Here is a 47,805-nt window from a genome sequence, read left to right as displayed (position 1 = left end):
ATGTTCCAGGAGGAAGTGTCGTAGACCCAGATGGCACAGTTCATCTCCCAGGTGGCAATGTCGTTAACCCAGATGGTACTATTACATTACCTGGACAAGACGGTAAAACTGGCACAGGTGATGACGGTAAGGTTAAACCAAATGGTCCATCTATTTCAAACCCAGATGGAAGCATTACGCTCCATGGCGGTGGTACAGTTCAAACGCCTGGAGGAACTATTGATCTTCCTGAAGGTACTGTTATTGACCCAGATGGTACAATTCATCTTCCAAACGGTGAAATAATTAATCCAGATGGTACCATTACTGGTAAAAATACTAAAATAAATACTTCTAATGAGACTCAAAATTCAACATTGACTCCTCTTGGAACTCCTGTTGGAATCAGCACAAGTAATACTAAATTACCAAAAACTGGTGATGTTTCTTTAAGTAGCGAAGAAGCGTTAGCTCTAGGATTTGGTGCCTTACTCGGTGTACTTACTCTTACTGAGGTAAAACGTCGTAAAGAAAATTAATTTGCTTATGATTAAAGCAGATAGTTTATGAGCGCAAATTTAAAATTTCAAAGATTATACCATTGAAAATCATAAAGGGAAGAAACTAAAAAATATGAAAAAAGTAAGTATTATCATTCCTTTCAAGGGGCAGACGGAATCGGAACTAATGCTTCCGTTAGCATCTATTTATAATCAGATTGGAATTGATCTTTCACAACTGGATGTCCATCTTGTTAATGATGGGGGAGAACCAATTAATTTAAAAAAGTTTGATGTTTTAGCAGACAAACTTGAAATTAATTATCATGAAATATCAAGTAGTGGGCCGGGTGTTGCTAGGCAGTACGGTATAGATCATTCTAAGAGTGAATACATTATGTTTATTGATGCTGATGATGTTCTCTACTATGTGGGCGCATTATGGCCGTTTTATAATGCGGCTAATCAAGGCCATCAAATGATATTGGCCGGTTATTGGGAACAAGTTGCCGGAAATCCCTATACTTACATAGTTCATAATAATAAAGATGTTAAAGCTGTTTATGGAAAGTGGTATAAACGTACTTACTTAGAAATGATAAATTTAAGATTTTTGGTTGATTTACCAATTTATGAAGATACTTATTTTGTTGGTTTGGCTTGTATACTATCAACTGATAAATGTTACCTTGAAGAAGTCGTTTACATGTGGTTATGTAATCCTAAATCCATTACAAGAAATTCTGAAAATATGTTTAATTATCAAGCTCATATTTGGGCAAGAGAAAACAGGCATTGGTTTGAAATGATTCGTAAATGGAAGCCTGAAAGGTTACAATCTGATTTTGAAAACTATTTAACAGATATGTATTTGAAATCCCAAAAATTTTCGCCAATAGATGAGGAAAAATGGTTAAAGGAACAGCGTATACTGATCGAAAATGTTTCTGATATTTTCTCTGGCTGGACTCCAGAACTTCAAAAACAGGTTAATGAGAAAAGCGCCGATATTAATAATCAGTAGTATGGAATTAATACTGATGGTTTTAAGGAGTGGATAGCTCAAACTCTTCCCTGGTAACATAAAGGATTTTTAAAAGTTAAGTTAATCTTTTGAAACGAATCCTTTCCAATTTTAGGCGGATAGATAAAAATATCTATCTGCCTAATGTTATTATTTATTATTATTATTTTTTAAACTTTATTTATTAGAGAGGTTGGGTTCGTTAATGAAGAAACAAGGCAGACAACTTAATATTTTGAATAGTTTGTTCTTGAAAAATTCGAAAGAGCAAAAATCGTCGTCAAGGGAGATTCCTGACAGTCAAATTGAATTGAAAGCTAGTAAAGAATTAGGAGTGGCAATACGGCAAAAGGAAGTGAGTAATATGGTGGGAAGGAGTAACTATTCTTCAGAATTGAGAACACACAAACAACTACTTGAAAAATATCTACAACATTCAGAAAAATACTTTAATGATTTAGCTGAATATAAAAAAGGATATCTAGTATTAAATCGTAGTTTAGAAGATTTTAATCAACTTTCTCAAAAGATGGCTGATAAAAAAGAAGAGTATACTTCTGAAATGGTCAAATACGAAGGAATAAAGCAAAAGTATGAGCAAAGTCTTAAGGAATATCAAGAAATCACTGAAGAATATGAAAATATTATTCAAGATAGAGAAGTAGTTCAAAGAAAGTTTGAAGAACACTCTATAGCTCTAAAAAAAATTAACGATGAGGTACAAGAGTTAATTGATAAAAAGTCTGAAAAAAACGATATTTTTGTTGAGTTAAAGGGTAAATTGGTGATAGAGAGAGAAGTATTTAAAGCAACACAAAGTCGTTTGAACGGGATTGTCTCTGTCTATGATTTACTTAAAAAAAATTATCAGGAAAAGAAAGAAACTTTTGAAGAATCACGTAAGAAATATCACCATGCAAATACCATAAAAAATGATTGGGAGATGCTAGTCAAAGATTTTGAAAAAACTAAAGCTAATAAACAGAAATTCGAGCAAAACCTTCAATCTATTGATAAAAAAATAAAGAATACAGAAGAAGAAGCGAAAACATCAAAAGAAATTTATAGTTTTGTTGAGCCTTCTTTGGCTGCAATGGAAGAAAAATATAAAGAACACAAAAAAAACTATGAAGCAGTAGCTATTGCTTATAATATTTCCAAAAAAAGCTATGATACAGAGTATGGTAAGTATGCTGAACTTAAAGAAAATCTAGAAGAAATGAATAGTCTGAAAAATCCGAGTAAGGCTGTCATTGGTTATATCACCCGTGACAGGGATGTAGCCAAAAGTAGGGTGGATAATTTGGCGAAAGATTTTTATCCTTTGGAAGAAAAGTTCAATTTACAAAAAAGTGTTTTTGAGCAAATCAGTGCTAGCTATCAACTAGTGAAAAACCTTGTTGAAGAGAAGAAAGATAAGTCAAAAGTTTATAATGATTCTTTGAGACAAACATTGGCTGCTCAGAAAAAAATTACAATGGTTTTAGAAGTGTTGAAATCAAAATATGGGCTTCTAAACCACCAACGGGGACAATCACAAGAAGCATTTAAAGTTATTTCTCAGGAGTACGATAAACTTGAACTCGAATTCCAGAAAGAGCAAACGTCTTTCAAAAATATAAAAGATGATTATATAGCTTTTGAAACTCGGTATAACTCCACTAAGGAATCTTATGATACTGCTAAAGAAAAGCTTGCTCAAAGCGAGGAGAATATTGAAATTGTTAAAAAAGCATATTCTGATGTTGCAGGCCTTCTCAGAATTGCAACGGCAAATAAAGAATCCATTCTAGTAAACTATAAAGAATCTGAAAAAGAACTTAAGAAGTTGACAGACATAAAAGATGGACTAAAGTTTGAAGTAGAAAATAATTTCTCAGCTTTAGAGGAAACTTACCAAAATGGTGAGCAAATTTATTTATGCTTAAAAGAACAGTCAAAAAATTGGCATGACGAATATCCTCAGTATAATAGTTCTTATAAAAAAATATTACCTGAGTATACAAATATGAGTAATCAACTCGAAAAGCTAAATCAACAATACAAAGTTATTTATAGTGATTATCAATTTTTAGATAAATCTAGAGAGGCTGCTCAAAAGCAATATCAAGAAGAAATGAGAAAATATAATTCCAATCAGGAATTATATAATCGATTGACTCAAGAATTTAATCATTGTTTAGATTTAAGAAATATTGTTCTAAAAAAAGATAATGACTTTGAAACTGCTTTGCATAATTTGAATCAATTTATCTTTAAAAATGATATGTTTACTTTCCCAATTAATGAAGCAACCGGTTCTAATTTTATAGATGAATTTAATATTCCTGAAATTGAGTTTAATGAATCATCAATAAGATTAACCAGGAAATTCGAACTATCAAAATGGACAGAAACATTTCACAGATTTTATTCCCAAACTGAGGTAATAGCTAAGGAGCTTGTTAAAGCATTGGCGGAATATCAAAAACAGGTTTCAATTTTTATACGACTTGGAGGGAAAAGACTTATCGATTTGGGAAATAGTGATATAGCTTATCGTGGAACAAACATTGAAAACTACTTAAATAGGCTATTAACCAACTTCAAGGAGTGGCAGATAGAATATGAAAATAGAGAGCAGGTTTTCGCCTTATTAGTTAAAGATTATCGTCAATATTTGGATGAATCAATTAAATTAAATGAGAATATTGCTAAAATGTCAGATTCTAAGAATGGTTTGCAAGAAATTGTGAATGCAATTAATTCACTTCCAAATTACATGGATATTTATAGTGCTTCTTACCGCAATGTTGAAGTGTTGGCGAATAGTCTTGGGAGTGAGGTTTCAGACTTAACGCATTTACAAAGTGTTGATGAATTAAAAGTGACAATTCATAAAGTTTATCTTGAGCATATTCAAGCTTTGATTGATGAAAACCTAGAAGATACAATTACACATTTTACCAAAATTCGTTCCAGTTACGATCAAAGTATTAGTAATTTAAGAAAACGATTGGATTCAATGGAAAAAATGACAGGTATTCCGACAAGAAAAATTGTAATAGAAAGCTCCCTACCAAATGATCTTGATTTAAAAACCTACTTTAAGAGTGCATTAGATGATAATGTAAAACAATTACTTTCTACGATTACTGGAAGTTCATCATTTATTAATAGCGTGAAAAAAGTTAATCAATTTAAACGAGTTCAAAATCTCTTATCTGTTAATGAAGGAGGAATTGCAATTGTTCTTCCAGAAGTACCAATCAATTTTAATCCAAAGGAACTAGAATTTTCACTTGTAGTAGCTAGCGTAAAAAATATTGAAGCTCCGAATAAGGTAGAAAAGTTGGTTTCTTCTTATCCAACGCCAGAACAACCAAATATTCTCAGTGAGAAACCAAGTTTTATCGAAGATATTCTTGAAATAGAGAAAATAGAAAAGCAACACCAAAACATAGAAAAAAAAGAAGCGCTAAAAGCTCTTGCTTAATATCAGTTTTAATAATATATCTAACTGAAAGGTATTGATAATGAATTATTTTGTAAATGAGAATATTTTTACCCTGAATTCTGGGACAGAATTTTCAGCGATTAAACGATTGAAAATGTTCAAAAATCATCGTGTTGAAGCTAAAATTTTGACAAGAAATTACAATCCTCAACTATCTGGAGATTTAAAGAGGGTAGGTTTAACTCATGATGATGTCATAAATATGTATGATTATTTTCAAGATGTAATAAATGTTTCTGGAAGAGATGTTGATGTGCGTTACACAAACAAGATTAATAAAAGAAAATATCATATTGAAGGAATTGATGCTAATGAATCACTGATTAAGCATGCTGGAAAAACTATTGCTAAAGTAATGATTGCACCAGCGACAGTTGGATTAGTTGGTTCAATGGAATATAATGATTCGATGAATCATGTAGTAGCTAAAGATATTTGGGATCGTAGAGGTTTTCTTTCTTCTACACAATACTTTCATCCAGACGGAACTCAAGGGCCGCAAATCTTTTTTGATATCAATGGAACTCCTAAATTGGAAATCATACATATGAATATTCAAGGGATTCTAAATCCAACAATGTATAAATTATTGAATTATAAAGGTAAGAATAGACGATTTAATCGAGAAGAAGAACTCTTTACTTTTTTCATGAATGAGATAGCAAGTCAAGAAGCAAGCGTATTTATAAATGATCGACCATCACTCATCCCCGCTGTTGCAGGTGTGGAAGGTGCAGTAGGAAAATGGCAATTTTTACATAATTCTCATTCAAAAAATAATCAGCAAGCAGGAGCTTCAAGATCAGTGGTGGATTACCTTAATGATTTATTTACTGTGTATAAAGATAATTTTGATGGGTTAATTGTTGCTACTAAGCAACAAAAAGATGAAATCACTAAATTTTATGATTTTAAGCAGGTCATAGCTCTCACTGATACTTTTGCTAAAAAAGTTAAAAAATCAGCTTCTCGAAATAAAAATAAGATTATTTATGTTGGGCGTTTATCATCAGAGAAAAAACCAGCTGATGTTGTAGAAATTTTTGCGAATGTTTATCGCAGATTACCGGAAACAAGCCTTGATTTTTATGGATATTCATCTCCTTCAGAGATTCAAAAAGATTTAGAAAAACTTGTAGAAACTAATAATTTAAAAAATGTTGTTAACTTTAAAGGTTACCAATCAGAGGAAGCGCTAGAAATTGCTTTAAATAATGCAGGACTTTTACTTAACACTTCGGAAGGAGAAGCGTTTGGGATGAATGTTTTAGAAGCTTTAAATCATGGGGTGCCAGTTGTAGCATATAAGGTTAAGTATGGGCTGACTGAACAGATAGAGAATGGGGAGAATGGATACCTCGTTCCTTATGGAGCAATTCAAACTGCTGCTGACTCTATTGCAGAAATTATTCAATCAAAAGCAAATTGGGACAAGTTTTCTCGCTCTGCTTACGAAAAGGCAAAAGAGTATAGCGAAGAAGCTGTTTGGGGACAGTGGCTTAATGAGAAGATTATTGCTGATAATTTATTCATAAGATAATCAAATAAAGGAATGAGGAATCATGTTATTTTTTATTAACTCAACATTTAATCAAAAAAATTCTGGGATAGAGCATGCACAGCTTAAACGTGCGGCATTATTTCGAAAAAATAATGAGGCTTTTAAACTTGTTTTTCGAGAATGGAATCCTAATATTCATCGCTTTTTAGGTGAAGTAGGCATCTCAAATTCAGAAACTTTATGTATGTTTGATTATTTTCAGAAAGCAGAACTTGTAGAGGAAAAAATCCTCCATGTTGAAGATTTAGATTTTGGAGTCGATTCTTTAACTTATAATAAGGAACCTAATCAATTTAGATATCTTGTCTTTCAAGGACAACAACTTATTGCTCGTGTTCGATATTTTGGCGAAGATCCTCTTGAACGAGTAAGTGCTGTCGAATATTTTGATGGATTTGGAAATCTTTATCGAGTTGATTTTTATGATTTTCGTGGTTTTTTAAGTTTATGTCAGTGGTATACACCTGATAACAAGATTGGTACGGAGGTTTGGATGGATATCAACGGCAAGCCAGTGTTGGAAACATTTAATAAATATGATGGAAATCACAAGTATACCAAAAGTGGTTGGCGTCTGAATGGTGCTGATGGGGCAATTTATAATTTTACTAATATTGATGAGTTAACGCTCCATTTTCTTAATTTATTAAACGAAGAGTATTGGCAAGATGATAAAGCAAATATTTTTATCATGGATAGAACACATTTGGCGGATTGGGCTTTATTGAACTTGGATCGTCCTGCCTATACGGTTCTTCATTTGCATAACTCACATGCTGGTGATGCTCAAGAGCCGATGCACTCGGTTATGAATAACTTTTATGAATTTGGATTGATGAATTCAAATGGTTACGATGCTATTGTTTCAGCAACAGAAAAACAAACACTTGATGTTTCAAAACGATTTAATCCTCAAAGCAAATTATTTACTATTCCTGTTGGAGTAGTTCCAAATGAAGTTTTTTCAGAAAAGCGAATTGATATGAAGGAGCGTAGAGTGCATAGCGTTTTAGTTACTGCACGTGTTGCACCTGAAAAAAGAATTGATCATATTATTAGGGCGATAGGGATTGCAAGACAAACTGTTCCAGATATTACACTAGATTTTTATGGTTATGTTGATCATCGAGATGATGATTCTGCACAAAAGGCCATTAATGCTGCAATAAAAGAATATCATATGGAAGAAGCAGTGCATCAATTCGAGTATGCTAATAATGTTGGGGAGCTGCAAAAAGATTTCCAAGTCTATGCCTTAGCTTCAATCATGGAAGGGTTTAATTTATCTCTCATGGAGGCAATAAGCCATGGGATGGTTGGTGTCACTTATGATGTAAACTATGGCCCAAATGAGTTGATAGTGGATGGAGAAAATGGTTTTGTTGTACCTTATGAGGGAATTCAAGAAATGGCTGACCGTTTAGTTGAACTGTTTACACAGGAAGATAAACTACAAAAAATGTCTACTCAGTCTTATGAATTAGCTAGACGCTATTCTGAAGAAAATGTCTGGAAAGCTTGGCAGGCCCTTATTGACGATGCAAACAAAAAGAATATTGACTATCGTTCACCGATTACAGAGGGAATAGGGGATCAAAGGATTTACTCTACAAAAAAATCTAAGTAGAAAAGGAAAAGTTATAACAATTGTTGTTATAGCTTCTTTTTGTTAAAAATTTCAGCTAAAAAAGGATTATTAAAAATATATTTGGCTTAGGAGTTTGAGAAAACTTACTAAATGGTATAGATTGAAAAATAAATGATAAAGCGCTATAATATGAAAGAATTTCATTTTGTTCAGGTAAAAATAGATTTTTAATGACTTGTGATGAGGAGAATTAGATGCGCATAGCGAGACAACCAAGATATCAGCAGATTGCATTACAAATTGCTGAAAGAATTGTACGTAATGAACTTAAAGTTGGACAAAAAATATACGCTCGTTCAACTCTTGCAACAACTTTTGCTGTCTCACCCGAAACGGCACGTAAAGCAATCAATGTTCTAAGTGACTTGGGAATAGTTGACCCTGTTCATGGAAGCGGAGTGAATATTGCTTCAAAGCAAAAGGCACAGGAATATCTGGCTCAATATCAAGAAGTGGAAACAATGCAAGATTTACGGACACAAATCATGCAGAGTGTGGAGAGTCAGAGAAGAGAATTAGCTAATTTTTCATCCATCTTGGATAAATTGGTTGACCAAACTGAGCATTTTCAAAAAACAAATCCTTTAACTCCTATTGAATTTGAACTGGAAAAAGACTCTGAAAAGTTCGGACTGAGCCTAGGAGAAATGAATCTTTGGCAAAATACAGGGGCGACAGTTGTTGCCATTTTGCAAAATGCAGAATTAATTGTTTCGCCAGGACCGTACGCAACTTTAAATCAAGGAGATACCTTATATTTTGTGGGGGCTTCTGATACAGGACAAATTGTCCAAAATTTCTTTTATGGCAACTAAGACATCGTTTACAAAACGATGCCTTTTTTTAAGTTCAAGTTTAGTTAGTTGACATAGTGACTACATATTGTTATTATTGAGTGGTCACTTTAAATAAGAAAATCACTTGTGAAACTTAAAACTTCTAATTATTAATTAACTTATTTATTTAGAATTTATATTTCTAAAAAAGTTTTAAGCTTCCTTGTGTTAGAGTAAAGGAGAGCTATTTTGCCAGTAAAAATAAAAATTGAACATTTAACTAAAATTTTTGGCAAACGGATTAAAACCGCATTAACAATGGTTGAAAAAGGTGAGCCCAAAAATGAAATTTTGAAAAAAACCGGTGCAACTGTAGGGGTTTATGATACAAATTTTGAAATCAATGAGGGTGAAATTTTTGTCATCATGGGTCTATCTGGTTCAGGTAAGTCAACTTTGTTGCGTTTGCTTAACCGATTGATTGAACCAACGAGCGGAAAAATATTTATTGACAACCAAGATGTTGCTACATTAAATAAAGAAGATTTGCTTCAAGTTCGTCGTAAAACAATGAGTATGGTTTTCCAAAATTTTGGTCTATTTCCACATCGAACAATTTTAGAAAATACTGAGTATGGTTTGGAAGTTCAAAATGTACCAAAAGATGAGCGTCGCAAACGTGCGGAGAAGGCCTTAGAAAATGCAAACTTGTTAGACTTTAAAGATCAGTATCCTAAACAATTATCTGGTGGGATGCAACAACGGGTTGGGCTTGCGCGTGCCTTAGCTAATGACCCAGAGATTTTGCTCATGGATGAAGCTTTCTCTGCTCTTGACCCTTTGATTCGTCGCGAAATGCAAGATGAGCTACTTGAACTTCAAGCAAAATTTCAAAAAACAATTATCTTTGTTTCTCATGATTTGAACGAAGCCCTTCGTATTGGTGACCGCATCGCAATCATGAAAGATGGTAAAATCATGCAAATTGGTACTGGTGAGGAAATCTTGACCAATCCAGCAAATGATTATGTTAAAACTTTCGTAGAAGATGTAGATCGTGCAAAAGTTATTACAGCAGAGAATATTATGATTCCAGCTTTAACTACTAACATTGATGTTGATGGACCTAGCGTTGCCTTGAAGAAGATGAAGACTGAAGAGGTCAGCTCTCTAATGGCTGTTGACAAAAAGCGTCAATTCCGTGGTGTTGTTACGAGTGAACAAGCTATTGCTGCTAGAAAAAATAATCAACCATTAAAAGATGTGATGACTACAGATGTTGGAACAGTTTCTAAAGAAATGCTTGTAAGAGATATCTTGCCAATTATCTATGATGCCCCAACGCCTTTAGCAGTTGTTGATGATAATGGATTCCTTAAAGGTGTATTGATTCGAGGAAGTGTTTTAGAGGCCTTAGCTGATATTCCTGATGAGGACGAAGTAGAGGAGATTGAAAAAGAGGAGGAGAATAAATGATTGATTTAGCTATTGGACAAGTACCCATAGCAAATTGGGTGTCATCGGCAACAGATTGGATTACTAGTACTTTTAGTTCAGGATTTGATGTGATTCAAAAATCCGGAACAGTATTGATGAATGGAATTACGGGAGCTTTAACTGCTGTTCCATTCTGGTTGATGATTGCTGTTGTTACTATCCTTGCCATTTTGGTTTCAGGTAAAAAAATTGCCTTTCCTTTATTCACTTTCATCGGTCTTTCTTTAATTGCTAACCAGGGCTTATGGTCAGATTTGATGAGTACAATCACACTTGTCTTACTTTCAAGTTTATTGTCAATCATCATTGGAGTTCCTTTAGGGATTTGGATGGCCAAATCTGATTTAGTGGCTAAGATCGTTCAACCGATTTTGGACTTTATGCAAACAATGCCTGGTTTCGTTTATTTGATTCCAGCGGTTGCATTCTTTGGAATTGGAGTTGTTCCTGGGGTATTTGCCTCTGTTATCTTTGCACTTCCACCAACAGTCAGAATGACTAACTTGGGAATTCGTCAAGTTTCAACAGAATTAGTTGAAGCGGCAGATTCATTTGGTTCAACTGCCCGTCAAAAGCTCTTTAAATTGGAATTTCCTTTGGCTAAAGGAACGATTATGGCCGGTGTTAACCAAACGATTATGTTAGCTCTTTCTATGGTTGTTATCGCTTCTATGATTGGGGCGCCTGGCTTAGGTCGTGGTGTACTTGCAGCCGTTCAATCAGCTGATATTGGTAAAGGGTTTGTAAGTGGGATTTCATTAGTTATTTTGGCTATTATTATTGACCGCTTTACACAAAAACTTAATGTTTCTCCTCTTGAAAAACAGGGAAATCCTACAGTTAAAAAATGGAAACGTGGAATTGCCTTAGTTTCATTGTTAGCTTTAATTGTTGGTGCATTTTCAGGAATGTCTTTTGGAAAAACAGCCTCTGATAAAAAAGTTGACTTAGTTTATATGAACTGGGATTCAGAAGTTGCATCAATCAATGTTTTGACTCAAGCGATGAAAGAACATGGCTTTGATGTAAAAACGACAGCTTTAGATAATGCAGTGGCTTGGCAAACGGTAGCCAATGGTCAAGCAGATGGAATGGTTTCTGCTTGGTTACCAAATACTCATAAAACACAATGGCAAAAATATGGTAAATCTGTTGATTTGTTAGGTCCTAACCTTAAAGGCGCTAAAGTTGGGTTTGTTGTTCCAAGTTATATGAATGTTAATTCAATTGAAGATTTAACAAATCAAGCGAATAAGACAATCACAGGTATTGAACCAGGTGCAGGTGTAATGGCTGCGAGTGAAAAAACGCTTAATAGCTATGATAATCTTAAAGATTGGAAACTTGTTCCTTCATCATCAGGTGCTATGACTGTAGCTCTTGGTGAAGCAATCAAACAACATAAAGATATTGTCATTACTGGTTGGTCACCTCATTGGATGTTTAACAAATATGATTTGAAATATTTGGCTGATCCAAAAGGAACAATGGGAACTTCAGAAAATATTAATACCATTGTTCGTAAAGGTTTGAAGAAAGAAAATCCAGAAGCTTATAAAGTTTTAGATAAATTTAATTGGACAACTAAGGATATGGAAGCTGTCATGCTTGATATTCAAAATGGTAAAACACCAGAAGAAGCTGCCAAAAATTGGATTAAAGATCATCAAAAAGAAGTTGATAAATGGTTTAAATAATCAACGAAGATTTAGATTTAATGAAAACTTTCTAGCATTATAGTTAGAAGGTTTTTTATTATTTCATTCTAAGTTTATTATTTTTAGATTTATAACATTTATGTTAAAATGATTTTGTAGAGTCGAATGAGGAAATTTTACTAAAGTTTTATTATTTGGCTGTTTATCTATAAAACTAGGAGGAGAGACAAATGAATCGTACATTTATTAAAGGCTTTTTGGCAGGGAATGCACTTTTGATAGCTGGACTTGCTGCCACTGCTATTGGCATTAAAACAAAAGTTATCAATCCTATCAAGAAAAAAGAAGAACAAATTGAAATGGGTAGAAAACGAGCAGCCAGAAAACGGATTGCGCCTTAAGTTAACAAACATAATAAGAAAAACGTAAATCGAAAGATTTACGTTTTTTATTTTGTTCCTTTAAAAATAAGCTCATTGATTGAAGTGCTCATAAAAAAGATAAATTTTGGACGGAATTTTTCATATGCAATGGGAATATCGGCTTCTAACCAAAGAGTGAGAACGGTAATAAGTTGAGCGTTAAAGTATCTTAGGAGTTCTTGAGCTGTAAAATAATTTGCTAAACCATGTTTTTTTATAAGAGAGTTAAAGTGTTTTTCAGCCCACTTCCAAGTTCTATCACTGATTGGACCGATTAACCGGAAAGGAAGTTGAGAGCCAAAAATAATATGAGCTTCTTCTTTATGTTGCCAAAGGACCGGAAGTAGAAGGTCAGAAAGGAGTTCAATAGTAACATCTTCACAGTTATATTGAAGTAAACGCTCATTAACTTCATCTACAATATTCAGATAGATGTATTCGACAATTCCGGGAACGCCCGTTTTAAAATTATTTTTAATCGTTGTACGGGTAATGTGTGACCGTTTAGAGATTTCTTCAATGGTTACTTTTTGAGATTCGGAGGCGATATTTAAGAGAGTGCGAATAATAATTTCTTTCGTATCTTTTGTCATGATGCTTCTATTTTATACTTGGAGGAGTATAAAATCCTTTCTTTTTTAAAATTATTTGCTTAATAGGCAATAATTAAAAATAATCTATTATAGATAATTTTTTTAGTATTTGAAATAGTATATCATTATTTTATTAAGAAATTAATTGTTTTGATTATTTTTTAGTTTCATAAAAACTTTTACAAAGTCTTTGCTTTCTTGTAATATATAATTGTTGATAGTTTTAACGAAGCGCTTTGGAAAAATGAAATCAATAATGGAAAGGAAAGACGAGGTGAAAGTTTATCAAAATGAAAATGTTTATGAAGCATTTAATCATCGACTAGATTATATTTGTAGTTATTTTGACCACCTGATTATTTCCTTTTCTGGGGGTAAGGATTCGGGTTTGATGTTGGAATTGGTTCGTCTTTATTATGAAAGTCATGATTGGATGAAAAAAGGGATAAAAGTTTCTGTTTTTTATTTGGATTATGAGGGAAATTATCAAGAAACTAAAGATTATATTGAACGTTCAATGGGAAAATATCCAGAATTTGATTACTATCACGTCTGTCTTCCTATATCGGCTTCTTGTGGAATTTCGATGTCACAATCAACTTGGTTGCCTTGGGACCCAGAACATCATGAACTTTGGTTGAATTCAATTCCTCCAGAAGCTATTTGTTTAGAAAATCAAGAATTTCCATTTTTTAAAGTTGGAATGTCTGATTATGAGTTTCAAAGTAAGTTTTGCCAATGGCTTCATCGAGAAAAAGAGGTCGTACGAACGGCTGTTTTAGTGGGAATTCGTGCTCAGGAAAGTTTAAATCGTTATAATGCGGTGACGCGCGAGGAGACTTTTTCTCGTTTTGGAACGACTAATTATAGCCATCGTATTAGTCAAGATGTCTTTAATTTTTATCCAATGTATGATTGGTTATTTGAAGATATCTGGCGAGCTAATGCTAAATTTGAGCTTGATTATAATCATCTTTATGATTTGTACTATCAGGCGGGAGTTCCTTATAAATCAATGAGGGTTGCTAATCCTTTCCATCAGTGTGGGGTGCATTCATTAAAACTCTATCAGGCGTTAGAGCCAGCGACTTGGGGAAAATTAGTTGGTCGTGTTAATGGAGCAAATTTTGCAGCGCTTTATGGTGGAACTGCAGCAATGGGTTACCGTGGAGCTGTGCTCCCTAAAGGACATACTTGGAAATCTTATGTTGAATTTTTACTTGAGACATTGCCAGAGGAAACTCGAAAGGTTTATCGTAAAAAATTTAAATCTTCAATGGATTATTGGATGAAAACTGGTGGAGCTTTACCAGAAAATGTGATTGATGAGTTAGAGGAGCTTGGCTCGGATTTTGAACGTTTGGGTCCACCAACAAATAAGCGCAAATATAAGCAAAGATACGAAGTGATTCGCTTTAAAGATTATCCAGATGATGTGCCAATTAAAAATTTTAGGTTGGTTCCTTCATACAAACGCATGTGTATCACGATTTTAAAGAATGATACTTCTTGTCAGTATATGGGATTTGGTCAAACGAAGGATGAATTACAGAAAAAACAAGAGGCAATGGAAAAATGGGAGACATTTTTATAAGTCCAGCTTATGATATCAGGCGAGTGCCAATTGAGAAGATTAGAGCAAATGCTTATAATCCAAACCGAACAGCACCTCCTGAATTTCAACTACTTGAACGGTCGATTTTGGAAGATGGTTATACAATGCCTATCGTTTGTTATTACGATAAAGAACAGGATTTTTATGAAATTGTGGATGGTTTTCATCGTTATCTTGTTATGAAAAACTCTGAAGAAATTGCTAAACGAGAAGGCAATTGTTTACCTGTTTCGATTATTGATCGTCCACTTGAAGATAGAATTGCTAGTACCATTCGACATAATCGTGCTAGAGGCACACATTCAATCGAATTGATGACGGAAATTGTTCAACAATTGGTAGAATCGGGGTTGAGTGACCAGTGGATTATGAAACATATTGGAATGGATAAAGAAGAGTTGCTTCGTTTAAAACAGTTGAGTGGTTTGGCTTCACTTTTCCAAAATCAGGAATTTTCTCGGGCTTGGAATTGGGAAGAAGATGAAGAAATCAGTGAAGAGTGAATTTGAATGTTTCTTTGAATTTATTTTATTCACTTATTGAAAACTTATCTATAAAAAATTAAAAAAGAAGGATTATTATTATGGAACATGGATATTTGTTTGTTTACTCAAGATTAAAGTTGTTGATTAAAGATGCTCATAAATCTTTTAATCAAGTTGAGCGGGAACTTGGTTATCCTCGGAATACTTTGAAAAATTATAAGTATAAGAAAAAACCGAGTGTTGGTCGTGTTTTTGAAATGGCAAACTATTTTAATGTGTCAATTGAATTTTTGTTAGGAATCGAAGAAAAAGACAATAAAAATAGTTTAGCTTATCGTTTAGAAAAATTGAATCGTGAGAAAAAAGAACTTGAAATCTTGATTTTAGAAGGTCAAAAATAATAAGAAACGTTTAGATTAATTTTTCACTAAAATATTTACGTTAAGGGATTGACACTTTTTTGTAAATGTTGTATTATTGTTTTGGTTGAGTGAAGCTTCATTAGTGGAATTCATTTGACTTCTTTTCTTACATAGTATTGAGGATAGGTTTTGATGATTTATTCTCTTGAAGGTTCTTTCTTTGTAGGAAGAGCCTTTTAGTTTTCTTTATTTTTGACTTAAAAGTTACAAATTAAATCTTAAATAAGGGCTTATGTTATAATTAAGATAGATTGAATAGGAAATGAGAGAGTTATGGAAGAGAAAAAATCTTCAGGGATGTTTGCGGTTTTTGCGGCACTTGGGGCTAATGTTCTGGTTGCAATCAGTAAGTTTATTGGATTTGGTTTATCTGGCTCAGCAGCGATGCTTAATGAAAGTATTCACTCAGTGGTGGATTGTGGGAATCAGATTTTACTTTTGTTTGGCGACCGTCGTTCAAGACAAGCGAGCACTAATCTCCATCAATTTGGCGAAGCTAGGGCAAAATATTTCTTTAGTATGATAGTGGCAACATTCCTCTTTTTTGGTGGGGGTGTCATTGGTGTAATGGAGGCCTATGATAAGTTGGTTCACCCAGCACACAGTGTTGAAAATGCGGGCATTGTTATTGGAATCTTGTTGATTGGCATGGCAATTGAAGGTTCATCATTAAGAGTGGCTTTTAAAGAAATTAGCGAATTGAATACAGAAAAATTACCAATCTTTAAGTTTTTGCATGAAAGTCGTCACAGTGAAATTTTAGTTATTTTTGCTGAGGATTTATGCGCAATTATTGGTTTGCTTTTAGCGCTTTTAGGAACTGTCTTGACGATGGTGACAGGCAATCCTGTTTTTGATGCAATTAGTGGGTTGTTGATTGGGTTCTTGCTTATGGCAGCAGCGATTTTCTTAACAAGAGAATTTTATAGTTTAATTGTTGGTGAACGTGTGACAGATAGTGATTTAGAAAAGATTTTGACAGCTTTTGATCGTCCTGAAGTAGAACGAGTAATTAATGTTAAAACGGTTCACCTTGGACCAACAGAGATTTTGATTGCTGCAAAAATTGATTTGGTGAGTAAGCTTGTTTTAGAAGATTATGAGATTATTAATCAAATTGAAGCGGAAATCAGAAAAAAAATTAGTGATAAGAAGTGCTATATTTATATTGAAATTGACGAATTCGTTCAGGGCTATGTCCAATCTTCAGATTTATAAGCCTAATTTACTGACAGAAATATTTTAAAGATGAGACAAGAAGGAGAGCGCCTATGAAAAATTTTTTTAATCATATTGAACTAAAATTTGCTAATCTATTATCGAAAATTAGTTTTATGTTGCTTATGGTAGTAGGGCTTTTGATGGTTTATTTTCTATTTAGAGAAGTTTATAATCTTGTTTTACTTGCTTTTCTTTCTGAGAGTGAGGTTCATTATTATGATATTTTGGAAAGTATTCTCTCCTTCTTTATCTTCTTTGAATTTTTAACTTTGATTATCACTTCATTGAGAAATAAAGGACATGTGTCTTTAATTTTCCTCTTATCACTCGGGATTACTTCACTGATTCGACTGTTGTTAACCTATCATGAACGATTGGTTGGAGTATTATTGATTGCTAGTGCTATTCTGATATTAATTATTGGTGTCTTTGTCTTAAAGAAATTTGTTTTTCCAAATGATGATACAGCAGATTATTTCTAATCTTGCCTGACAGTTCTGTCAGTAAAATTGAAGACAATAAAAATACTGACAGATTTGTCAGTATTTTTTTTAGAATTTTTTCAGGTAAATTTTGTCAATATAGTGATTTTCTGTTTTGTGAAGAATAATTTCTGCCCGATTTCTTGTGGGCTCAATATATTCTCTGAGATTGACACGATTGACACGTGCCCATGTTTCACGGGCTAGATTGATTACTTTATCTTCTGGCATTTTTGTAAATTGATGATAGAAGTTTGTCTGGTCATATTTAGCTAGTTTTAAAAGGCTATCAAAACGTTCGAGGTACCATTTTTCAATGAGTTTTTCGTCAGCATCGACATAAATTGAAAAATCGTAAAAATCACTGATATAAAGCAGTTGATTTTGTGGATTTTGAAGCACATTAATTCCTTCTACAATAAGAATATCAGGGCTGTCAATGATTTGACTTTGGTTAGGTAAAATATCGTAAGTTTCATGTGAGTAAATCGGAACTTCAAATTTTTCACCATTTTTGACGTGATAAAGAAAACTTGTTAATTTTTCCATATCATAGCTTTCGGGAAAACCTTTGCGGTCGAGAATCCCCATATTTTTTAAATCATTAGTCGTGTACAAAAATCCGTCGGTTGTCACTAAATCAACGGTTAATTTTGGAAAGGCACGTGAAAGGAGAAGCTGGAGAAGTCTTGCGGTCGTTGATTTTCCAACGGCGACTGAGCCAGAAATCCCAATGATGAGTGGTGGAGTTTTGACAATTTTTTGTAGGAAAAGTCCTTTAGAGTAACTCATGTCTTCTAAATTTTTTTTATATAAGCGAAGAAGATGAATCAGTGGTAAATAGACGTCCTCCACATCTTGTAAGCTGATTTCATCATTGAGTGAGCGGATTGACTCTAACTCATCATGAGTTAAGGGAGCAATCGAAGTATTATAAAGATTTTGCCATGTTTTTCGGCTAATTTCGTCAAAATTAATGAATTCATTCATGACAAATATTTTATCATATTTTTGGCTTATCAAGGTAAAAAAACTAATAAATCTGTAAGCGTATTAAATAAGTTACTGACAAGATTTTTACACTTCTGTCAGTAAAAGTGTAAGAGATTACAAAATAAGTAGAAGTTCTAAAAAATTTTTTAAGATAAAAAAGGGCTTTTATGTTAAAATAAAATTAATGGTTAAAACAAATATGTATTATGAAGACAATCAAGATTTATCGCATGACTTCCAGACCTTAACAGTTGAATTGTTAGGTCAGTCAATGCGTTTTAAAACAGATCGTGGTGTCTTTTCAAAAAATGGAATTGATTATGGTTCTCGTGTTTTATTAGAAAACTATCAACCTGAAAGTGCAAAAAGTCTTTTAGATGTTGGGTGTGGTTATGGAACATTAGGGTTAACCTTAGCTAAAAAGTTTGATTTAGGTGTGACAATGGTTGATGTCAATAGTCGGGCACTTGATTTATGCCGTCAAAACGCAATTGACAATGCTGTCAGTAATAGTAAAATTGAACTTTCAAATATTTATGAGTCTGTCAGTGAAAAATATGATGCGATTATCTCAAATCCGCCAATTAGGGCCGGTAAAGAAGTGGTCCATGAAATTTTAGCTGGTGCTTTTGGTCACTTAAATGATGGAGGGCATTTGACGATTGTTATCCAAAAGAAACAGGGTGCCCCGTCTGCTCAAAAGAAAATGGAAGAAGTATTTGGTAATTGTCAGCTTGTAGCCAGAGACAAAGGATACTTTATTTTAAGAAGTTATAAAAATATATAATTATTGATAAGATAAAACGAGGAGGAGCCTATGACCTATCGGATGGTTGATCTCATTCAAAAGAAAAGAGATAGTGGTGAATTTAGCCAAGCTGAAATCGATTGGATGATTGAAAATTATGTCAAAGGAATCGTGCCAGACTATCAAATGTCAGCACTTGCGATGGCAATTTATTTTAAAGGGATGACAACAGTAGAAACTGCTTATCTCACGATGGCAATGGTTCATTCAGGAAAAGAATTCGATTTGACTGATATTGCCGGAATCAAGGTTGATAAACATTCTACTGGTGGAGTGGGCGATAAAGTAACACTTATTTTAGCTCCGCTTGTAGCGTCATTTGGGGTTCCTGTTGCGAAAATGTCTGGTCGTGGGCTTGGACATACGGGAGGAACTTTGGACAAATTGGAGTCAATTCCTGGCTTCAAATTTGAAAAAACGGAAAAAGAATTTATTGATCAGGTCAAAGAAACAGGAATTGCCATAATTGGGCAATCCGATGAACTTGTTAAAGCCGATAAATTACTCTATGCTCTTCGAGATGTCACAGCAACTGTTGATATTATTCCTCTAATTGCTAGTTCTGTCATGTCCAAAAAAATTGCCGCAGGCTCTGACGCCATTCTACTAGATGTAACTGTAGGAGATGGGGCTTTTATGAAGTCAGTTGAAGATGCTCGCCTTCTCGCTCAAACAATGGTTGACCTTGGTAAATCTGTAGGACGAGAAACCGTCGCTGTCATCACAAATATGAGTCAGCCTCTTGGTTTTGCTATCGGAAATCGAAATGAAATGACTGAAGCAGTTCATACTCTACAAGGAAAAGCGCCAAAGGAATTCCAAGAATTTATTGCGGAACTTGCCCAAATTATGCTGCAACTTGCGGGACTTGAAAAATCAATTCCTGAAATTTTAGAGCATTTTACTAATGGTTTAGCTTACGGAAAATTTGTTGAAATGGTCAATGCCCAAGGTGGTGACCCAACTGCCTTTGACTATTTGACAGCTCCTCTTCAAGTAAAATATCAAGTGGAAATTAAAGCAGATAAATCAGGATTTATTAGTGAAGAAAAAGCCTTAGGAATTGGTCTTCTTGCTATGAAATTAGGAGCAGGACGTGCAACTAAGACTGATGATATTGATTTTGAAGCAGGTGTTACTCTGACGAAAAAGGTAGGAGATAAGGTGAGTGCCGGTGAAGTCATTGCTCATCTTTATTCCAACCGCGAAATTACTGACGAATTAGTTGCTGAATTTAATGACAGTTTGGTCATTAGTGATCAACAAGTTCATCAAAAAGAAATTCTAGAAATTATCAGATAAGATGAAAAATGATTTAAAAATCCCAACACCTGTTATGGCCCTGCAAGTTATCTTGTCAGCTTTGGCTGGAGCAGCGACCAAATTGTACTTACAAAATTTTGGTTGGCTTATTCAACTTATTGCTTTTATCATTATCTTCGTTGTAGTCTATCTCATCGTTGGAATAATTTACTTAAGATTAAAAAAATAGAAAGAACATAAAATGCAAATTAATAAATATATTGACCATACTATTCTTAAAGCCGATGCTCCAAAATCTAAAGTTCAACAAATAATTGATGAAGCAAAAAAATATGATTTCATGAGCGTTTGTATTAACCCAACATGGGTAAGTTATGCCAGTCAAGAACTTAAAGACTCAGACGTTAAAGTATGTACAGTAATTGGTTTTCCTTTAGGTGCTAATACTTCTGAACTCAAAGCTTTTGAAGCTAAAAACGCTATTGAAAATGGTGCTGATGAAATTGACATGGTCATTAATATTGGCGCAGCCAAATCTAAGGATTGGAATCTTGTTGAGTCAGATATCGCAGCTGTCAACGCAGTAAAAGGTGATAAACTTCTTAAAGTTATCATTGAAACAAGCCTTTTAACTGACGATGAAAAGATTAAAGCTTGCCAAATTGCTAAAGCAGTTGGTGCTGATTTTGTCAAAACTTCAACAGGTTTCTCAACAGGTGGAGCGACTGTTCATGATGTAAAATTAATGCGTCAAACGGTTGGCCTAGATATGGGAGTTAAGGCTTCTGGTGGAGTTCATAATCTTGAAGAAGCAAAAGCAATGATTGATGCTGGTGCAACACGTCTTGGTGTTTCGGCTGGTGTTGCAATTATGGAAGGTCTGACTTCAAATGACAACTACTAAAAAAATGATTGCTGCCGCACGCGAAGCGGCGAGTTTGGCATATGTTCCCTACTCTCATTTTCCTGTAGGAGCAGCTTTTCATACAACTGATGGTCGAATTATCACAGGTTGTAATATTGAAAATGCTAGTTTTGGACTTTCTAATTGTGCTGAACGAACAGCTATTTTTAAAGCAATATCAGAAGGCCTGAAAGATTTTGATGCTCTTTATGTATTCGGAGAAACAGAAGAACCAATTAGCCCTTGTGGTGCTTGTAGACAAGTTATTGCAGAATTTTGTCCAGCAGATATGCCAGTTTTTTTGATTTCTAAAAATGATAATGTAAAAGAAACTTCAGTTGAGGAACTTTTACCATATTCTTTCAAAAATCTTGATTAAAATAAAATTGATATGCTATCAACAGGTAGCATATTAATTTGTAACTAAAGTAAGCGCTTTATCTTTTTTCTTTTAAAAAATGTAAAAATGGTAATTGCTGATAAATATGAATAATTCTTAGTAATTGATAGCTTATTTCCGAACATTTAGCGAGAAAAAGGGATATTCAGCTTATTTGGACTTGCAAAAAGGCTAAATATATCTTAAAATAGTCTTAAGCTATATTTAGCCAAACAAAACTCGGAGGATACCCTTTCCATGAAAAAACGTGTAATCGCAGTTAGTGCTCTCGCACTTGCATCAGTCGCAGTCCTTGCAGGATGCCGTTCACATGACGCAGCCGGATCAGGTAAAGCAAAAACTGACCTTAAAGCAGCAATCGTCACCGATACTGGTGGTGTAAACGACCGTTCATTTAACCAATCCGCTTGGGAAGGTCTTCAAAGCTGGGGGAAAGAAAATAACCTGAAAAAAGGTACAGGATACACTTATTTCCAATCTAACTCTGCTTCAGATTATACAACTAACTATAACTCTGCGGAACAACAAGGCTACAAACTTTTGTTTGGTATCGGATTCTCTTTACAAGATGCAACATCAGCTGCAGCAAAAAATAATCCTAAATCTAACTTTGTAATCGTTGACTCAGTCATCAAAGACCAAAAAAATGTGGCATCAGCAACTTTTGCTGATAACGAAAGTGCCTACCTTGCTGGTGTAGCTGCCGCAAAAGCAACTAAGACTAACAAAATTGGTTTCATCGGTGGAATGCAATCAGATGTTATTACACGTTTTGAAAAAGGTTATGAAGCTGGAGCTAAATCTGTAAACCCAGATATTAAAGTTGATGTTCAATATGCGGGATCTTTCTCTGACGCGGCCAAGGGTAAAACAATTGCTGCAGCTATGTACGGTGCTGGTGATGACGTAGTTTATCAATGTGCTGGTGGTGTAGGAACTGGTGTCTTCAGTGAAGCTAAAGCATTGAACTCAACTAAAAATGAGGCTGACAAAGTTTGGGTTATCGGTGTTGACCAAGACCAAGAATATCTTGGAAAATACAAATCTAAAGACGGTAAAGATTCTAACTTTGTACTTGTATCAACAATCAAAGAAGTTGGTAATGTTGTAAAAGATATCGCTGACAAGACTAAAGATGGTAAATTCCCTGGTGGAACAATCGTTACTTATGACCTTAAAAATGGTGGGGTTAACTTAGGACTTGACAGTGCAAATTCAGAAATCAAAGATGCAGTTGCTAAAGCAAAAGCAGATATTATTGATGGAAAAATCACTGTTCCTTCAAAATAATTGAATACTGATAAAAGATAAAATAGAGTTAGTTATATTAACTAATTCTTTTTTTATAAATTAAAAGCTAATAGAAGATAAGATTTGCGATTATTTTAAATGTTCTTTATTTGTAAGTCATATGAACTGTGATATAATGGTAGACAGATATTAAAGTGGTATATATTGTTATTATTTAGTTAGGGGGAACTATGGCAAGAAAATCAGTACCGAATTATGTAAAAATACATGATGCCTTAAAAGATGAAGTTGAAAAAGGCATCTGGAAAATTGGACAACGTCTTCCAAGCGAACGTGATTTGGCCGAGCGTTTTACTGTCAGTCGAATGACAGCAAGACAAGCGGTAACAGCTTTGGTTGATGAAGGAATTCTTGACCGTCGTGTGGGTTCTGGAACTTATGTTGCTAGCCGACGTGTTCGCGAAAAAATGCGTGGAACAACTTCCTTTACAGAAATTATCAGCTCACAAGGTAAAGTTCCTTCAACAGAAGTTTTGAGTTATATTAGAACGGCGCCAAATGAGGTTGAATGTGAAAAACTAAATATCACCAAAAAGGATTCCATCATCCGAATGGAGCGGATTCGTTATGCGGATAATGTTCCAATTTGTTATGAAGTGGCAAGCATTCCTTTCAAATTGGTCAAATCTTTTGATAAAAAAGAAATTACGAGTAACTTCTTTAAAACTTTAGAAAGTCACGGACATGTGATTGGTCGTAGTGAACAGATTGTTTCAGCTAAAAGAGTCAGTACAGAGGTTTCAGAGTATTTAAAAACAAGAGTTGGAGCTGCTATTCTTGGTTTAACTCAGGTTTCTTATTTAACAGATGGTACAGCTTTTGAATATGTCTTATCTCAATATGTTGGTGACCGTTTTGAATTTTATTTGGAAAGATAAAAAGGACTTAGTGAAGTCCTTTTTTTGCTTGCCGACGATATTTGTACTGACGAAGTTGAAAATGAATCCAACATCCTATACAAAAACCACTTAAAGCAATAGAAGCGGCTAGAAAAACAAAAGCTGCAAAGATTATTGCTAAGATAGGATGATTAGTGATTGAGGAAATCAAACTAGCACTTAATAGAACAGTAGCGATAATTTGATTGAAGCGAAGGTCTGATTTATCTTCGAGCACGTATTCTGAAGTTTTCTTTTTTAGAAATCTTTTGGCGATTAAAATAATAAAATTTCTCTCGAAAAGAATGCCAGATAGTCCAGCGAGAATAGAAAGTAGGAGAATCCAATAGAAGTGAGTGACAACTGCCAAAATAACACTGAGAACAATAAAAGTTTGATTAGTACGAACGAGTGGGCGAGGAATGCCCTGAAATGTATATTTAGCCATAAAAACTCTCCAATCTTGATAAATTGATTTTATCTTAATTGGAGAGTTTTGGTTATAAGATTTTTTTAATTTGATAAGTAAATTTGTTGAAGGCTTCGATTAAAGATTGACGGTGAAAGTTGTCCCTTTTCCAAGAATGGATACAACGTCAATTGTTCCGTGAAGCTCTTGAACATTTTTCTCAACGATAGCAAGTCCTAAACCTGTTCCACTAACTTCTGCACGACTTTCATCAACCCGGTAGAAGCGGTCGAAAATTCGCTCTTTTTGAATTTCACTAAGACCAGGACCATTGTCAGTTACACTGAAGATAACTTTATTTTGTTCAAGATGTAAGCTGACAAAAATTTGTCCATTTGCTGGAGTGTATTTAATTGCATTTTCAATCAAATTCTCAAAAATGCTGTGAACCATTGGTTCGTTGGTTTTAAAAGTGATTTCTTCAATTTGGGATTCTAAATGAAGTGATTTTTCATTAATTTGTGGTCCTGAGCTTTGGAGAATATTTTGTATCAAAGCTGTAAGATTAATTTTCTTTTTATCAATTCGATGATTTTGTTTGGTCAAAAGCAGTGTATCCTGAACTAAATTCATCAGGCGTGAACTTTCTTTATTGATAATAGATGCGAAATTTTTTGTGTCAGAACCTGAAATTGAATCTGTTTCCAGAAGTTCAGCGAAGCCTTTGATAGAAGTAAGGGGAGTTTTTAATTCATGAGAAACGTTAGCAATAAAAGCATTGTGGGCATCCACTGTTCGACGATAAGAGCTAACATCCATCATAGTCACCATAAATCGACTGTCCAAATCAGGTAAAGGAGTGATACGGACTTGATAATAAGCCCCAAGTTTTTCAAAATAGAAAAGTTTTTCTTGAATATCAGGATGTAAAATTTTATCAACAAGAAAATTTAAGAAATCAGCATAGGGGCTGAAAATATCTAGATTTTCAGTATCTGAAAATTCATTTTTAAAAGAAGCATTGGCCCGACGAATTTTTCCTTTATTATTATAAATGAAAATCGGAAATTGGAAAAATTCAATAAATTCGTAGAGATTTTCTTTCTTTTCAGTATGAGAGAGCGCTTGTTTCTGAATTTTTTCGCCCAATTTATTGAGCTCAGTTGTAATTTTATCGTCGTTCTCATTCATCAAATAGCTTTGAGTCAATGGGCTGCGCTCGATATTTTTAATTTTAGCAACGGTATTTTCTCGAAAAACATAAGCTCTCTGAGCAGAACGTAAAACTTGGATGGCGACAGCCAAGTAAAATAAAATTGCAAAAATGATAATGGCAAAATCTGTAAAGAAAGTAGAGGTACGATTTTCTGTAACCTTTAGATAACCGTTAATTTGACCCTCGCTAAATATGGGACTGGTCACGGTTATTTCTTGAGAATCTAAACTACGTGCGTAAGTCGCACCCTTTTTAATTTTTTTAGTATCCGAATTTACTGTATTCTTTGGAAGATGTTCAAAATTATCTGGCAGAGGATTATCAGGATGTTTTTCTAAAAAGAGTTGTATTTTATCTATTGTTTTTAATACTCGATTTGTATCATTTTCTAAGATATTTTGGTTCGATAGAATCACCAAACTTAAGGTCGCAATAATATATAGGACCGTCATAAGCATGATGTGTTTAAGTTTCATTTTCTTCAAAATAGTATCCGAATCCTCGTTTTGTTTTGATATAATGATTATTTAATTTTTTACGAATTTTAGAAATGAGCACATCAATGGTGCGGGTTTCAGCAGTGTCTGAAATTCCCCAAAAATGTTGCAGGAGTTCTTCACGACTGACAATTTTTCCCTCTCTTTTAGCTAAGAGTTCAAGGATTTCAAATTCTCGTTTGGTTAAATCTAAAACTTTTTCGTCAAAAGTGACTTCTTTTTTTATAAAATCAATGACCAATCTGTCAGTAACTAATGATGAAGGACTTTCATCTAAAGCTTCACTGACAGTTTCGGAGGGTGCTTGGTTATACATTTGATTTCTGCGAATGAGCGCATCGGCTCTGACAATGATTTCTTTCATTGGAGTCGTTTTATCTAAATACTCATCAGAACCTGCTGACAGCCCTGTCAGTTTCATTTCATCATCATCTCGAGCAGTTAAAATTAAAATTGGTGTAAAATTACCTTCTTTACGAAGTTTTTGGGTGACTTCAATTCCGGAATATTCGGGCATCATTAAATCAAGTAGAAGTAAATCAAAGGGATTTTTACGAGCTTTGTCATAAGCTTTTTTCCCGTCTGATACAATAGTTACTTCGTAATCATTTTGCCGAAAATTATAAGATAAAAGGGTCAAAATTGCCCGATCATCATCAGCAATTAAAATTTTTTTCATACTTTTAATTATAACGAAAACAGGGAGTTTTGTATAGAATAAATTATTATTTTTAGCTAAAAAAATAATGGATACTTAGACTTTGATAAAGATAAAAAAATTACATTTTATTATTTTAAATCATCAATTAGAAAATAATGAATAAACATAAAAAATGATATAAATTTTGTTATAATAGAGCTTATGGAAATCGAAAAAACGAATCGAATGAATACTCTTTTTGAGTTTTATGCGACACTCTTGACTGATAAACAAATGAATTACATTGAACTTTATTATGCCGATGATTATAGTTTGGCAGAGATTGCTGAAGAATTTAATATCAGTCGTCAAGCTGTCTATGACAATATCAAGAGAACAGAAAAAGTACTTGAAAGCTACGAAGAAAAATTACATCTTTTTAGTAATTATGTGGTTCGTAATCAATTATTAGAAGAGCTAATGAAAAAATATTCTACTGACCAATATTTAATCACTAAACTACAAGAAATTCAACAAATTGATGAAGAAGAGTTTTAAAGAATTTACTGACAGAAATTTTTTTATTACTGACAGCTTTGAATCAAATGATAAAGGAATCTGTCAGCTCACCTTTCTCATATAAAATACATACTTTAAAGAAATTTTACTGACAGAAAAGTTAAAATATGCTATAATTAGACTTCAAGGTTCAAAGAATTACTGACAGAATAATCAGTAGGTCTCTCCTTAAATTTGGGGGCGTTACGGATTCGACAGGCATTGTCGCGCATGAACTGCAACTGCTGAGGGATCAGGATAATCATCCGCAGATAAATATAACTGCTAAAAATAATACACAAACTTACGCAATGGCAGCCTAAACAGCACCATGCGTGCCTGATTTTTGCTCACTGATGGCAATTTGACGGCCTAAACTTTTAGTCAGATACGTTGTTGTGGAGGCTTGACGCAGCAAAAGAGATTTAAAGCCCCGCAAAATGTCGCTGTTTGAGACTGGCTTTGGCATTTTGTTAAATTTGAGAAAGTCCTATGGTTGTAGACGTTGATGTAGCAAGGTGTTTGGACAGGGGTTCGACTCCCCTCGCCTCCATTGAATGGTTTTTATAGAATCCTATAGTATTAGAAATCGCTCAACAGAGCGGTTTTTGTTTTTTATAATCCGATATGATACGATATAATCGGATAAAAAGCTGACCCAAAAAAATACAAAAAAACTAGCAGTTTTTAGCTAGTTAAAAGTCGATATATGCCGAGAATTTATCTCCAATATTATCTTTAGCAAATTCTGTAATATGGGTATAAACGTTCATAGTGGTTTTTAAATCAGAATGACCTAAACGATATGATATTGAACTTTTTTTAAAGTCATGCCTGAATCAAATAATAAACTTGCATGAGTATGCCTAAAGCCATGTATTCTTATCGGTTCTAAATCGCTATTCTTTATTATCTCATGTAGCCATTTTCTTGGCTTAGAAGGAGAAAGGATACCACCGTTTTCAGATTCAAATATTTTAGTGCTATCAGGAAAAGCAACATGTAGTTGGTTGGGTATGTCGCAAGTTTTATCATCAAGACTTATTAATCTAATACTTGCCTTAGTTTTTGTAGCAGAAACCTCAAGCCCGAGCGGAGAGTTAGAAACAGCCTTATTTATATCAAGTGTCTTTTTTGGATAATCAGACCATTCCAAGGCAAGTAACTCGCCTTTTCTTATTCCAGTAAATGCGAGTAGTCTAAATAAGGCTATTTTTTTAATATTGTTTGTTGCTTCAAGTAATTTCATGAAATGTTTTAATTCATCTGGGTTGTAGAAATCTTTTTTACTTTCGGCTGTTCGTTTTATTTTTGGGGATGTAACAGGGAGCGCTGGATTTGATTGTATGTATCCATAAAGTGCAGCGTGATTAAATACTTTGCGAATCATTCCAAAGAGCTTACGTGCAAATTTGAGCTTGTCTGATAAGTCATTTTGAAAGTCTTGTAGCTTTAGTGGTGTAAAATCAGACAGTTTCTCGTCACCAAATTTTGGCAAAACATGCTTATCAAAAGCTCTCGTAGTTTTATAATAGGTACTGTTCTGTACTTCCTTTTCATAGATTATTAGCCACTCATTGTATAATTCTCTAAAAGTTATTTCACTTTTAGGAGTAGGATTATCTATTTCTTTTTGTAGTTGCATGATAGCAGCTTTTGCATCAGTTTTATTAGAAAAACCTGAACGTTTTATATATTTATCTTTTCCATTTTCTTTTCCTAAGTATATTCTGAATTTATAAGCAGTAGTGCCGTTCTTCTTTTTATATGATTTTATTTCCAAAGTTGATTTTTACCCCATTTCTTGCTAAAATTGAGTACAGTAATAGACCTTCGTTTGAAGTGTTTATACTGTATTTGAGATTAAATCCACCCTGGTCCGACCAAAGATAGGGTGGATTTTTTGATTAAAATTTACCAAACTAGTCCTGCAGCAGCAATTTCTTTTTTTGAAGCAAATTGTCCGTTAGAACGGTGCCATCTGCCATTTGCATCCCGAGTATAACCAGTAGAATTTCCATTTTGTTCAGTTTGAGCAGCAGCTTGTGCTTGAGCAGCAGCTTGTGTTTGAGCAGCGGCTTCGGCTTGTTTAGCGGCTTCGGCTTGTTTAGCGGCTTCGGCTTGTTTAGCGGCTTCGGCTTGTCTAGCATCTTCAGCCTTTTTAGCGTCCTCAGCCTTTTTAGCTTTGGCAGCTTTCTTAACGTCCTCAGCTTTTTTAGCTTTGGCAGCTTTTTTAGCGTCCTCAGCCTTTTTAGTTTCGGCAGCTTTTTTAGTTTCTTGCTGACTAATTCTACTTTGTTCCATTTCTTCTGGATGTGTCTGAGCATACCCATATCCACCCACGATTGTTAAGGCAAGGAAACTAAGAAGTATATAACGTACTTTAAATCTGGTATTTTTTTTAAAAATATATTTTCTAATAACTGTTACGATAGCATAAATGAATAAAATAAATCCTAAAAGTATTGCAATGATTCCAAACCAGTAGCTTAAAGCTAATATAATAACAATTACTAGTATTTTGAACCATAATTTGTCATCCCATAAGTTTTTTAGTTTTTCCATAAATTTTCTCCCAACCTAGCTTTTAACGAGATTCAAGACATTGCTCGTATTTTTATAAGTTTAATTCCACCCTGCTCCATCTAAAGATAGGGTGGATTTTTTTTAATTTATAAAGGTCGTGTTTTTAACTTTCCAATCTTCAAGCTTTATTGCTACCCAAAAACCATAAATTCCTAATGTAACAATAGAAAGAAGCAACCATTTAATCCAGTTTCCAAAAAGGCCAATAGCTGATCCACTAAAGCTCATGCGATGGCCATCAACTACTGTATGATTGATTTTCCAACCATAAACCATACATAATGCCCAAGGATAACAGATGCCCAAAGTGACAGTAGTAATAATAGCACCTAAAATATTCCAACCAATAAAACTTAATAAGCCACCATCAAAAAAAGATTGACGTCCCCATTTAGTTTCTGGTCCATATCCATTATTCATAAAATTTTCTCCTGTCCAGCTTTTATTGAGGTTCAAGACATTGCTCATAATTGTTTTATTTAAACAAATCCCAAATTGAGAAAGTTGTTTTCTTATAAACTTTGTTGTAAACTGCTTTTTTCGGATTTTTAATCATCCCCATGCCCTTTTTTCCATAACCAGGAATAAGGGCTTTTTTCACTTTACGTTTATATTTTGCAGTTGTTCTAGCTTTAAAACTTTTTGCTAAGCTAGGCTTTCTCATTCCAAATTTCATAGTTTCTCCTAAAATTAAACAGTGCCCAATAATTGCTGGAATTCTGTTTCAGCCATATTATAGAAATTATGGCTTAGATGATAACGATCTAAAAATTGATAAATATTAACAGTTTCAATTACATCAAAATAGCTAATATAATCGATAATATAGTCATGCATTTCTTGCTTATTAATACTGACTTTTATTTCATCTTCAAAAATTTCAGTGATAGCTTTATGCATCTCTAAATATTCATTTTTTATTATTGATTCAGCTAACTCAAATGGTGCGTCTGTTGTATTTACAAACACATTGAAATATTCGTAGCTTCCCCCGTTAGCTTCAAATATTTCCCAAAGAAGAAGAACGGACTCGCGATTCGCTATAACTTCTTGAGGGTTAGTTGCATCAAAGTAATCTCCACGATGATTATCTTTATTTAGAACATGAATTAATTCATGAGCAATCTCAAAAGGGGAAGCTTCATCAGAATTATAAATCATTATCTTGTTATCAAAATTAACGGCTGCGGGAACTGGAAAGAATCCAACATCAACAATCTTAAACCCGCATTTTTCAATTTCTTTGAAGAGATATTCTAAAAGCTCCTGTCTGCTCATAGAAACCTCCTTATTTGTCTTCTAATTGTTTTCCAAGTGCTTTTTTCATGGCTTCCTTAACTTCATCAGTTAATGGCTTACCATCAAACGAAACCCACTTATCCCAATCAACTTTGCTATCATCTACTAAATCTGCAAGATCAATACCTCGCTTTTGTTGTTCAGCTTTAATGGATACAACTTTAGTCTGTTCTTTTTTCTGTTCTTCTAATTGAGAAGAAGCAGTATCGAGAACTATTTTTTGGCGTGGTTCTTCAAGCTGTTTCATGGCACTAATTGTTTTTTCGATGATAGGAAATTCGTTTTCATTTACCCACTCATCACTAAACCTTGGGTCAATATCAGACTTTAATATTCCAAAAAAACTAGCAATTTTTTCAACATTACCAGGATTAACTAATGTTTTTCCACTGGTATAATCACTAATTGTACTTTGCGCTATTCCGGTGCCCCGTTGTAAATCTGCTGGTTTTTTGTTAAATTCATCTAAATATTTTTTTATATTAGTAGCAATAATAGGTTTTAACGATTCTTCTCTTGGCGTTAATTTTGCTCTTCCCATATTTCAACTTTCCTTATGTTTTAAAAACATTATACCGGAAAAAATCGGTGTTGTAAATGATAAAAGCGAAAACATATCGAATTAAATCGTTTTAATCATTGACACCGAATTAAATCGGTGGTATAATTAACTCATAAAGTCAAACAAGCGAACGAACAAAACTGTTGCGCAGCTTCTGAGAATGTAGTTACACGTTGTATTCAACTCAGCGTAAGTAACAAGTTTGGAAAATAAAAAGCCCCAATGGGGCGGAATGAGAGATATACGATGCATAAAGTAATTCTAACACTAGCCTTTATCGTGTTATTCGGTGAACTATCGGCAGGTATATTACTCTGTATAAAGTTAGCTTCATCAGAGGGAGAATTGATATTAAAAATTTCACTCATTATTGGTACAATAGTATTTACTTTATGGGGGATATCTTGGTCAGCATATATTATGGATAAATTACTTTTTTAGAATACTGAGTGAGAGGAAAAGAGATTTTATATTTCGGTAATAACTTTTCAAGTGATTTCACCTTGTGTAAATTTCCATTTTTATTTCTAAACCAAGTTTCCCCATTAGAATCTTTAAAAGTCATTTCGGGCACTGAATGTTCTCCGCCCATGGAACTTTGAGAGGTCAATATTATTTTTGAATTACCAGGAGGAAGAACTTCAATATATTGAACATCTTGATAGTAATTATCGTGTTTATCTTTATTTAAATTTCCGAGGTCATCAATTGTTCCCGAACTCATATTAGATACTGAAAATATAAAAATATCATAAATCGCATTTAAATTTGAATTACTAATAGTAACATTGGGAGTTTCGGTACCAATTTTTTCGGGTGAAAGCCACATTGATACGTTTATTGCTTGAGAACGCTGTTCTTTTATGAATTCTCTTTCTTGGTTGTGAGCATTAATTTTCATCTGATAAGTTAAACTTATAAAAGATATTAAGATGGCGGTGAGTGATAAGAAAACAGTTAGCCAATCTTTTTGTTCACCTATCCAGTGAAATAAATTAAAACTACCAATATTATCTTTGTTCATAAAAATCTCCGATATAATTTTAGTTTAGTCACTTACATTATAGCACGGAGTTATGATATCGCTCACAATGAGCAGGGAAGACTGGCGAACAGGTTCGATTCCTGAACTTCCCTTACTGCGAATGCAGAAATTTAAAAATAGAAAGGAGCCAGTATGGCAGAGAAAACACCACCCAAAATTAAATTAAAAGCAGTAAGAACTAATGCTGGATTTTCAGCTAAAGAAGTGGCTGAGATTGTAGGTAAAAATTATCAAACTATTTTGAGTTATGAAAAAGATAGTACTGAAATACCCATGAATCTAGCTCGAAAATTGGCAGATATCTATGATTATCCTATTGATTATATTTTTTTAGGAAAAACAACCGAATATAATCGGTTTGAAGCTAGTTAGAAAGGTGAAATATGAACGAATTACAAAATATTGATGGATTCAATGCCAAAATTTATGGAACAGCAGAAAATCCTCTATTCTTCGCAAAAGATATTGCAGAACTCATCGAACACTCAAGAGCATCCGAAATGCTAAAAACAGTTGATGATGATGAAAAGCTGATGCAACCAATCCTTGCATCAGGTCAAAATCGTAATATGTGGTTTTTAACTGAAGATGGACTTTATGAAGTTCTCATGTCATCTAAAAAACAACAGGCGAAAGCTTTCAAGAAAAAAGTGAAAGAAATCCTGAAAATAATCCGAAAAAACGGAGCATATATGACTGACAAAAAAGCTCTAGATGTAATAAACGGCAGCGGACTCGCTGATTTACTTTTACAAGCAGGTCAACAACTAAAGGCAAAAGAGCTGATTATCACTGAAATGAAGCCAAAAGCTTTGTTTGCAGATAGTGTAGCGACTTCTCGAAGTTCTATCTTGGTAGTACATCTGGCTAAACTGCTTCGGCAAAACGGCTTTGAAATCGGACAAAATCGCTTGTTTGAGCAATTGCGTAGTCAAGGTTGGCTTAGTAACCGAAAGGGTGAAGACTGGAATATGCCTACCCAAAAATCATTAGACCGTGGCTTCTTTGAAATTAAAGAAACTACTCATAACAATACCGATGGATCAGTAAGGATTACTAAAACGCCTAAAGTTACTGGCAAAGGTCAAATTTATTTTGTGAATAAATTTTTGCAGGAACTTGAAGCTTAGAAAGGAAAACTCATGTTTGAAGAAATGATTCAACAAATGCGAGATTCTGTTAGAGGAAATGTTTTAAATTCCATGCATGATTTTATCTCTGATGACGGTAAGTACCCTCTTGCTTTAACTCAAAAACAAGTCATGGAGCTGATTGGCTGCGGAGATGAAAGTACATTTGCGATTTCATTTAAAGAGCATTTGAAATTTGCTGAAATGAGTTACGGAAAATCAGGCACAAAATGGTCAAGAGATTTAGTTATTGATTGGTTCAAAGAACCAAGGAATCTACAGTTACAAAGACGAGGTAAATAAAATTAAAAACATAATTTTAACATCCAGAGAAGCAGATGCTGCGCTTCAAACTGCTCTAATCGATGGTGCAAAGTGGATTATCACAAGAAAGACCGATACAGTGCTTTATCAAGGTAAGACAATGAATTTTACACCACTTAGAAGCGGTGGAGTATTACTTGAGGTTTACTAAATATGAGCAAACAACAAAAAAGCGTCCACTCGGCAAAGTGAACGCAAAGACGTGATGTGTCTTCAAAATTTTATACCTAGATTATATCACGTTTCAACAAAAATAAGAAACGGAGAACGTTAAATGACAGTACCAGTAGTTTTTGAGGGAGGAATTTTACAAAATGATGAATTGTTTTCTTTCCTTAAAGAAGTTGAAAATAAAGTTCCGGACATCGTAAACAGCAAAGATGATAAAACATTTTTAAATAATTATAAAAAAGAAATTTCAGCAACTATTAACGATATCGACCTATCAGAAAAGAAACAAATTGATGAAATAATAGAAGTTTTCAGGGATAGAAATCCTCAAGTCTGGGAAGCTCGTTCTAAGTTTGCTGGAATTGTAACTAAGATTACTCAAATGAACAGCGACTTCGATGAGCGCAGACGAAGAGCAGGATTTGAAGCAGTTGACTTAGCAGTACATGAAACCAATGTAGTTTATGGGCTTTCAGGAACTAGATTTGTTTTAACAACAGGCAGATTCACAAGTGTTGATGCACTAACTACAAAAGGAGATTTAAAGAAATCTATCCAAGACAAAATAGATAGTGCAGGTTTGCAAGCTCAGGCTAATTTGGAACAAGAACGACTTTTGGAAGCAGCTTGAATTGCTGAACGAGACAAGCAACAAGAGCTGGCTAAAAAAGAACAAGAGCTACGCCAACGTGAGCAGGACTTAGCTCGCCAAGAAGCCAACGATACACAAGCTATTCAAAAAGAGTTGGAACAAGAGCGTAATAGAGCAAACGCAAAAGCTCAAGCCGTTGATAATATCCAAAAATCACAGGCTGAAAAAACCCAAGAAGTTCTAACTCGACTAACAAAACTTGAAAACTTAATTGATCCAAGTAAAGAATATACTGGAGAATCTGTTTTAGGGCTTATCAAAAAAATTAAAGGACTATTAAAATGACAAATGAAATTCAAGTGACAACAGCAGAACAATACCAAAAAGCAGCATTAAATACTTTAAAGCGTCAGATTACCATGGGAGTGAATATTCCTAAAAACTTCGATGCGGAAGGTGCGCTAGGGTACACAGCTTTAGCAATAGTCAACAGTGGGTTTACAGTCTCAAAAGAAGTAATTGTTGACACATTGATAAAAGTAGCAAGCAAAGGTCTCGACCCTCGAAAAGACCAACTCTATGTTATTCCTAATAAAAAAGGGCAAGTGATGCTTATGGAATCGTACTTTGGTTACAAAAAACTTGCTTACGACATTCCAGAAATTGAAAGAGGCAGCATTTTCGCAGAGGTGGTTCGCCAAGGAGAGACGGTTTTTTTTCAAGGACGAACATTGGAACACGAAAAAGCTTTTGAAGCTATTGATAATGACATTATTGGAGCTTATGCGAAAGTGAAAATTGGGGATGAGGAAATTGCTCACTATATGTCCGTTTATCAAATAAGTAAATCTTGGTCTAAAACGAATAGTTTGGATAAAAACTTTGTTGAAGAACAACGTCACAATAATTACGGTAAATCTTGGACAGTGAAAGTTGCGGATACAAGCAAAATTGAAAAAGGAAAGCTAACAGCTTTCAATAAAAATCAAGAAGATTTTCCAGAAGAAATGAGTAAGAGAACGGTCATCAAGGCATTACTCAAACCTATTATTAAATCTTATGCAGAGCCAACCAGTGCTGCAGCATTGGATAACAACGAAGAAGGAACAGTGATTAAGGAAGCAGAAGTTCCTGATGATGATTTTGTTCTTGAAGAGGCAGAAACGAAGCAAGTAGAAACTCCAAAAGAAGAAGTTCAAACTTCAGAGCAAACCGAATCATCGGAAAATAACGAAGAATCAATTGCCGAAGAATTACCATTGCTTTAAAACCTATGAGCAAACTGCAGTCCTCACTAATCCTGAGCAGTAGAATTAGAAATAATTCAACTTTAAGCAAGACTACCTTGGGCGGTAGTGCTCGTATTTAGTCAGCCTGAGCATGCTTTCAACTACTCCCGCTTTTGCGGTAGGAGGTCAAGATGATCTATGACGAATACATGATAAGACGAATCATGGAGAAATATGATTGTGATTACGATGCAGCAGTAGAGCTGTTTAATGATATTGAATAAACTGTTAGAAAGGAATTATAAATGGAATTTGAAACATGGAAAAAAATTGAGTTTATTAACTCTCCAAAAATTGTTGGTATTCCAGTAGGCGAATATGAGATTAGCAGTCATGGAAATTTGAGACAAGTTATAAGTGATAATATTCGTAAGAAAGTAAAAATAAATACCACATCAGACCAGCGGCCAAGATATGGTTTTACACTAGATAACGGAAAACGAGTAATGCCATTTATACATCAATTGGTAGCACAGGCATTTATTCCAAACCCTGAAGGACTGCCAAACGTTAAACATATTGATGGTAACAAATCAAATAATTATGTTGGAAATCTAAGGTGGTCGAAGTGATGGAACAAAGTACAAAGTTTTTTAACCAAATACCAGTGCCAATTATTGAAGCTGATGATTTAAATGATTTTGAAAAACTTCTTTTTAGTGAAATATACACGATGGCTAATTCTTTTGGCAGTATCTTTCCTTCAAATGCTTATCTTGCTAAGAGGTATGGCAAAACAACTTGGACAGTTTCAACGACTTTGAAAAAGTTACAAGAAAAAGGCTATATAAAAATGGAATATGAATTCGAAGGTAAAGAAGTCAAAAAAAGATATATTTACCCCTATTTAGATTTATCTAATGGGGGTATTGGGAAAAATCTAAATACCCCTAGTGAAAAAACCAAAGAGGGTATTGGGAAAAATCTAAAAGATAATATATCAATTAATAAATCAACCAATAAATCAAATAATAATATATCGGACAAGTCCGATAAAGAGTCTGGTTTAGAAACTAGATTTAATAATCTTTGGAAAATATATCCTAACAAAAAAGGAAAACCGAAAGCTCTATTAGCTTATAAAAGAGCTGTAAAATCTGGAACGACAGACGAAGAGATTAAAACGGGTCTTGAAAACTATTTGGAAGAAATAAGAGTTAAAAATACCCAACAAAACTATATAAAACATGGCAGCACATGGTTTAACGGTAAGGGTTGGGAAGATGACTACGATTTAACACCTATTCAAGGATTTAGAAGTAACAAAGTTGTAAAAGGTGCTCCTGGATGGTCTTCTATGAATAAGAAAAGCGAAGAGGTAAAAGCAGATTGGTAAAAGTACCAGCTAGTGCTAAAAAATATGAACTAGCAAAATTTTACGCAGAAACAGTATCAGAAGTTGTTGCTGACGTTACTGCCAAAGATTATGAAAATTTTACAAAGTTTATTGAAAAAACCGATAAACCTTTAAAAATTACTCCAATTCACTTTATTGTATATCTAACATGCGTATCTTTAGAAGTTGCAGATGATTATTACTTAAAGAATAAAAAGTTGGAGCATTTATTGACAAAAAGAGCATCTCTGGTGCATTGAAAAATATATTGTAAATCACAAATTTAACAAAGAAAAGAATAGGTAAAAAAATGAACGAATTAATTAAAATAATGGTGAAATCGTTAACGAAGAAATGATAAAGCAAGATGCAAACAGATATCGTGATATGAGGAAAATACTCACGATTCCTAAAAGCATTGCGGATGCACTTGACGTAGGAGACCTCATGTTTTTAGCTTTGACGCATGGAAATGATTTGCTTGGTAAATTGTCGGATGAAGAAAGAAATGCAGAGTGTAGACGCAGAAATGCTATTGCAAAAAGCCCTCGGAGTTGATTTAGTGAAAGTGATGGAGGGATGAAAAAAGCAAAGGATTTCTTCCTTTGCTCTCTCAATATGTTTATTGTGAAATGTAATCAAGTAGTTTGAACATTGTTTCTTTATTCTCACTTGGAAAATCATTAGTCAAAATATCTTTCGGAGATTGATTCAATGCATTGTTATTCAAAGCATAAGAAGCGTCATTTACGACAATTTCATGTATATCTGTTTTTGTAGGTTCAAAATGAAATTGTAATCCAATTATATTTTTTAGAAGAAAACCTTGATTTTCCAATAAATCACTACTGAACAATAACTCGGCTTCCTTTGGAATCTCAAACATTTCTTCATGCCAATGTAGTGCACTTAATTTTGGTGGAATGTTTTGAATTGAATTACTTTTGAGATAAACAGGTGCCCAACCAACTTCTTTATAAGGTGCTTTTGAAACATCGTATCCTAAAGTTTTAGAAATTTGTTGGGCTCCATAGCAGGCGCCGAATATTGGTATGCTTCTATCAATAAGTTCTTGAATTAATTTACGCTCATCTTTAATCCAAGGCAAATCATCGTTTGGACTCATAGGGCCACCGAGGATGATTAACATATCAGTGTCTTTTTCGTTAGGAAGTATACCGTCAAAATAGTAGGGGTGATAAACATAAATGTCATGACCTCTTTCAAGTGCCCAATCTTTTATGAAACCAGGGCCTTCATTTGGAGAGTGTTGTAAGATATTAATCCTCATAATAACACCTTTCTATTTCAACGGCAATGTTTTTAACCGCACTTCGCCTGCAATTCACGTTAATTAAAATATTATAACATAAGATAGAAAGAATATATTGAAAAACAAACTAATATCGCTGGTCAATGACTGGTGGGGAGGAATAAAAAAAGCGCATGGGCGCTTTGATAAATTAGTAAATGTTACACCAAGAACAAAAGAAAAAAGCATAAAGACCCAAAGACAAAGAAATATCTAGTAAATTGTTTTCTAATAGCGTTAACTTTGGCCTTAGAATCATCATCTAACATGACTATTTTTAAAGGATTATTGGGGGTGCTTAGTAAATATTCATTCCAAAAAGCTAGGCGGTCATTATCAATTAGACGTACAAGTTTAAAAAGAAGAGCAAGTAGGTAGAAAAAAACGACCGCAAATAATGCTTCCAAAATACTCTTTTGAGTTATCAGTCCAAAAATTATTAAAATGAAGGACAATATTAAAATTGCACCATAAATTCTTATTATTGTTCTTTGCTTACGGCTGAAAAAGTTACTAAGTTCATATTTTGTAATAGAAAAATTCCGAGATTTGAGTTCCTTATTTGTGAGGTTAGGGAATCTTTCTTTAATTAACTGCTTCTTTGCTTTCACAAAGGGCTTTGTAGTTTTTTCCATATAAATACAAAAATTTATAAGGGTGATAATAAGGATGACAAGGACTATTAAGGATAAAATGCCTTTGAAATCTTGGAATTGCATAGAAGTACCTCGATGTGATTTTAATATTAACCATTTTACTATAAAAATATCGAAAAAGGAGAAAAGAGTTGAAAAATAAACTACTATCGCTGGTCATCAAAGTGTGTGACTGTTGGGGAGGGATTGAATGAATAATGAATTAATGTTCAGTAGTAAAACTGATTTGTGGACCACTCCTTGGAACTTCTTTGAGAAACTCAATGATGAGTTCCGTTTTACTTTAGACCCATGCTCAACTCATGAAAATGCAAAGTGTAATAAGCATTTCACGATTGAGGAGGATGGATTGTTGCAAGATTGGAGCAATGAAGTAGTCTTTTGCAATCCGCCTTACGGAAGAAAGATTAAAGACTGGGTTAAAAAAGCCTACGAGGAATCACAGAAAGATAATACAACCGTTGTAATGCTTACTCCAGCTCGCACTGATACGATTTACTTTCATGAGTATATCTATCAAAAAATCGGCTAAAGTTTGGAGATACTAAAAATGCAGCATCATTTCCAAGCATGGTCGTGATATTTAGAAAGGACAAACAATGAAACTTTTATGTAAGCTGTTCGGGCATAAGTGGGAAAATGCACTCTATATTCGAGTGTGCAAGAGATGTGAAAAGATTGAGTGGGTTTCAAGTAATTCAGAGTTTGAAGTATATGATGGAAAATTAAACTGCTCAGATCTTGACGAGTCAGAGAATGTGTTCGGGAAGGAATAAGAAAACTACCACCATATTGGTAGTAGTTGCATGTCATTTTAGACTAAGTTTTCCAAATGTTTAACTGCGTCTTCAATGGTATTTCCATAACCATAGATTCCTGAGTTATCAGCAAGATTTGCTCTAAAAATATCATTTGAAGTATCAAGAGTTACTGTATATTGGAAAAATTTATTTTTGTTAGTGAATGTCATAATTGCATTCTCCTTTCTTAAAAATATGAAAGGCATAGCGAAATTCTATACTGCCAAGTATAGCATTAATAAATCGAAAACACAAAGTGTACAAATAAATCGGTTGAAAGCCTACTGGAATTAGAAATAGGGTAAGTTAAGTAATTCATCAAATTCAGTCGTTCGATCAAGTGTCTCTATATATGGATTACCAAAAATAGGATGGACAGAAGTAACAAATATTTCTTTACCAGCACTATTTGTATAAGTGTACTTACACCCCATATCTATAAAATAAGCAGCCATAGCAGCTGTTTCCACAACACCACTCTCTAATTTTATATGAGTAATTTTTTTAGTGGATACCTCAGAAGAGTTAGAAAGACGAATATGTGTGATTTTATAAACCATAATTTCCCCCTTTTTATTTTCATTATAGACTTTCTTTGTGAAAAAATAAAGTCTACAAAGAATGAATATAGCAAGAGCTTTCTAACTGGATTATATTAAAAAGGAGAATTAATTTAATGGCAGATAAACTAGATAGAATTATCGGAGATTACTTAACAGGGAGATTAGCTGCAAATATCAAAGCAAGAGAGCTTGATTTGAGAGCTAGAAAACCTAAAGACAATCTCGGAATTAGAACACAATCACTTGGAATAGCACCTCAAGAGATAGAATATTTAAGAGTTGAGGAAGATGAACTCAAGGGTGTTCTAGGAAAAATGAAAAGGCAAAAAGAAATACTTGATATGTTTTGGTATATAGAATGTAGTGACACGAAAAAAGCTTTATTACTTCATTATAGGCAAAGAATGACATGGTATGGAGTAGCTCAAGAAATGTTTGTGGGTGTTACTACACTATGGCGCTGGAACAAATCTTTTAAAGAAATGATTAGACCGTATTTGTGAGTGGTAAAATCGTGAAATGTTTTTGAATGATTCAGTGAATTTTACCCCCTGTTTTAGTTGATATACTTGTATTATGAAGTAAAAGTCAAAAGCACAAAATATCAATTAATTCGGTTTGGATATACTTCATAAAGACTCAAAAGTTGGACTAGCAAAACTGCGGTCGGTTCGATTCCGGCTTTGAGTCATTCCTAGTTTTAATACAGCTGTATATTAGGAATTACAGTCAATTAAACTGACGAGTTTATTTGATGAAATATAAAAGGAGGTCTAGCATTGAAAATTGGCACAAATGGTTTAAATCTTATTAAACAGTTTGAAGGCTGCAGATTAACAGCATACAATATTGACGATGGAAAAATTACTATTGGCTGGGGACACGCAGAGCCGGTAGGTCAAACTAACTTGGTGGCTGGTGTTACAACCTGGACACAAGCCCAAGCAGATAATCAACTTACTGCAGATTTGGTAGATTTTGAAAATGCAGTAAATAATTATTTTACTCGTTCATTCAATCAAAATCAATTTGATGCGTTAGTAGCATTTGCATATAACCTAGGTGGTGGAGTTTTTGCTAATTATAATTGGAGTAAAACTGCAAGTGATAGTTAGATTTGTTCAGAAATGATTCTTTATGTAAATAAAGGAACCCAATATGAAGAAGGTTTAACTCGTCGACGCAAAGCAGAAATTGCCTTATATAACAGTTCATCTCCAAATACAAATGGGGGAACAAAAACAAGTTCTTGGACTTGGCCATTTACGAAAGCCTACACTGGCGTAATATATGTTGATGGTCAACAGTTTGGGAATACCTCTTATCCAAGGGGACGTGGTTATTTTCATGATGGATTTGATTTTGATTCCTCAGTTTATGGACCAGATATTTTAGCTGTATCTGATGGTGAAGTGATCTATACTGGAGTGATGGGAGATGGTCTTGGTTCTGTAATCGTTCTATCTATTCCACCTTACCAGGTAATGTATCAGGAATTCTCAAAATCTATTGGTGATATCTTTGTCTCAGTAGGTCAAAAAGTAACAAAAGGTCAACGTATTGGTCGATTAAATGGAGGTACACATCTTCATTTAGGAATTACACAAAAAAACTGGAGAACAGCATTAAGTAGCTGGGATGTTGATGATGGTTCTTGGCTAAATCCAATTGATGCTATTCAAAAAGAAATGAATAATTCACAAGAAGAAAAAGGAGATATTGAAATGATTTTATTAAAAGTAACAGATAAAAATTCAAAAATGGACGGTTCAATCTGGAATTATAGTGGAGAAATAATGATTAGATTGGATGGAGTAACCGCGGCACATCAAGCAAGCTACTTAAAGACCGTAGATGCTAATCAAGCTCAAATGTCACATTATAAAGACAATGGGGTGAAAACTATTGGGCAATTTTACTATTAATGTAAAGTAATATAAGCGAATTGCATTGGTCGCAAGTACAGTAGGGTGTTATTGTCAGGGTTCGACTCCCTGACTTGCTATTTTATTACAGGTTATCCATTGGGCAGCCTTTTATTGTTGGTGAAAGGAGATTAAATGCCAGTATTAGAAAATGCAAGACATGAAAAATTCGTTCAATGCCTAATTTCTGGCATGAGTCAACGAAAAGCATATAATGAAAGGAAAATACAAATTGGAGTATCAATTATTGGGAGTTTCAGGACTAATCTTAATTATATTAGGGCTGACATGGTTAAAAGATGGGGAAAAAATGGACCCACCTTTGAGAAAAAGAATCATTATTGATTTAACAACAATCGCTTTGTTTTGGATTGTATTTGAGTTTTGGCACTTCTCAAGCTCAAGAGCTTATGAAAATGAAGTAAATTGGATTATTAATGGTTCACTTGCTTTCTTTGGGGCACGAATGATTCAATTGATTTGCCAAATAAATCCGATGTTTCAAGAATTGGTGAATTACTTGAAATCTAAGAACAGCAAAACAGATGTTATTGAAACTGAAAGTACGGAGGAAAACAAATGAAAAAATTAATCAAAAAAGCTGCCATTGGAATGGTAGCTTTCTTTGTTGTTGCAGCAAGTGGGCCAGTGTTTGCGGCAGTCGGTGACCAAGGGGTGGACTGGTCAGTGTATAACGACAACTATGGAAAAGCAGGGTTGCCGACTGATAAGTTCGTGATTTCTCAAATTGGAGGTCACAATAAATATGGAATTTACTGGCAATCAACTTATCCAACACAGGTTCAATCTTCTATTGCTCAAGGTAAACGAGCGCATACGTATATTTGGTGGGAAAACGTCACTGATTATTCTACAGCTAAAACAGTTATGGATACAATGCTTTCCAAAATTCAAACGCCTAAAGGCTCAATTGTGGCACTAGATGCAGAGTTTGGAATGCAATCAACTGACGTTACAATGTGGGCTTTGAAATATATCAAAGATCATGGTTATACTCCACTTCTTTATGGATATAAAAGTTACCTTACAGATAATTTTTTCTTAGACAAAATTGTCAAAAACTATGGATTATGGATGGCTGGTTATGGTTGGAATACTAAAAAATCAGCGCCTGATTATAGTGACTTTCCAAGTTATGATAATATACAAATTTGGCAGTTTACATCAAAATATGTCGATGTAGAACTTGATGGCAATGTGGATCTAACAGGAATCACTGACAAAGGTTATGAGAACGGAAACGCAACTAAACCTGATACCGATACACCAGCCACCGATGAAGGACAGGATGCCAACGAAGTGACACCAAATGAAATTCAAGAGGGCATGACTGTCACTATCAAGTTTAGTGCAACGAATTACTCAACAGGACAAGCAATCCCTAAATGGGTTAAAGAAAACTCATATAAAGTGCTTCAAAAATCAGGGAATAAAGTCTTGCTTGATAATATTATGAGCTGGGTTGCAGCAAGTGACGTTCAAGCGCTAGATACAGGCGGAAGTAATTTAACTGGAAATACTCAAACTCATATTGTTCAGTCTGGCGATACTTTAAGTGGCATTGCTTCCAATTGGGGAACAAACTGGCAAGAATTAGCACATCAGAACAGTTTATCTAATCCTAACATGATTTACTCTGGTCAGGTTATTCGCTTCACAGGCGGTCAATCAGGGGCTACAGCACGAAATTACACCGTACGTTCTGGTGATAACCTTTCGTCAATTGCCAGCCGTCCAGGAGCAACAGTTCAAAGTCTAGTTTCAATGAATGGTATTTCAAATCCTAATTTGATTTATGCTGGTCAAACTTTAAATTATTAAAATTAACCCTGACCCCTGCAGTTATTTTGAAGCGTTAACATTTGTTAACGTTTTCTTTTTTATATAGTGATAGAATTTATCTGTATCTTAGTGTTTTTTAATTAAATATAGGATATATAATAATTTACCATTGGAGATTTTATGAAAAAACATTTAAAAAGACTGTTGCTTCTACTTACATTAGTTAGTATTATTTTGGGTATAAGTATGTTTGGTTCAAAAGTTCATGCGGATACAGCACAACAACAAAAGGTGGTTCAGGAAGCGAAAAAGTACCTTGGGGTCCCTTATGTCTGGGGTGGAAATACACCTGCTGGCTTTGATTGCTCAGGTTTAACCCAATATGTATATTCTCATGCAGTGAATATTTCGCTACCACGAGTGACTACTGCGCAGGAAAAAGTGGGAAGTGAAGTATCACTAAATAGTTTGCAACCAGGAGACCTTCTTTTCTATGGAATGAGAGGGAATACTACACATGTTGGTATTTATATTGGCAATAACAAAATGATACATGCACCACAGCCTGGACAAAATGTTACAACTGTTGATATAAAGTACTATTATCCAGATTTTGCTAGAAGAATTCTATCATCAACACCTGCTCCAACTCCAAATAATGACGGTCAAAAAGCGGGAGAACAATATGTCTTTAGATTATATAATCCTAATGCAGGACAACATGTTTATATGACAAGCGTTTATGAAGCGACACAAACCCAAAAAGCAGGTTGGACTTACGAAGAAAAAGGTGGATGGGTAGCACCGACTACTGGATCACCTGTTTATCGATTGTATAATAAGACTAGTGGGGAACACTATTACACCATGAGTTCTTATGAAAGAGATAGTTTGGTAAAAGCAGGTTGGAATTATGAACAAGTATCATTTTACTCTGGTGGTACTGTACCAGTTTACTGTCTATTTAATCCAAATGCTAAAGGAACTCAAGAGAGCCATGCTTACACAGTAAGTTCTTACGAAAAAGATTCTTTAGTATCTGCAGGGTGGCGTTATGAAAAAATTGCTTTTTATGCTTTGAGAACAAGATAAATGTCCTGTAGATTCATTGGATAATACAGTATGAAAATCCAAAATATATGAATAAATTAACCCTGACTTTGGTCAGGGCTTTTTTGATATTCTTAAGGGAAAGTTAAGAAGTAAAATATAAGATAAATAATATTATTATAAAAAAAGAATGAAGGTTTTTAATGAATTTCAAAAAGAAAAGTTTGGTTATTACAACTACAATTATTTTAGGGGCTACGTTAGTAACTCTATCAGGATGCTCTAGTAGTAATAATGTGGTGCCAAACAAAGATATTGTGACAATGAAGGGAGATTCAGTAAAAGTTTCTGATCTTTATAAAGAGTTACAAACTTTCCCTAACATATCATCAACTGTCTTAGTTCAAAATCTTACTTTTGATAAGATATTGAGTAAAGATTTTGCTAAAGAAGCTGATGATAAGGCGCTAACTAAACAAGTAAATGCTTTAAAATCTCAATACGGAGATCAATTTTCTTCAATGCTTCAACAATCAGGGTTAACAAATGAGAACTTAAAGGCATATCTTCGTACAGGAATGCTTGAACATGCAGCAATTGATAATGATATCAAAAAAAACCAGTACACTGATGCTAACCTTAAAAAAGCTTGGGAATCTTATCACCCAGATGTGACGGCTTATGTTGTTTCTGAAACATCAAAAGATGCAGCAACAAAAGCTTTGGAAGCTGCTAAAAAAGATGATGCTGGTAAAGCAAGCTTTGAAAAAACAAATGCTGAAAGCAAAGTAACATTTAACTCAGCTTCAACAAGTGTTCCTGCTGAAGTTCAAACAGCTGCGTTCAAATTGAAAAATGGTGAGTTTTCAGATGTCATTGAGTCTACAAGTTCATCAACAGGTGCAACCTCTTATTATATTGTTGAAATGGTAAAAACATCTGAAAAGGGAACTGACATGAACAAGTACAAAAAAGAACTTCAAAATGTTATAAAAACTGAAAAAGAAAGCGATACTACATATAACAACAGTGTCATTACTAAATATCTTAAAAAGAATAATGTAGAAGTTAAAAATAAATCGTTCTCTTCAATCTTTTCACAATATTCTACAAGTACATCACAATCATAATATATAATAAAACCCTGGCTTCGGTCAGGGATTTTTTAAATTTTATTTTCTTTGAAGAACAATGCGGCAACTGCGATAACTAATATACAAATGATAGCCCATGGTAAATTATCTATTGATTTGCTGGATATCATCATGTAAATAAAAAAAATGAGAAGAATTAATGCAATAATAATTGCTGCTACGCTTGCTATAATAAAGTATATTTGCAGTACTTCATCAACATTTTTTGTTGGTCTATTCCCATGTAACCAGTATGATACTCCAGCCCATATTAAAGCAGCCACAAGAACATAAAAAATGAACATATATAATTCCACCTATAAATTTTAATTTTATTAAGTATAACATAAGTTAATCTATTATAGGAATCAACCCTGACTTGCGTCAGGGTTTTTGAATATAAATACATAATCTTGTGTTTTTGGCTTAATAATGTTAAAATAAGTTAAATAAAATTAAAGAAAGGGGATTGGATGGATTGGTTTTTTAATTTAGAAAAAGAAGAACAAGAATTTTTAAAGAGGTTTATTCTTGTTTCGGGTTCACTTAAACAATTGGCAAAAGAGTATGAAGTAAGTTATCCTACTGTTAGAATTAGAGTAGATAAAATTATTGAAAAGATAAAGCTGTCAGTTAATAACAGGGATACTTTCGAAATTAATATAATGCAGATGGTTATTGATGAAAAAATTTCTTTAGACTCTGCTAAAGAAATAATTAGAAAACACAAGGAGAGTATCGATGGATAATTTAATAGAAATTTTAATAATAATAGCTGTTATAGCTATTCAAACATTTTCTGGGTATATTGGAAATAAATATCTAGGGTCTATCCTTCCTATAATATTTCTTGGCTTTATAGGTTTCTTTTTGTATAAGGGTGCATTAGGAATTAATTTTAAAGATATAATTATGCCATTCTTAGGATTTTTTGTACTTGTCATGATATATGAAGGCGGAAAGGAAACCAAAA

The 47,805-nt window shown here is 33.9% G+C and carries 59 protein-coding genes, 1 other RNA gene and 2 pseudogenes (1 of these 62 cut by a window edge); 45 read left to right on the top strand and 17 right to left on the bottom strand.

Going from position 1 to position 47,805, the window contains the following annotated elements; all coding sequences use genetic code 11:
• The 9 genes from IAE52_RS09415 to IAE52_RS09375 all read left to right on the top strand — a co-directional run.
• On the top strand, positions 1-518 hold a 518-nt coding region (locus tag IAE52_RS09415; RefSeq protein ID WP_200136783.1), incomplete at its 5' end, for a hypothetical protein.
• A gap of 94 nt (positions 519-612) precedes the next feature.
• Positions 613-1,503, top strand: coding sequence for a glycosyltransferase family A protein (locus IAE52_RS09410; protein ID WP_109991057.1), 891 nt, complete (start codon positions 613-615; stop codon positions 1,501-1,503).
• 205 nt (positions 1,504-1,708) lie between these two features.
• Positions 1,709-4,978, top strand: a complete 3,270-nt coding sequence (locus tag IAE52_RS09405) for a hypothetical protein (RefSeq protein ID WP_200136782.1) — start codon at positions 1,709-1,711, stop codon at positions 4,976-4,978.
• A 40-nt stretch (positions 4,979-5,018) separates the two neighbouring features.
• Complete coding sequence (gene asp1, locus IAE52_RS09400; RefSeq protein WP_109991055.1) at positions 5,019-6,539, top strand: accessory Sec system glycosyltransferase Asp1; 1,521 nt, start codon at positions 5,019-5,021, stop codon at positions 6,537-6,539.
• 22 nt (positions 6,540-6,561) lie between these two features.
• Entirely contained in the window at positions 6,562-8,187 is a 1,626-nt protein-coding gene (gene asp1, locus IAE52_RS09395) for an accessory Sec system glycosyltransferase Asp1 (protein ID WP_109991054.1), read from the top strand.
• Between the two features lie 215 nt (positions 8,188-8,402).
• On the top strand, positions 8,403-9,023 hold the full coding sequence (locus tag IAE52_RS09390; RefSeq protein ID WP_012898067.1) for a GntR family transcriptional regulator: 621 nt from the start codon (positions 8,403-8,405) through the stop codon (positions 9,021-9,023).
• 210 nt (positions 9,024-9,233) lie between these two features.
• Positions 9,234-10,460: a glycine betaine/L-proline ABC transporter ATP-binding protein gene (locus IAE52_RS09385; protein WP_033901119.1), complete on the top strand. Its 1,227-nt coding sequence runs from the start codon at positions 9,234-9,236 to the stop codon at positions 10,458-10,460.
• Positions 10,457-12,178 carry an ABC transporter permease/substrate binding protein gene (locus IAE52_RS09380; protein WP_012898065.1) on the top strand — a complete coding sequence of 574 codons (1,722 nt, stop codon included), beginning with the start codon at positions 10,457-10,459 and terminating at the stop codon, positions 12,176-12,178. Before IAE52_RS09385 ends, IAE52_RS09380 begins: the two co-directional genes overlap by 4 nt.
• Positions 12,179-12,369: 191 nt before the next feature.
• Entirely contained in the window at positions 12,370-12,540 is a 171-nt protein-coding gene (locus IAE52_RS09375; protein ID WP_021722758.1) for a DUF3042 family protein, read from the top strand.
• A gap of 47 nt (positions 12,541-12,587) precedes the next feature.
• Here the strand turns inward: IAE52_RS09375 and IAE52_RS09370 are convergent, their stop codons facing one another.
• Positions 12,588-13,154, bottom strand: a complete 567-nt coding sequence (locus tag IAE52_RS09370; RefSeq protein WP_015426621.1) for a transcription regulator — start codon at positions 13,152-13,154, stop codon at positions 12,588-12,590.
• A gap of 274 nt (positions 13,155-13,428) precedes the next feature.
• Here IAE52_RS09370 and IAE52_RS09365 point away from each other — a divergent pair, with 274 nt between their 5' ends.
• From IAE52_RS09365 to psiE, 5 genes are all read left to right on the top strand, one after another.
• A complete protein-coding gene (locus tag IAE52_RS09365) occupies positions 13,429-14,748 on the top strand; it encodes a DUF3440 domain-containing protein (protein WP_161934676.1) in 1,320 nt (439 codons plus the stop codon).
• Positions 14,730-15,272, top strand: a complete 543-nt coding sequence (locus IAE52_RS09360; protein ID WP_003130454.1) for a ParB/RepB/Spo0J family partition protein — start codon at positions 14,730-14,732, stop codon at positions 15,270-15,272. Before IAE52_RS09365 ends, IAE52_RS09360 begins: the two co-directional genes overlap by 19 nt.
• Positions 15,273-15,352: 80 nt before the next feature.
• The gene (locus tag IAE52_RS09355) at positions 15,353-15,655 is read left to right on the top strand and encodes a helix-turn-helix transcriptional regulator (protein ID WP_200136781.1); all 303 of its coding nucleotides are present in this window, start codon (positions 15,353-15,355) and stop codon (positions 15,653-15,655) included.
• Positions 15,656-15,949: 294 nt separating this feature from the next.
• Entirely contained in the window at positions 15,950-16,894 is a 945-nt protein-coding gene (locus IAE52_RS09350; RefSeq protein ID WP_012898061.1) for a cation diffusion facilitator family transporter, read from the top strand.
• 53 nt (positions 16,895-16,947) lie between these two features.
• Positions 16,948-17,379 carry a phosphate-starvation-inducible protein PsiE gene (gene psiE / locus IAE52_RS09345; protein ID WP_010905975.1) on the top strand — a complete coding sequence of 144 codons (432 nt, stop codon included), beginning with the start codon at positions 16,948-16,950 and terminating at the stop codon, positions 17,377-17,379.
• 69 nt (positions 17,380-17,448) lie between these two features.
• Here psiE and coaA read toward each other — a convergent pair whose 3' ends face one another.
• Positions 17,449-18,369 (bottom strand): type I pantothenate kinase, encoded by a 921-nt coding sequence (coaA, locus tag IAE52_RS09340; RefSeq protein ID WP_017864671.1) that lies wholly within the window; start codon positions 18,367-18,369, stop codon positions 17,449-17,451.
• A 187-nt stretch (positions 18,370-18,556) separates the two neighbouring features.
• On the opposite strand from coaA, the gene IAE52_RS09335 reads away from it, so the two are divergent.
• The 7 genes from IAE52_RS09335 to IAE52_RS09305 all read left to right on the top strand — a co-directional run bounded on the left by IAE52_RS09335 (position 18,557) and on the right by IAE52_RS09305 (position 23,936).
• Positions 18,557-19,159 (top strand): class I SAM-dependent methyltransferase, encoded by a 603-nt coding sequence (locus IAE52_RS09335; protein ID WP_003130463.1) that lies wholly within the window; start codon positions 18,557-18,559, stop codon positions 19,157-19,159.
• A gap of 30 nt (positions 19,160-19,189) precedes the next feature.
• Complete coding sequence (locus tag IAE52_RS09330) at positions 19,190-20,482, top strand: pyrimidine-nucleoside phosphorylase (protein ID WP_109991053.1); 1,293 nt, start codon at positions 19,190-19,192, stop codon at positions 20,480-20,482.
• A 1-nt stretch (position 20,483) separates the two neighbouring features.
• Positions 20,484-20,672, top strand: coding sequence for a hypothetical protein (locus tag IAE52_RS09325; protein WP_003130467.1), 189 nt, complete (start codon positions 20,484-20,486; stop codon positions 20,670-20,672).
• Positions 20,673-20,684: 12 nt separating this feature from the next.
• The gene (gene deoC / locus IAE52_RS09320; protein WP_058211422.1) at positions 20,685-21,347 is read left to right on the top strand and encodes a deoxyribose-phosphate aldolase; all 663 of its coding nucleotides are present in this window, start codon (positions 20,685-20,687) and stop codon (positions 21,345-21,347) included.
• The gene (locus IAE52_RS09315; protein ID WP_003130469.1) at positions 21,334-21,726 is read left to right on the top strand and encodes a cytidine deaminase; all 393 of its coding nucleotides are present in this window, start codon (positions 21,334-21,336) and stop codon (positions 21,724-21,726) included. Before deoC ends, IAE52_RS09315 begins: the two co-directional genes overlap by 14 nt.
• A 258-nt stretch (positions 21,727-21,984) precedes the next feature.
• Complete coding sequence (locus IAE52_RS09310) at positions 21,985-23,037, top strand: BMP family protein (RefSeq protein WP_012898057.1); 1,053 nt, start codon at positions 21,985-21,987, stop codon at positions 23,035-23,037.
• Positions 23,038-23,228: 191 nt separating this feature from the next.
• The gene (locus tag IAE52_RS09305; protein ID WP_003130471.1) at positions 23,229-23,936 is read left to right on the top strand and encodes a GntR family transcriptional regulator; all 708 of its coding nucleotides are present in this window, start codon (positions 23,229-23,231) and stop codon (positions 23,934-23,936) included.
• Positions 23,937-23,943: 7 nt separating this feature from the next.
• Here IAE52_RS09305 and IAE52_RS09300 read toward each other — a convergent pair whose 3' ends face one another.
• The 3 genes from IAE52_RS09300 to IAE52_RS09290 all read right to left on the bottom strand — a co-directional run bounded on the left by IAE52_RS09300 (position 23,944) and on the right by IAE52_RS09290 (position 26,737).
• Positions 23,944-24,384, bottom strand: a complete 441-nt coding sequence (locus IAE52_RS09300) for a DUF4395 domain-containing protein (protein ID WP_012898056.1) — start codon at positions 24,382-24,384, stop codon at positions 23,944-23,946.
• 99 nt (positions 24,385-24,483) lie between these two features.
• Entirely contained in the window at positions 24,484-26,037 is a 1,554-nt protein-coding gene (locus IAE52_RS09295; protein ID WP_109991052.1) for a cell wall metabolism sensor histidine kinase WalK, read from the bottom strand.
• On the bottom strand, positions 26,027-26,737 hold the full coding sequence (locus IAE52_RS09290) for a response regulator transcription factor (RefSeq protein WP_012898054.1): 711 nt from the start codon (positions 26,735-26,737) through the stop codon (positions 26,027-26,029). Before IAE52_RS09290 ends, IAE52_RS09295 begins: the two co-directional genes overlap by 11 nt.
• Before the next feature lie 183 nt (positions 26,738-26,920).
• Here IAE52_RS09290 and IAE52_RS09285 point away from each other — a divergent pair, with 183 nt between their 5' ends.
• Together IAE52_RS09285 and ssrA are read left to right on the top strand one after the other, a co-directional pair.
• Positions 26,921-27,256 carry a putative DNA-binding protein gene (locus IAE52_RS09285; RefSeq protein WP_003130477.1) on the top strand — a complete coding sequence of 112 codons (336 nt, stop codon included), beginning with the start codon at positions 26,921-26,923 and terminating at the stop codon, positions 27,254-27,256.
• Positions 27,257-27,453: 197 nt separating this feature from the next.
• Positions 27,454-27,812, top strand: a transfer-messenger RNA (tmRNA) gene (gene ssrA, locus IAE52_RS09280).
• A gap of 139 nt (positions 27,813-27,951) precedes the next feature.
• Here ssrA and IAE52_RS09275 read toward each other — a convergent pair.
• From IAE52_RS09275 to IAE52_RS09245, 7 genes and pseudogenes are all read right to left on the bottom strand, one after another.
• Positions 27,952-29,039, bottom strand: a pseudogene (locus tag IAE52_RS09275) (tyrosine-type recombinase/integrase).
• Positions 29,040-29,170: 131 nt separating this feature from the next.
• Positions 29,171-29,821 (bottom strand): hypothetical protein, encoded by a 651-nt coding sequence (locus IAE52_RS09270; protein WP_200136780.1) that lies wholly within the window; start codon positions 29,819-29,821, stop codon positions 29,171-29,173.
• Positions 29,822-29,923: 102 nt separating this feature from the next.
• Positions 29,924-30,262 carry a DUF898 family protein gene (locus IAE52_RS09265; RefSeq protein ID WP_195229148.1) on the bottom strand — a complete coding sequence of 113 codons (339 nt, stop codon included), beginning with the start codon at positions 30,260-30,262 and terminating at the stop codon, positions 29,924-29,926.
• Between the two features lie 55 nt (positions 30,263-30,317).
• Positions 30,318-30,518 (bottom strand): hypothetical protein, encoded by a 201-nt coding sequence (locus tag IAE52_RS09260; protein WP_058205866.1) that lies wholly within the window; start codon positions 30,516-30,518, stop codon positions 30,318-30,320.
• A gap of 14 nt (positions 30,519-30,532) precedes the next feature.
• On the bottom strand, positions 30,533-31,120 hold the full coding sequence (locus IAE52_RS09255) for a hypothetical protein (RefSeq protein WP_200136779.1): 588 nt from the start codon (positions 31,118-31,120) through the stop codon (positions 30,533-30,535).
• Positions 31,121-31,130: 10 nt separating this feature from the next.
• Entirely contained in the window at positions 31,131-31,682 is a 552-nt protein-coding gene (locus IAE52_RS09250; protein WP_109991049.1) for a helix-turn-helix domain-containing protein, read from the bottom strand.
• Positions 31,683-32,121: 439 nt separating this feature from the next.
• Positions 32,122-32,727 (bottom strand): hypothetical protein, encoded by a 606-nt coding sequence (locus IAE52_RS09245; protein WP_109991047.1) that lies wholly within the window; start codon positions 32,725-32,727, stop codon positions 32,122-32,124.
• Between the two features lie 153 nt (positions 32,728-32,880).
• On the opposite strand from IAE52_RS09245, the gene IAE52_RS09240 reads away from it, so the two are divergent.
• From IAE52_RS09240 to IAE52_RS09200, 10 genes are all read left to right on the top strand, one after another.
• Positions 32,881-33,120, top strand: a complete 240-nt coding sequence (locus tag IAE52_RS09240) for a helix-turn-helix transcriptional regulator (RefSeq protein ID WP_109991046.1) — start codon at positions 32,881-32,883, stop codon at positions 33,118-33,120.
• Between the two features lie 11 nt (positions 33,121-33,131).
• Positions 33,132-33,878, top strand: a complete 747-nt coding sequence (locus IAE52_RS09235) for a phage antirepressor KilAC domain-containing protein (protein ID WP_109991045.1) — start codon at positions 33,132-33,134, stop codon at positions 33,876-33,878.
• 12 nt (positions 33,879-33,890) lie between these two features.
• The gene (locus IAE52_RS09230) at positions 33,891-34,181 is read left to right on the top strand and encodes a hypothetical protein (protein ID WP_109991044.1); all 291 of its coding nucleotides are present in this window, start codon (positions 33,891-33,893) and stop codon (positions 34,179-34,181) included.
• 295 nt (positions 34,182-34,476) lie between these two features.
• Positions 34,477-35,004, top strand: coding sequence for a hypothetical protein (locus tag IAE52_RS11590; RefSeq protein WP_233610984.1), 528 nt, complete (start codon positions 34,477-34,479; stop codon positions 35,002-35,004).
• A gap of 114 nt (positions 35,005-35,118) precedes the next feature.
• Entirely contained in the window at positions 35,119-35,310 is a 192-nt protein-coding gene (locus IAE52_RS11585) for a hypothetical protein (RefSeq protein ID WP_233610983.1), read from the top strand.
• A complete protein-coding gene (locus tag IAE52_RS09220) occupies positions 35,307-36,233 on the top strand; it encodes a RecT family recombinase (RefSeq protein ID WP_109991043.1) in 927 nt (308 codons plus the stop codon). Before IAE52_RS11585 ends, IAE52_RS09220 begins: the two co-directional genes overlap by 4 nt.
• A gap of 266 nt (positions 36,234-36,499) precedes the next feature.
• Positions 36,500-36,826: an HNH endonuclease gene (locus IAE52_RS09215; protein WP_104143006.1), complete on the top strand. Its 327-nt coding sequence runs from the start codon at positions 36,500-36,502 to the stop codon at positions 36,824-36,826.
• The gene (locus IAE52_RS09210) at positions 36,826-37,590 is read left to right on the top strand and encodes a helix-turn-helix domain-containing protein (RefSeq protein ID WP_109991042.1); all 765 of its coding nucleotides are present in this window, start codon (positions 36,826-36,828) and stop codon (positions 37,588-37,590) included. Before IAE52_RS09215 ends, IAE52_RS09210 begins: the two co-directional genes overlap by 1 nt.
• Positions 37,584-37,850, top strand: a complete 267-nt coding sequence (locus tag IAE52_RS09205) for a hypothetical protein (protein ID WP_109991041.1) — start codon at positions 37,584-37,586, stop codon at positions 37,848-37,850. Before IAE52_RS09210 ends, IAE52_RS09205 begins: the two co-directional genes overlap by 7 nt.
• A 127-nt stretch (positions 37,851-37,977) precedes the next feature.
• The gene (locus IAE52_RS09200; RefSeq protein WP_162551458.1) at positions 37,978-38,148 is read left to right on the top strand and encodes a hypothetical protein; all 171 of its coding nucleotides are present in this window, start codon (positions 37,978-37,980) and stop codon (positions 38,146-38,148) included.
• 64 nt (positions 38,149-38,212) lie between these two features.
• Here IAE52_RS09200 and IAE52_RS09195 read toward each other — a convergent pair whose 3' ends face one another.
• Together IAE52_RS09195 and IAE52_RS09190 are read right to left on the bottom strand one after the other, a co-directional pair.
• The gene (locus tag IAE52_RS09195) at positions 38,213-38,881 is read right to left on the bottom strand and encodes a type 1 glutamine amidotransferase (RefSeq protein ID WP_021464853.1); all 669 of its coding nucleotides are present in this window, start codon (positions 38,879-38,881) and stop codon (positions 38,213-38,215) included.
• Positions 38,882-39,063: 182 nt separating this feature from the next.
• A complete protein-coding gene (locus IAE52_RS09190) occupies positions 39,064-39,537 on the bottom strand; it encodes a hypothetical protein (protein ID WP_233610982.1) in 474 nt (157 codons plus the stop codon).
• Positions 39,538-39,748: 211 nt separating this feature from the next.
• On the opposite strand from IAE52_RS09190, the gene IAE52_RS09185 reads away from it, so the two are divergent.
• A complete protein-coding gene (locus tag IAE52_RS09185; RefSeq protein WP_200136778.1) occupies positions 39,749-40,090 on the top strand; it encodes a DNA N-6-adenine-methyltransferase in 342 nt (113 codons plus the stop codon).
• A 67-nt stretch (positions 40,091-40,157) separates the two neighbouring features.
• Positions 40,158-40,334 (top strand): DUF1660 family phage protein, encoded by a 177-nt coding sequence (locus tag IAE52_RS09180; protein ID WP_109991038.1) that lies wholly within the window; start codon positions 40,158-40,160, stop codon positions 40,332-40,334.
• A 38-nt stretch (positions 40,335-40,372) separates the two neighbouring features.
• On the opposite strand, the gene IAE52_RS09175 is transcribed toward IAE52_RS09180, so the two are convergent.
• Together IAE52_RS09175 and IAE52_RS09170 are read right to left on the bottom strand one after the other, a co-directional pair.
• Positions 40,373-40,528, bottom strand: coding sequence for a hypothetical protein (locus tag IAE52_RS09175; protein ID WP_014572174.1), 156 nt, complete (start codon positions 40,526-40,528; stop codon positions 40,373-40,375).
• Positions 40,529-40,648: 120 nt separating this feature from the next.
• On the bottom strand, positions 40,649-40,918 hold the full coding sequence (locus tag IAE52_RS09170; RefSeq protein ID WP_109991037.1) for a DUF3892 domain-containing protein: 270 nt from the start codon (positions 40,916-40,918) through the stop codon (positions 40,649-40,651).
• Between the two features lie 116 nt (positions 40,919-41,034).
• On the opposite strand from IAE52_RS09170, the gene IAE52_RS09165 reads away from it, so the two are divergent.
• From IAE52_RS09165 to IAE52_RS09140, 8 genes and pseudogenes are all read left to right on the top strand, one after another.
• Positions 41,035-41,424, top strand: coding sequence for a DUF722 domain-containing protein (locus IAE52_RS09165; protein ID WP_109991036.1), 390 nt, complete (start codon positions 41,035-41,037; stop codon positions 41,422-41,424).
• A 276-nt stretch (positions 41,425-41,700) separates the two neighbouring features.
• Positions 41,701-42,036, top strand: a complete 336-nt coding sequence (locus IAE52_RS09160) for a lysozyme (protein ID WP_233610981.1) — start codon at positions 41,701-41,703, stop codon at positions 42,034-42,036.
• A gap of 12 nt (positions 42,037-42,048) precedes the next feature.
• On the top strand, positions 42,049-42,846 hold the full coding sequence (locus IAE52_RS11580; protein WP_233610980.1) for a M23 family metallopeptidase: 798 nt from the start codon (positions 42,049-42,051) through the stop codon (positions 42,844-42,846).
• A gap of 135 nt (positions 42,847-42,981) precedes the next feature.
• Positions 42,982-43,065: pseudogene (locus tag IAE52_RS11725) on the top strand (terminase); the annotation flags it as partial.
• A gap of 13 nt (positions 43,066-43,078) precedes the next feature.
• Positions 43,079-43,429 (top strand): holin, encoded by a 351-nt coding sequence (locus IAE52_RS09155; protein ID WP_109991035.1) that lies wholly within the window; start codon positions 43,079-43,081, stop codon positions 43,427-43,429.
• On the top strand, positions 43,426-44,688 hold the full coding sequence (locus IAE52_RS09150) for a LysM peptidoglycan-binding domain-containing protein (RefSeq protein WP_109991034.1): 1,263 nt from the start codon (positions 43,426-43,428) through the stop codon (positions 44,686-44,688). The genes IAE52_RS09155 and IAE52_RS09150 overlap by 4 nt, the downstream gene beginning before the upstream one ends.
• Positions 44,689-44,829: 141 nt before the next feature.
• A complete protein-coding gene (locus tag IAE52_RS09145) occupies positions 44,830-45,741 on the top strand; it encodes an NlpC/P60 family protein (protein WP_098383987.1) in 912 nt (303 codons plus the stop codon).
• 161 nt (positions 45,742-45,902) lie between these two features.
• Complete coding sequence (locus IAE52_RS09140; RefSeq protein ID WP_109991033.1) at positions 45,903-46,829, top strand: peptidyl-prolyl cis-trans isomerase; 927 nt, start codon at positions 45,903-45,905, stop codon at positions 46,827-46,829.
• 35 nt (positions 46,830-46,864) lie between these two features.
• Here the strand turns inward: IAE52_RS09140 and IAE52_RS09135 are convergent, their stop codons facing one another.
• Complete coding sequence (locus IAE52_RS09135) at positions 46,865-47,137, bottom strand: hypothetical protein (RefSeq protein ID WP_109991032.1); 273 nt, start codon at positions 47,135-47,137, stop codon at positions 46,865-46,867.
• 168 nt (positions 47,138-47,305) lie between these two features.
• Here IAE52_RS09135 and IAE52_RS09130 point away from each other — a divergent pair, with 168 nt between their 5' ends.
• Positions 47,306-47,581 (top strand): DUF2089 family protein, encoded by a 276-nt coding sequence (locus IAE52_RS09130; protein ID WP_109991031.1) that lies wholly within the window; start codon positions 47,306-47,308, stop codon positions 47,579-47,581.
• Positions 47,574-47,805 carry the 5' portion of a hypothetical protein gene (locus tag IAE52_RS09125; protein ID WP_109991030.1) on the top strand. Its footprint extends 62 nt past the window's final position, so 232 of the gene's 294 nt are visible here — the first part of the coding sequence; the start codon lies at positions 47,574-47,576; its stop codon lies off the right edge, out of view. The genes IAE52_RS09130 and IAE52_RS09125 overlap by 8 nt, the downstream gene beginning before the upstream one ends.

Origin of the sequence: Lactococcus sp. S47 (genome assembly GCF_016517475.1) — a bacterium.
GTDB classification, from domain to species: Bacteria; Bacillota; Bacilli; order Lactobacillales; family Streptococcaceae; genus Lactococcus; species Lactococcus lactis.
Note: the sequence above shows the minus strand (reverse complement) of the source record. Positions and strands in the feature narration are given on the sequence as shown.

Bases quoted from the DNA above. Each gene is read 5' to 3' on its own strand.
- IAE52_RS09300 (WP_012898056.1), bottom strand. From the start codon at position 24,384: ATGGCTAAATATACATTTCAGGGCATTCCTCGCCCACTCGTTCGTACT.
- IAE52_RS09165 (WP_109991036.1), top strand. From the start codon at position 41,035: ATGGCAGATAAACTAGATAGAATTATCGGAGATTACTTAACAGGGAGA.
- IAE52_RS09135 (WP_109991032.1), bottom strand. From the start codon at position 47,137: ATGTTCATTTTTTATGTTCTTGTGGCTGCTTTAATATGGGCTGGAGTA.
- IAE52_RS09380 (WP_012898065.1), top strand. From the start codon at position 10,457: ATGATTGATTTAGCTATTGGACAAGTACCCATAGCAAATTGGGTGTCA.
- IAE52_RS09295 (WP_109991052.1), bottom strand. From the start codon at position 26,037: ATGAAACTTAAACACATCATGCTTATGACGGTCCTATATATTATTGCG.
- IAE52_RS09145 (WP_098383987.1), top strand. From the start codon at position 44,830: ATGAAAAAACATTTAAAAAGACTGTTGCTTCTACTTACATTAGTTAGT.
- IAE52_RS09360 (WP_003130454.1), top strand. From the start codon at position 14,730: ATGGGAGACATTTTTATAAGTCCAGCTTATGATATCAGGCGAGTGCCA.
- IAE52_RS09260 (WP_058205866.1), bottom strand. From the start codon at position 30,518: ATGAAATTTGGAATGAGAAAGCCTAGCTTAGCAAAAAGTTTTAAAGCT.
- IAE52_RS09175 (WP_014572174.1), bottom strand. From the start codon at position 40,528: ATGACATTCACTAACAAAAATAAATTTTTCCAATATACAGTAACTCTT.
- IAE52_RS09220 (WP_109991043.1), top strand. From the start codon at position 35,307: ATGACAAATGAAATTCAAGTGACAACAGCAGAACAATACCAAAAAGCA.
- IAE52_RS09140 (WP_109991033.1), top strand. From the start codon at position 45,903: ATGAATTTCAAAAAGAAAAGTTTGGTTATTACAACTACAATTATTTTA.
- deoC (WP_058211422.1), top strand. From the start codon at position 20,685: ATGCAAATTAATAAATATATTGACCATACTATTCTTAAAGCCGATGCT.
- IAE52_RS09255 (WP_200136779.1), bottom strand. From the start codon at position 31,120: ATGAGCAGACAGGAGCTTTTAGAATATCTCTTCAAAGAAATTGAAAAA.
- IAE52_RS09315 (WP_003130469.1), top strand. From the start codon at position 21,334: ATGACAACTACTAAAAAAATGATTGCTGCCGCACGCGAAGCGGCGAGT.
- IAE52_RS09355 (WP_200136781.1), top strand. From the start codon at position 15,353: ATGGAACATGGATATTTGTTTGTTTACTCAAGATTAAAGTTGTTGATT.
- asp1 (WP_109991055.1), top strand. From the start codon at position 5,019: ATGAATTATTTTGTAAATGAGAATATTTTTACCCTGAATTCTGGGACA.
- IAE52_RS09310 (WP_012898057.1), top strand. From the start codon at position 21,985: ATGAAAAAACGTGTAATCGCAGTTAGTGCTCTCGCACTTGCATCAGTC.
- IAE52_RS09235 (WP_109991045.1), top strand. From the start codon at position 33,132: ATGAACGAATTACAAAATATTGATGGATTCAATGCCAAAATTTATGGA.
- IAE52_RS11590 (WP_233610984.1), top strand. From the start codon at position 34,477: ATGACAGTACCAGTAGTTTTTGAGGGAGGAATTTTACAAAATGATGAA.
- IAE52_RS09285 (WP_003130477.1), top strand. From the start codon at position 26,921: ATGGAAATCGAAAAAACGAATCGAATGAATACTCTTTTTGAGTTTTAT.
- IAE52_RS09190 (WP_233610982.1), bottom strand. From the start codon at position 39,537: ATGGAAAAAACTACAAAGCCCTTTGTGAAAGCAAAGAAGCAGTTAATT.
- IAE52_RS09410 (WP_109991057.1), top strand. From the start codon at position 613: ATGAAAAAAGTAAGTATTATCATTCCTTTCAAGGGGCAGACGGAATCG.
- IAE52_RS09270 (WP_200136780.1), bottom strand. From the start codon at position 29,821: ATGGAAAAACTAAAAAACTTATGGGATGACAAATTATGGTTCAAAATA.
- IAE52_RS09265 (WP_195229148.1), bottom strand. From the start codon at position 30,262: ATGAATAATGGATATGGACCAGAAACTAAATGGGGACGTCAATCTTTT.
- IAE52_RS09210 (WP_109991042.1), top strand. From the start codon at position 36,826: ATGGAACAAAGTACAAAGTTTTTTAACCAAATACCAGTGCCAATTATT.
- IAE52_RS09330 (WP_109991053.1), top strand. From the start codon at position 19,190: ATGACCTATCGGATGGTTGATCTCATTCAAAAGAAAAGAGATAGTGGT.
- IAE52_RS09215 (WP_104143006.1), top strand. From the start codon at position 36,500: ATGGAATTTGAAACATGGAAAAAAATTGAGTTTATTAACTCTCCAAAA.
- IAE52_RS09350 (WP_012898061.1), top strand. From the start codon at position 15,950: ATGGAAGAGAAAAAATCTTCAGGGATGTTTGCGGTTTTTGCGGCACTT.
- IAE52_RS09290 (WP_012898054.1), bottom strand. From the start codon at position 26,737: ATGAAAAAAATTTTAATTGCTGATGATGATCGGGCAATTTTGACCCTT.
- IAE52_RS09195 (WP_021464853.1), bottom strand. From the start codon at position 38,881: ATGAGGATTAATATCTTACAACACTCTCCAAATGAAGGCCCTGGTTTC.
- IAE52_RS09130 (WP_109991031.1), top strand. From the start codon at position 47,306: ATGGATTGGTTTTTTAATTTAGAAAAAGAAGAACAAGAATTTTTAAAG.
- asp1 (WP_109991054.1), top strand. From the start codon at position 6,562: ATGTTATTTTTTATTAACTCAACATTTAATCAAAAAAATTCTGGGATA.
- psiE (WP_010905975.1), top strand. From the start codon at position 16,948: ATGAAAAATTTTTTTAATCATATTGAACTAAAATTTGCTAATCTATTA.
- IAE52_RS09250 (WP_109991049.1), bottom strand. From the start codon at position 31,682: ATGGGAAGAGCAAAATTAACGCCAAGAGAAGAATCGTTAAAACCTATT.
- IAE52_RS09200 (WP_162551458.1), top strand. From the start codon at position 37,978: ATGAGGAAAATACTCACGATTCCTAAAAGCATTGCGGATGCACTTGAC.
- IAE52_RS09230 (WP_109991044.1), top strand. From the start codon at position 33,891: ATGTTTGAAGAAATGATTCAACAAATGCGAGATTCTGTTAGAGGAAAT.
- IAE52_RS09335 (WP_003130463.1), top strand. From the start codon at position 18,557: ATGGTTAAAACAAATATGTATTATGAAGACAATCAAGATTTATCGCAT.
- IAE52_RS11580 (WP_233610980.1), top strand. From the start codon at position 42,049: ATGATTCTTTATGTAAATAAAGGAACCCAATATGAAGAAGGTTTAACT.
- IAE52_RS09170 (WP_109991037.1), bottom strand. From the start codon at position 40,918: ATGGTTTATAAAATCACACATATTCGTCTTTCTAACTCTTCTGAGGTA.
- IAE52_RS09390 (WP_012898067.1), top strand. From the start codon at position 8,403: ATGCGCATAGCGAGACAACCAAGATATCAGCAGATTGCATTACAAATT.
- IAE52_RS09405 (WP_200136782.1), top strand. From the start codon at position 1,709: ATGAAGAAACAAGGCAGACAACTTAATATTTTGAATAGTTTGTTCTTG.
- IAE52_RS09185 (WP_200136778.1), top strand. From the start codon at position 39,749: ATGAATAATGAATTAATGTTCAGTAGTAAAACTGATTTGTGGACCACT.
- IAE52_RS09375 (WP_021722758.1), top strand. From the start codon at position 12,370: ATGAATCGTACATTTATTAAAGGCTTTTTGGCAGGGAATGCACTTTTG.
- IAE52_RS09370 (WP_015426621.1), bottom strand. From the start codon at position 13,154: ATGACAAAAGATACGAAAGAAATTATTATTCGCACTCTCTTAAATATC.
- IAE52_RS09240 (WP_109991046.1), top strand. From the start codon at position 32,881: ATGGCAGAGAAAACACCACCCAAAATTAAATTAAAAGCAGTAAGAACT.
- IAE52_RS09325 (WP_003130467.1), top strand. From the start codon at position 20,484: ATGAAAAATGATTTAAAAATCCCAACACCTGTTATGGCCCTGCAAGTT.
- coaA (WP_017864671.1), bottom strand. From the start codon at position 18,369: ATGAATGAATTCATTAATTTTGACGAAATTAGCCGAAAAACATGGCAA.
- IAE52_RS09180 (WP_109991038.1), top strand. From the start codon at position 40,158: ATGAAACTTTTATGTAAGCTGTTCGGGCATAAGTGGGAAAATGCACTC.
- IAE52_RS09245 (WP_109991047.1), bottom strand. From the start codon at position 32,727: ATGAACAAAGATAATATTGGTAGTTTTAATTTATTTCACTGGATAGGT.
- IAE52_RS09305 (WP_003130471.1), top strand. From the start codon at position 23,229: ATGGCAAGAAAATCAGTACCGAATTATGTAAAAATACATGATGCCTTA.
- IAE52_RS09150 (WP_109991034.1), top strand. From the start codon at position 43,426: ATGAAAAAATTAATCAAAAAAGCTGCCATTGGAATGGTAGCTTTCTTT.